General features: G+C 70.2%; 52 protein-coding genes, 3 tRNA genes and 1 pseudogene (1 of these 56 only partly in view). 31 read left to right on the forward strand and 25 right to left on the reverse strand.

Annotation, left to right across the window (positions count from 1 at the left end):
- Window positions 1-310 (reverse strand): hypothetical protein (locus tag AB0O15_RS39195; RefSeq protein WP_364330152.1); only part of this gene is annotated, 310 nt, incomplete at its 3' end.
- A 211-nt stretch (window positions 311-521) separates the two neighbouring features.
- Between AB0O15_RS39195 and AB0O15_RS39200 the strand changes: the two genes are divergently transcribed.
- Entirely contained in the window at window positions 522-1,142 is a 621-nt protein-coding gene (locus AB0O15_RS39200) for a hypothetical protein (RefSeq protein WP_364330155.1), read from the forward strand.
- A gap of 155 nt (window positions 1,143-1,297) precedes the next feature.
- Here the strand turns inward: AB0O15_RS39200 and AB0O15_RS39205 are convergent, their stop codons facing one another.
- Window positions 1,298-1,669, reverse strand: a complete 372-nt coding sequence (locus AB0O15_RS39205) for a hypothetical protein (RefSeq protein WP_364330158.1) — start codon at window positions 1,667-1,669, stop codon at window positions 1,298-1,300.
- Window positions 1,670-2,150: 481 nt separating this feature from the next.
- Here AB0O15_RS39205 and AB0O15_RS39210 point away from each other — a divergent pair, with 481 nt between their 5' ends.
- Window positions 2,151-3,350, forward strand: a complete 1,200-nt coding sequence (locus tag AB0O15_RS39210; RefSeq protein WP_364330161.1) for a hypothetical protein — start codon at window positions 2,151-2,153, stop codon at window positions 3,348-3,350.
- Window positions 3,351-3,556: 206 nt separating this feature from the next.
- Entirely contained in the window at window positions 3,557-4,165 is a 609-nt protein-coding gene (locus tag AB0O15_RS39215) for a hypothetical protein (RefSeq protein ID WP_364330164.1), read from the forward strand.
- A 254-nt stretch (window positions 4,166-4,419) separates the two neighbouring features.
- Here AB0O15_RS39215 and AB0O15_RS39220 read toward each other — a convergent pair.
- Window positions 4,420-4,492, reverse strand: a tRNA-Lys gene (locus tag AB0O15_RS39220).
- A gap of 164 nt (window positions 4,493-4,656) precedes the next feature.
- Between AB0O15_RS39220 and AB0O15_RS39225 the strand changes: the two genes are divergently transcribed.
- From AB0O15_RS39225 to AB0O15_RS39235, 3 genes are all read left to right on the forward strand, one after another.
- Complete coding sequence (locus AB0O15_RS39225; protein ID WP_364330167.1) at window positions 4,657-5,892, forward strand: Ig-like domain-containing protein; 1,236 nt, start codon at window positions 4,657-4,659, stop codon at window positions 5,890-5,892.
- 111 nt (window positions 5,893-6,003) lie between these two features.
- A complete protein-coding gene (locus AB0O15_RS39230) occupies window positions 6,004-7,239 on the forward strand; it encodes an Ig-like domain-containing protein (RefSeq protein ID WP_364330170.1) in 1,236 nt (411 codons plus the stop codon).
- Window positions 7,240-7,290: 51 nt separating this feature from the next.
- A complete protein-coding gene (locus AB0O15_RS39235) occupies window positions 7,291-7,767 on the forward strand; it encodes a hypothetical protein (RefSeq protein ID WP_364330173.1) in 477 nt (158 codons plus the stop codon).
- 56 nt (window positions 7,768-7,823) lie between these two features.
- On the opposite strand, the gene AB0O15_RS39240 is transcribed toward AB0O15_RS39235, so the two are convergent.
- The 3 genes from AB0O15_RS39240 to AB0O15_RS39250 are packed head-to-tail and all read right to left on the reverse strand — an operon-like array spanning window position 7,824 to window position 10,701.
- A complete protein-coding gene (locus AB0O15_RS39240; protein WP_364330176.1) occupies window positions 7,824-8,474 on the reverse strand; it encodes a response regulator transcription factor in 651 nt (216 codons plus the stop codon).
- Entirely contained in the window at window positions 8,471-9,376 is a 906-nt protein-coding gene (locus tag AB0O15_RS39245) for a histidine kinase (protein ID WP_364330179.1), read from the reverse strand. The genes AB0O15_RS39240 and AB0O15_RS39245 overlap by 4 nt, the downstream gene beginning before the upstream one ends.
- Window positions 9,373-10,701, reverse strand: coding sequence for a serine hydrolase domain-containing protein (locus tag AB0O15_RS39250; RefSeq protein WP_364330182.1), 1,329 nt, complete (start codon window positions 10,699-10,701; stop codon window positions 9,373-9,375). Before AB0O15_RS39250 ends, AB0O15_RS39245 begins: the two co-directional genes overlap by 4 nt.
- Window positions 10,702-10,801: 100 nt before the next feature.
- Between AB0O15_RS39250 and AB0O15_RS39255 the strand changes: the two genes are divergently transcribed.
- The 3 genes from AB0O15_RS39255 (at window position 10,802) to AB0O15_RS39265 (ending at window position 12,620) form a co-directional block, all read left to right on the forward strand.
- Window positions 10,802-11,503, forward strand: a complete 702-nt coding sequence (locus AB0O15_RS39255) for a GAP family protein (RefSeq protein ID WP_364330185.1) — start codon at window positions 10,802-10,804, stop codon at window positions 11,501-11,503.
- Between the two features lie 355 nt (window positions 11,504-11,858).
- Window positions 11,859-12,449 (forward strand): oligoribonuclease, encoded by a 591-nt coding sequence (orn, locus tag AB0O15_RS39260; protein WP_364330187.1) that lies wholly within the window; start codon window positions 11,859-11,861, stop codon window positions 12,447-12,449.
- 95 nt (window positions 12,450-12,544) lie between these two features.
- Window positions 12,545-12,620 (forward strand) — tRNA-His (locus tag AB0O15_RS39265).
- A gap of 616 nt (window positions 12,621-13,236) precedes the next feature.
- Here the strand turns inward: AB0O15_RS39265 and AB0O15_RS39270 are convergent.
- The 3 genes from AB0O15_RS39270 to AB0O15_RS39280 all read right to left on the reverse strand — a co-directional run bounded on the left by AB0O15_RS39270 (window position 13,237) and on the right by AB0O15_RS39280 (window position 19,916).
- Entirely contained in the window at window positions 13,237-13,755 is a 519-nt protein-coding gene (locus tag AB0O15_RS39270) for an aminoglycoside nucleotidyltransferase (protein ID WP_364330190.1), read from the reverse strand.
- Window positions 13,756-13,816: 61 nt separating this feature from the next.
- A complete protein-coding gene (locus tag AB0O15_RS39275; RefSeq protein WP_364330193.1) occupies window positions 13,817-18,151 on the reverse strand; it encodes a hypothetical protein in 4,335 nt (1,444 codons plus the stop codon).
- A 103-nt stretch (window positions 18,152-18,254) separates the two neighbouring features.
- Window positions 18,255-19,916, reverse strand: a complete 1,662-nt coding sequence (locus tag AB0O15_RS39280) for a copper resistance protein CopC (protein ID WP_364330196.1) — start codon at window positions 19,914-19,916, stop codon at window positions 18,255-18,257.
- An 81-nt stretch (window positions 19,917-19,997) separates the two neighbouring features.
- Here AB0O15_RS39280 and AB0O15_RS39285 point away from each other — a divergent pair, with 81 nt between their 5' ends.
- From AB0O15_RS39285 to fxsT, 8 genes are all read left to right on the forward strand, one after another.
- The gene (locus tag AB0O15_RS39285; protein ID WP_364330199.1) at window positions 19,998-20,546 is read left to right on the forward strand and encodes a sigma-70 family RNA polymerase sigma factor; all 549 of its coding nucleotides are present in this window, start codon (window positions 19,998-20,000) and stop codon (window positions 20,544-20,546) included.
- A 77-nt stretch (window positions 20,547-20,623) separates the two neighbouring features.
- Window positions 20,624-21,115 carry a MauE/DoxX family redox-associated membrane protein gene (locus AB0O15_RS39290; RefSeq protein WP_364330201.1) on the forward strand — a complete coding sequence of 164 codons (492 nt, stop codon included), beginning with the start codon at window positions 20,624-20,626 and terminating at the stop codon, window positions 21,113-21,115.
- On the forward strand, window positions 21,112-21,825 hold the full coding sequence (locus AB0O15_RS39295; protein WP_364330204.1) for a thioredoxin domain-containing protein: 714 nt from the start codon (window positions 21,112-21,114) through the stop codon (window positions 21,823-21,825). The genes AB0O15_RS39290 and AB0O15_RS39295 overlap by 4 nt, the downstream gene beginning before the upstream one ends.
- Window positions 21,822-22,787, forward strand: a complete 966-nt coding sequence (locus AB0O15_RS39300; protein WP_364330207.1) for a hypothetical protein — start codon at window positions 21,822-21,824, stop codon at window positions 22,785-22,787. Before AB0O15_RS39295 ends, AB0O15_RS39300 begins: the two co-directional genes overlap by 4 nt.
- Complete coding sequence (gene bcp / locus AB0O15_RS39305; protein WP_364330209.1) at window positions 22,784-23,248, forward strand: thioredoxin-dependent thiol peroxidase; 465 nt, start codon at window positions 22,784-22,786, stop codon at window positions 23,246-23,248. The genes AB0O15_RS39300 and bcp overlap by 4 nt, the downstream gene beginning before the upstream one ends.
- 77 nt (window positions 23,249-23,325) lie before the next feature.
- Entirely contained in the window at window positions 23,326-24,915 is a 1,590-nt protein-coding gene (locus AB0O15_RS39310) for a methyl-accepting chemotaxis protein (protein WP_364330212.1), read from the forward strand.
- Window positions 24,916-25,017: 102 nt separating this feature from the next.
- Window positions 25,018-25,100, forward strand: a tRNA-Leu gene (locus tag AB0O15_RS39315).
- Between the two features lie 296 nt (window positions 25,101-25,396).
- On the forward strand, window positions 25,397-29,707 hold the full coding sequence (gene fxsT, locus AB0O15_RS39320) for an FxSxx-COOH system tetratricopeptide repeat protein (RefSeq protein ID WP_364330215.1): 4,311 nt from the start codon (window positions 25,397-25,399) through the stop codon (window positions 29,705-29,707).
- Between the two features lie 20 nt (window positions 29,708-29,727).
- On the opposite strand, the gene AB0O15_RS39325 is transcribed toward fxsT, so the two are convergent.
- The 5 genes from AB0O15_RS39325 to AB0O15_RS39345 all read right to left on the reverse strand — a co-directional run bounded on the left by AB0O15_RS39325 (window position 29,728) and on the right by AB0O15_RS39345 (window position 34,044).
- Entirely contained in the window at window positions 29,728-30,924 is a 1,197-nt protein-coding gene (locus tag AB0O15_RS39325; protein WP_364330218.1) for an HEXXH motif-containing putative peptide modification protein, read from the reverse strand.
- A gap of 107 nt (window positions 30,925-31,031) precedes the next feature.
- On the reverse strand, window positions 31,032-31,271 hold the full coding sequence (locus AB0O15_RS39330; protein ID WP_364330220.1) for a hypothetical protein: 240 nt from the start codon (window positions 31,269-31,271) through the stop codon (window positions 31,032-31,034).
- 145 nt (window positions 31,272-31,416) lie between these two features.
- The gene (locus tag AB0O15_RS39335; RefSeq protein WP_364330223.1) at window positions 31,417-32,367 is read right to left on the reverse strand and encodes an S-4TM family putative pore-forming effector; all 951 of its coding nucleotides are present in this window, start codon (window positions 32,365-32,367) and stop codon (window positions 31,417-31,419) included.
- Window positions 32,368-32,556: 189 nt separating this feature from the next.
- Entirely contained in the window at window positions 32,557-33,297 is a 741-nt protein-coding gene (locus AB0O15_RS39340) for a class I SAM-dependent methyltransferase (RefSeq protein WP_364330226.1), read from the reverse strand.
- Between the two features lie 9 nt (window positions 33,298-33,306).
- Window positions 33,307-34,044, reverse strand: coding sequence for a nucleotidyltransferase domain-containing protein (locus tag AB0O15_RS39345; RefSeq protein ID WP_364330229.1), 738 nt, complete (start codon window positions 34,042-34,044; stop codon window positions 33,307-33,309).
- Between the two features lie 29 nt (window positions 34,045-34,073).
- On the opposite strand from AB0O15_RS39345, the gene AB0O15_RS39350 reads away from it, so the two are divergent.
- The 7 genes from AB0O15_RS39350 (at window position 34,074) to AB0O15_RS39380 (ending at window position 38,596) form a co-directional block, all read left to right on the forward strand.
- Window positions 34,074-34,439: a MerR family transcriptional regulator gene (locus tag AB0O15_RS39350; protein ID WP_364330232.1), complete on the forward strand. Its 366-nt coding sequence runs from the start codon at window positions 34,074-34,076 to the stop codon at window positions 34,437-34,439.
- On the forward strand, window positions 34,436-35,176 hold the full coding sequence (locus AB0O15_RS39355) for a DinB family protein (protein WP_364330234.1): 741 nt from the start codon (window positions 34,436-34,438) through the stop codon (window positions 35,174-35,176). Before AB0O15_RS39350 ends, AB0O15_RS39355 begins: the two co-directional genes overlap by 4 nt.
- A gap of 46 nt (window positions 35,177-35,222) precedes the next feature.
- A complete protein-coding gene (locus AB0O15_RS39360) occupies window positions 35,223-35,786 on the forward strand; it encodes a dihydrofolate reductase family protein (RefSeq protein ID WP_364330237.1) in 564 nt (187 codons plus the stop codon).
- An 82-nt stretch (window positions 35,787-35,868) separates the two neighbouring features.
- Entirely contained in the window at window positions 35,869-36,030 is a 162-nt protein-coding gene (locus AB0O15_RS39365) for a hypothetical protein (RefSeq protein WP_364330240.1), read from the forward strand.
- Window positions 36,031-36,095: 65 nt separating this feature from the next.
- Complete coding sequence (locus AB0O15_RS39370; protein ID WP_364330243.1) at window positions 36,096-37,136, forward strand: hypothetical protein; 1,041 nt, start codon at window positions 36,096-36,098, stop codon at window positions 37,134-37,136.
- A gap of 84 nt (window positions 37,137-37,220) precedes the next feature.
- Window positions 37,221-37,748: a GNAT family N-acetyltransferase gene (locus AB0O15_RS39375; protein WP_364330246.1), complete on the forward strand. Its 528-nt coding sequence runs from the start codon at window positions 37,221-37,223 to the stop codon at window positions 37,746-37,748.
- Between the two features lie 50 nt (window positions 37,749-37,798).
- Complete coding sequence (locus AB0O15_RS39380; RefSeq protein ID WP_364330249.1) at window positions 37,799-38,596, forward strand: DUF4253 domain-containing protein; 798 nt, start codon at window positions 37,799-37,801, stop codon at window positions 38,594-38,596.
- A 20-nt stretch (window positions 38,597-38,616) separates the two neighbouring features.
- Here the strand turns inward: AB0O15_RS39380 and AB0O15_RS39385 are convergent, their stop codons facing one another.
- From AB0O15_RS39385 to AB0O15_RS39400, 4 genes are all read right to left on the reverse strand, one after another.
- Window positions 38,617-39,471 carry an expansin EXLX1 family cellulose-binding protein gene (locus tag AB0O15_RS39385; RefSeq protein ID WP_364330252.1) on the reverse strand — a complete coding sequence of 285 codons (855 nt, stop codon included), beginning with the start codon at window positions 39,469-39,471 and terminating at the stop codon, window positions 38,617-38,619.
- A 53-nt stretch (window positions 39,472-39,524) separates the two neighbouring features.
- Entirely contained in the window at window positions 39,525-40,328 is an 804-nt protein-coding gene (locus AB0O15_RS39390) for an MOSC N-terminal beta barrel domain-containing protein (protein ID WP_364330255.1), read from the reverse strand.
- Between the two features lie 127 nt (window positions 40,329-40,455).
- On the reverse strand, window positions 40,456-40,611 hold the full coding sequence (locus AB0O15_RS39395) for a hypothetical protein (RefSeq protein WP_364330258.1): 156 nt from the start codon (window positions 40,609-40,611) through the stop codon (window positions 40,456-40,458).
- 19 nt (window positions 40,612-40,630) lie between these two features.
- On the reverse strand, window positions 40,631-42,043 hold the full coding sequence (locus tag AB0O15_RS39400) for an FAD-dependent monooxygenase (protein WP_364330261.1): 1,413 nt from the start codon (window positions 42,041-42,043) through the stop codon (window positions 40,631-40,633).
- Window positions 42,044-42,233: 190 nt separating this feature from the next.
- Here AB0O15_RS39400 and AB0O15_RS39405 point away from each other — a divergent pair, with 190 nt between their 5' ends.
- The 6 genes from AB0O15_RS39405 to hutH are packed head-to-tail and all read left to right on the forward strand — an operon-like array spanning window position 42,234 to window position 49,762.
- Entirely contained in the window at window positions 42,234-43,058 is an 825-nt protein-coding gene (locus AB0O15_RS39405) for a MurR/RpiR family transcriptional regulator (protein WP_364330264.1), read from the forward strand.
- Between the two features lie 6 nt (window positions 43,059-43,064).
- The gene (hutU, locus tag AB0O15_RS39410) at window positions 43,065-44,675 is read left to right on the forward strand and encodes a urocanate hydratase (protein ID WP_364330267.1); all 1,611 of its coding nucleotides are present in this window, start codon (window positions 43,065-43,067) and stop codon (window positions 44,673-44,675) included.
- On the forward strand, window positions 44,672-45,820 hold the full coding sequence (locus AB0O15_RS39415) for an allantoate amidohydrolase (protein WP_364330270.1): 1,149 nt from the start codon (window positions 44,672-44,674) through the stop codon (window positions 45,818-45,820). Before hutU ends, AB0O15_RS39415 begins: the two co-directional genes overlap by 4 nt.
- Entirely contained in the window at window positions 45,817-47,097 is a 1,281-nt protein-coding gene (locus tag AB0O15_RS39420; protein WP_364330273.1) for a formimidoylglutamate deiminase, read from the forward strand. Before AB0O15_RS39415 ends, AB0O15_RS39420 begins: the two co-directional genes overlap by 4 nt.
- On the forward strand, window positions 47,094-48,230 hold the full coding sequence (gene hutI / locus AB0O15_RS39425) for an imidazolonepropionase (protein WP_364330276.1): 1,137 nt from the start codon (window positions 47,094-47,096) through the stop codon (window positions 48,228-48,230). Before AB0O15_RS39420 ends, hutI begins: the two co-directional genes overlap by 4 nt.
- Window positions 48,227-49,762, forward strand: a complete 1,536-nt coding sequence (hutH, locus tag AB0O15_RS39430; RefSeq protein WP_364330279.1) for a histidine ammonia-lyase — start codon at window positions 48,227-48,229, stop codon at window positions 49,760-49,762. The genes hutI and hutH overlap by 4 nt, the downstream gene beginning before the upstream one ends.
- 981 nt (window positions 49,763-50,743) lie before the next feature.
- On the opposite strand, the gene rdgB is transcribed toward hutH, so the two are convergent.
- Genes rdgB through AB0O15_RS39450 form a run of 4 tightly spaced genes read right to left on the reverse strand, consistent with a single transcriptional unit; the run spans window position 50,744 to window position 54,089 of the window.
- Window positions 50,744-51,352 carry an RdgB/HAM1 family non-canonical purine NTP pyrophosphatase gene (gene rdgB / locus AB0O15_RS39435; RefSeq protein ID WP_364330281.1) on the reverse strand — a complete coding sequence of 203 codons (609 nt, stop codon included), beginning with the start codon at window positions 51,350-51,352 and terminating at the stop codon, window positions 50,744-50,746.
- Complete coding sequence (gene rph / locus AB0O15_RS39440) at window positions 51,349-52,077, reverse strand: ribonuclease PH (RefSeq protein WP_364330284.1); 729 nt, start codon at window positions 52,075-52,077, stop codon at window positions 51,349-51,351. The genes rdgB and rph overlap by 4 nt, the downstream gene beginning before the upstream one ends.
- A gap of 32 nt (window positions 52,078-52,109) precedes the next feature.
- On the reverse strand, window positions 52,110-53,306 hold the full coding sequence (locus tag AB0O15_RS39445) for a glycosyltransferase (protein ID WP_364330287.1): 1,197 nt from the start codon (window positions 53,304-53,306) through the stop codon (window positions 52,110-52,112).
- A gap of 36 nt (window positions 53,307-53,342) precedes the next feature.
- Window positions 53,343-54,089, reverse strand: a complete 747-nt coding sequence (locus AB0O15_RS39450) for an MBL fold metallo-hydrolase (protein ID WP_364330290.1) — start codon at window positions 54,087-54,089, stop codon at window positions 53,343-53,345.
- Window positions 54,090-54,353: 264 nt separating this feature from the next.
- Here AB0O15_RS39450 and AB0O15_RS39455 point away from each other — a divergent pair, with 264 nt between their 5' ends.
- Window positions 54,354-54,743 carry a hypothetical protein gene (locus AB0O15_RS39455; protein WP_364330293.1) on the forward strand — a complete coding sequence of 130 codons (390 nt, stop codon included), beginning with the start codon at window positions 54,354-54,356 and terminating at the stop codon, window positions 54,741-54,743.
- Here the strand turns inward: AB0O15_RS39455 and AB0O15_RS39460 are convergent.
- The 3 genes and pseudogenes from AB0O15_RS39460 to AB0O15_RS39470 form a co-directional block, all read right to left on the reverse strand.
- A complete protein-coding gene (locus AB0O15_RS39460; RefSeq protein WP_364330296.1) occupies window positions 54,740-55,705 on the reverse strand; it encodes a cysteine synthase in 966 nt (321 codons plus the stop codon). The two genes, AB0O15_RS39455 and AB0O15_RS39460, sit on opposite strands and share 4 nt — an antisense overlap.
- 5 nt (window positions 55,706-55,710) lie before the next feature.
- Window positions 55,711-56,025 (reverse strand): MoaD/ThiS family protein, encoded by a 315-nt coding sequence (locus AB0O15_RS39465; RefSeq protein WP_364330299.1) that lies wholly within the window; start codon window positions 56,023-56,025, stop codon window positions 55,711-55,713.
- Window positions 56,026-56,080: 55 nt separating this feature from the next.
- Window positions 56,081-56,205 (reverse strand): annotated as a pseudogene (locus AB0O15_RS39470) (M67 family metallopeptidase) (it continues 363 nt past the right edge of the window).

Genomic DNA, 56,205 nt, shown 5'->3' on the forward strand with positions numbered 1-56,205 from the left:
CTCCCGCCAACCGCATGCTGACGGTGGTCAGGCACGCACCCAGGTCGTCCGGTACCGAGCCGAAATCGGCCTGATCGCGCACACGACGGCGACGGCCCAGGCTGCTGCCGCCCTCATGCTTGCGGTGGGACAGCTTTCCGAGGCGAGGGCCGGTCATGAGGCCGGCCAGGTTCCCGAACCCTTCGTCCAGGCATGCCGAGACGCAGAGCGCGAATTCAATCGGGTCGCACGTGCAGAACTGCGTAGCCCTGAGATCAATCTGGAGACTCCCACCGCTCTGCCGGCGGCCGCCGCGCCTGGTGAAGCGCAAGAGACGAGGTGATCGCGGCGCAGCCTGTCGCCGCAGATCATGCAGGACGACGACAGCGATCTAGACCAGGACGCGTCCCTCTCAGCGGCAGATGAGGATACTTGATCTTGGCTTTTCGTTGGCAGCCGAACAATGATCGGGTGCTGAGACCGACTGCTCAACCTGGTTGCTTTCACGTCCTACCGTGCAGTGGAGCCGGACCCTGAGCAAAGTGGTGGCCGTCATGAGTTCAGAACAACTCCGCAAGGCCATCGTGCAGGCGACGGTCCCCCTGCTCGGCGAGTACGAGACCTTGACCACGGCACGGATAGCCGCAGCCGCGGGAATCAGCGAAGCCGAGCTCCTGACGGTCTTCCCCGACAAGGACGCAGTCATCCAGGCTTGGACGTCCATGGTGATGGCGCGTCTGAGCGCGGCGAGCGACCCCGCTGAGGAAATACGCAAGCTGGATGCGATCCGTATGGATCAGCCGGTCGGGCCGCGCCTTCTCGAGGTAGTGCGCATCCTCGGCGCCTACTACGATCGCATCCGCGCTGACCTCGAAGCCTTCGATCAAGCCGGCTTCGCGTACGACGGTACGGCTACTGAGGCGGGCACCCCACCACTGAGCCGAAACGACTTTCGGGCCCTCGGCAGCCTGCCGGAGATTCAGCAGGCCGTCGCGAAACTGCTGAAGCCGGACGAGCAACGTCTACGCCTGTCCGCCGAAGCCCTCGCCGAAATCTTCCTCAGCATGTCGCGATTCTGCACCCGAGCCCCGAACGAAGTTCAGCCACTGCCAGTCGAACAGGTCGTCAACCTTTTCCTGCACGGCGCCCTGATCACCGACTAACGGCAACAGCGGCGAAACCCGCGCCGTTACCGCGACCACAGTCCGGACGCCATGGATTGACGGACACAGACGGTCATGAGAGTCCGACGGCCTGCGCGCATGCTCAGCGGCAGATGAGAACGGCAGCGACTTCGCCAGTCCGATCCAAAAGACTGTCAGATAATGCCGTTGATCGCTTCGCTGAGGGCCGCCACCGCCGCTGCTGTACTACCGACCGACTGCACCCCGGCCGCAATCCGGCCGAGGATGGCGTTCACCGTCAGGGCGTTGGGGTCGCGCTTTGTCATCTCTCGCACCACGGTGTCGGTGGCGTCAAGCAGCTCGACGCTGTTCGGCAGTTCGGTGGCATGTTGGCGTAGCTCTTCCACTACTTCGGCGAGAAGCCGGGCAACGTCGTCGCCGTTGTTTTCGCCAAGCTCTCGGTACGTCGTCTTCTTGACAGCACGGGCCCGATTTCCGATGGCGACAGCCTCGGCGGTGAAGGATCCCCCACTCATGATCAAGCCGTTGTTCTCCACTGGATGCATGGACCCTCCGTTGATTCGGTCTTGAGTGAGGCGGTGCGTGGAGCGTTATCACAGAAGATGCAGCGACCAAAACTCGGCTCCGGGCATCACAACGCCTCCTGCGATTCAGAGATCTTTGCCCTTGAAGCGGCTCGCATTTTCCCAAGATTGCCACGTCGTTGTCCATCCTGGTCATCATTCAAGGTGGACTTGGCCCATCGAATGGATGACACCCGTAGCACCGCACGGTTGATAAGTTGACCTGGGTGCGGTCGCTGACATAATTGCCACGGTGAACGACGCTACTAGATACTTATGTGCAGCCATGCATCAAAGCGAGTTCCTTTGCCGACGAGCAATTCGCCACATGCTCTTTGAGAGGGTTCGCGCGTTGAGTTCCTCGCCTGGGATTGACACCCTGATGGTCCTCCGGCATGCCGTGGCGGCACATCACCGCAGGAGGATCCGAAATGCCATATTCGTAGCTTTCATTTTTGCGTTCGTGGCCGCTATTGCGAAAGTCGAGGAGGATCATCGCTACCGGGTATTGCTAGCCGCCCTAGGATTTTTGGTTTTTGCTGCCTGGTACGAGATATCGGTAGTTTTTTCCTCGCTTCGCTCGCTCACCGAGTCGGGTAGGGCGAAGGCGCCACAGGGTCCCAGGCTGGCCGGGGCAGCGAGTAGACGCCTAGAGGAAGCGGTCTCTCGCCTCGCCAGGAACGTGATCGTCTATCCGGCCAGTGCACCATTTTTCGGTTACGGAATATCGGTTCGCAACTGGAATTTTGTGATCGACGCCGCAACTCCGGTCAGTGGATGTGAGGCCATCCCGTTCGCGGTGAGTGATCTTCTGGCAAAAATGCGGGAGAGGTTGACGGAACTTGACGGCCTATGTCCACTCGGTGTCATATTGGAGGACCGGGTGATGGTCAGTGGAACCGATGTCAATCGCGTGCCGAAATACGTTAGAGATCGGGTCATCGACAGCAGAACGGGAGCGGTGGCTCCAGCAATCGATTCGGAGTTCGTGGACCGACTGTGGGCGGATCCGGACGAATACGTCCGCCCCTATATGACCTGCAGCGTCGTCGGCTGGGGCGGGAATCTCGTCCTGACCGCATTCATTAGAGTGCGCTATTGCAACGGCCAATTGTCCATCGAGGTTAACTATTCAGTTCTAACTCCCATCGACGAGCGCTATCGTAGCGTCGATGCGTTCGACGCGCCAAGGAATATCAGGCACCGTGTACTCGTAGCACTGACCTCCGCCACGCTCCTCCCCGGGCAGATTCTCATGAGCCCGATCTGGACCTGTGTCGATTTCATCCGCGCGAGCAGGTTCGCCGGCCACTCGCGATTGGGTTCGCAAGATGGCAAGGATTTTTGGTTCAACTACGGCTCGGGGTTCAGTCTGCGTGAGCAAGCCATCAACTTCGACTATCAAAAATTCTTTCAACGGCTTGACAGTGACTTATACGCAAAAGCTGTCGAACAGAAGCTGCTGGAAGCTATCAAGACCTTCCTCGCTGACCACAACGTGGATGCATCGGCATTTGAGTCGCAAAGTGCAACTGTGATCAATCACGGGGTCTTCGTGACCGGCGACGCCACGCTGAGTGCCCAATCCATCGCGGCCGGCGCCAATGCCAGGTCCACCATGCTCTCTACGAAGGCCAAGCCGGACCGCCGCAACCCGGCATGATCCGTTCCACTGTCATCGGCAGATCCGGACATCGGTGGAGCCGCACGTTGTGACGGAGGGTAGTCGGAAGCCGCAGGAGTGACTTCCCGGTTCGCTAGGTCAGCGATCGGTGCCGACCACCGCCGAAAAGTGCCAACTAGGACCGAAAGTCACACACTCTCTGGCCGAGTTCTCCCACGGCGACTCCGCTCCCCACCGTCGTACACATGTTCCATCCGCAGTCTGTGAGCAAGCGGCGAGCCGCGTCGGACGTCCGACGCGGCAGTTCTAGGAAGGTGGAAGACGAGTCCGAGCTGGCAGGCCTGAACGGCGGCGGCTCCTTCTGGTCCCTCAGCAACCGGCTGCTTACCGCCGACGCGGGTCCGTGGCGGCTATTCATCGCATCCGATGCTCGCAGGTTGAAGGGACGCACCGACAGGGCCGCCGCGAACTGGGACGACATCTCGCCACTGATCAGCGAATTCGCGCTCGACTCAGTCAACCTTCGCGGCTTGTCGCGGCGGATCTACGTCGGTGCCGAAGGGAGCGGTGACGTCAGGTCAGACGTTGCGCGGATCCGGTCATCGATCGATGACCGTTACCAAGTCAGCAAGGTTCACGTCCGCCGGCCCGACGACGACGAGAAGCTCGGAAACTTGAACGTTGACTTTACGGAAATGACCGTAACCGCCGGGCGCGGAGATGCATCGATCGCATCGCTGGCCCGAGCCGCAGAGCTGCTCGCCCACAGCCAACCGTCCGACTTTTCCGCGCTCACGGCCACCCAAGCCCAGCCTCTCACTGGCGCAACCGACCCAGAATCCGAGAGCACCTAGGCTCCGCGATCGGACGATCCTGAGCGACGGGAACGAAGCGGCACGCGGGCCCCGCGAACCACGGATCCGGGCGGCGACGGCCACCATTTCCCCGGGTGGCCTGGATCACCTGGGGCCGCCGTGGCGGCGAATGCCGCCCGCTGCCGCCAGGTGTCAGCGCCTCCAGATCACGCACGGATCACGCATTCGTCCACAAGGGACGAGGAAATGGCCCTGACCAAGCAAAAACGCCTGATCAGGGCCATGATCACCCGTACGCCGCGTAGGACTTGAACCTACAACCCGCGGATTAAGAGTCCGCTGCTCTGCCAGTTGAGCTAGCGGCGCTTGCTCGTGACAACGAGGAAAACTCTAGCACGGCCCCAGATCGTGACTCCAACCGGGCAACGCCAGGGCAGTCCTGACGCGTCATAAGGGCCAAGAGGTTGACAGCGAAAGTTGCTTGAGTAAGGCAAGATGTGCGCGCGACAACACGAGAACGGGGATCACGGATGGTCAGCAGGCGCCTGATAGCGGTCATGGCGGTGACGGTTCTCGCCCCGCTGGGTCTCGCCGCGTGCGGTGACGACAAGCAGCCGGTCACCTCGAACGGCGATGCGCCGCCGGCCTCGTCCACCCCTTCCGAGGTCGCTCAACAGGAACAAGCGCCCGCGGGTGACGTCCAGATCAGCGTGACGCCCGCCACGGGCAAGACGGACGTGCCGATCAGCGCCGAGATCGGGGTCAAGGTCGACGGCGGCACGGTGAAGACCGTCACGTTGAAGGACGCCAAGGGCGGGGCCGTCGCCGGCGAGATGCGCGAGGACGGCTCCAGCTTCGTGCCGGCCAAGCCCCTCAAGAACAAGGTGGGGTACGAGGCCACGGTCGTCGCCGCGGATGCGGCGGGCGCCGAGAAGACCGCCACCACGAAGTTCACCACCATGGCCAAGCCGGGCAAGAAGACCGGCTCCGGGCTCTACCTGTTCGACGACCACACCTACGGCGTGGCGATGCCGGTGGTGGCCGAGTTCACACCCGGGATCAAGAAGGCCGATCGCGCCGCCGTACAGAAGCGCTTGTTCGTGAAGACCGACCCGCCGCAGCCCGGCACCTGGTCGTGGACCTCGAGCGGCACCCAGGCCTACTACCGCGCGCCGGAACACTGGAAGCCGGGCACCAAGCTGACCGTGCGGCTCGGGCTGGCCGGCCTGCCGATGGGCGGCGGACGGTACGGCGGTCAGGACCGCAGCGCGACCGCCAAGATCGGGCGCGACTTCCAGATGAAGGTCGACGACAAGACCAAGAAGATGACGGTCATCCAGGACGGCAAGACGATCAAGACGATGCTGGTCAGCCTGGGCAAGAAGTCGACACCGTCGTCCAGCGGCAACTTGGTGGTGATGGAGAAGAAGGCGTCGACCGTCTTCGACACCACCGACACCGACGGCGCGGCCGGCTACCGCGCCAACATCGAGTACGCCCAGCGCCTGACCTGGTCGGGGCAGTACATCCACTCGGCGCCGTGGTCGGCGGGCGCGCAGGGCCGCAGGAACGTGTCACACGGCTGCGTGAACATGTCGCCGGCGAACGCGCGGTGGCTGTTCGACAAGACCCTGATCGGTGACCCGGTCACCGTCCAGAACACCGGCGACAAGCTGGATTACGGCAACGGCTGGACGCCGTGGGACGTCAGCTGGAAAGAGTTCGCCAAGGGCAGCGCGCTGCCCGTACCCGCGGACCTGGGTTGAGATTTGCGTGATCATCCGGTGACGTGACGTGGTGGCACACGCGGGACTGGGCGGCCGGGCATTCATGACGGAGGATGGTCGCCGGGATCACGTCCTGATGAGGAGACCAAGGTGACGAGTGTGGTTCGGCTCAACCGCCGCCGCGGGCTGCGGTACGCGATGGCCGTGGTGGCCGCGGGCGCCGTCCTGCTCGGGGCCGGCTGCAGCGGCGACAAGTCACCCTCCTGGGAGGGCGACGGCGCCAAGCCGGGCGCCGAGGGGCCGAGCGGCGGCAATGAATCGCCCGCTCCCCCGCCCAGCATCGTCTCGGTCAGCTCGCCGGCCGCCGGCGCGAGCGGCGTCAAGGCCCTCGAGCCGGTGAAGTTCGCCAGCGAGGACATGGCCAACACCAAGGTCACGGTGAAGAACGCCGACGGCAAGGAGATCGACGGCAAGCTCGACACCGACAAGGGCACCTGGACGCCGGCCAAGGGCCTGGCCTGGGGCGGCAAGTACACGGTGACGGTCAGCGCCCCCGAGCAGGCGGGCAAGACGACCACCACCGAGAGCAGCTTCACGGTGATGAAGAAGCCGGCCAACCTGGTGCGCGTCACCAGCTTCCTGGGCGGCAAGAACACCGTGGGCGTCGGGATGCCGCTGATCATGCGGTTCGGCCGGTCGGTGCCCGAGAAGTACCGCGCCGAGGTCGAGCGCCGCATGCCGGTGACCACGACCCCGAAGCAGGAAGGCACCTGGCACTGGTACAGCGGGACCGAGGTGCACTACCGGCCCAAGGTGTTCTGGAAGGCCGGCACCAAGATCTCGTACAACGCCGACCTGCAGGGCGTGCCGATGGGCAAGGGCTGGTACGGCCGCTCCAACATCGACGTGAGCCTCGAGGTCGGCCGCTCGTTCGTCATGACGGTCGACAACCAGAACAAGAAGATGCAGGTACGCCAGAACGGCAAGCTGGTGCAGACCATCCCGGTCAGCCTGGGCAAGAAGTCCACGCCGTCGTCCAGCGGAACCATGATCGTGATGGAGAAGAAGCGGCACACCGTCTTCGACACGACGGACACGCTTGGCCCGGAAGAGGGCTACCGCACCAAGATCGAATACGCGCAGCGGCTGACCTGGGGCGGGGAATTCATCCACGCCGCTCCGTGGTCCGACGGCGTGCAGGGCCGCGTGAACGTCTCGCACGGTTGTGTCAACGTGTCGATGAAGATGGGCGCCTGGCTGTTCTCCCGCACGCTGATGGGCGACCCGATCACGGTCACGGGCACCGGGCGCAAGCTCCAGCAGGGCAACGGCTGGACCGACTGGAGCCTCAGCTGGGACGAGTACAAGAAGGGCAGCGCCCTCTGACACTCCGCCCGGTGTCGGACTAATCGGGCATAACGCTCGTAGTCTGAGGGTGTGCTGCGACGTCCGGCCTTCGTGCCTCTGGTTTTCGCTCTGATGCTGCTCGCCGCCTGTTCTTCGGGTGGCGAGCAGTCTTCGTCCGGCGCCCGGTCCGCCCCGCCCGCGGCGGCGTCACCGGCGATGTCGCCCAGCACCGACCCCTCGGCCACCGGTCCCTCGACCACCGGTCCCTCGACCACCGACCCCTCGGCCACCGACGACGAGCCGGGCACGGTGGTCTGCGGGGCCCTGGCCTCGGCGATCAACGACGGCACCCTGATGAATCCCGGCATCGTCGACGCGATCGTCGCCGCCTCCGGGACGGCCGACGCGCCCATCGCCGATGCGGCCAGGCGGCTGGCCGCCTCGTACGCCACGGCCACGGCCGCGGTGGGTACCGAGGACGAGCCGGACGCGGTGGCCGAGGTCAGCGCCACTGCCGCCGACATGTCCGACATCTGCGGCGAGAGTGGCCTCGACACGGTGGGCTGAGCCACGCCCAGGCGTCTCGCCGAGCCGGTTGCTCCCGGCCGCGGTCGGGGCGGCGGTCAGCCGGTGACCAGGCCGGCCTCGTAGGCCAGGATCGCGGCCTGCACCCGGTTGTTCAGGTCGAGCCGCAGCAGGATGGCGCTGACATGCGCTTTCACGGTTCCCTCGGCCAGCTTGAGGGTCCTGGCTATCTCCTGGTTGGACAGACCGCGGCCGACCAGCACGAGGACGTCACGTTCCCGGGCGGTCAGCCGGGCGATCCGGGCCCGGGCGGTGTCGCCGCGGGCCAGGCCGTCGCCGAGGCGGGTGATGACCTTCTGGGCGATGCGCGGCGAGAGGAACGCGGCGCCGTCGGCCACCGAGCGCACCCCGAGGATCAGTTCCTTCGGGTCGGCCGCCTTGAGCAGGAAACCGCTCGCCCCCACGGCCAGGGCGCGCGCGACGTACTCGTCCTCGTCGAACGTCGTCAGCATCACCACCTTGACCTCCGGCGCGATGACGGCCAGCTCCTGGGCGGCGGCCAGGCCGTCGAAGCGGGGCATCCGGATGTCCAGCAGCACGATGGCGGGACGGTGCCGGCGCACCGCCTCGACCGCCTCCCGGCCGTCGGCCGCCTCGGCGACCACCTCGATGCCGGGATCGCTGGTCAGGATGGTCCGCACACCGACCCGGATCATCGGCTCGTCGTCGGCCAGGACCAGGCGGATCATCCGGCCCCACCGGCCGGGATGGTCGCGGTCACGGTGAACGTGCCGTCGGTGTGGACGGCCTCGAAGGTGCCGCCCAGGAGGGTCACCCGTTCCTGGAGGCCGGCCAAGCCGGTGCCACGGGACGCCGCTGTCGGCGTACCCCTCGCGGGGTTGTGAATTGTCACCGTCGTGTGGGTCGGCTGCTGGGTCACGGCCAGGTGGACGGGGGCGCCCGGGGCGTGCCGCGACGCGTTGGTCAGCGACTCCTGCACCACCCGGTGCACGGTCGGATCGGCCGAATCCGGGCCGGTGACGTGCACCGTCATGCCCGCCGCGCAGGCCCCGTCGACCAGCTCGGACAGCGACGACGGCAGCGGTGGGACACCGGCCTCCCGCAGCAGATGAACGGTGTGGCGAAGCCGGTCGGTGGCGGACACCGCCGACTCACGCAGCTGCGTGGCCGCCGCCCGGTTGGCGTCGGTCATCCCGGCCGCCAGCTCGAGCGCGCCGGCCCGCAACGCGATCAGCGCCAGGTCGTGGCCGAGCGAATCATGCATGTCGGCGGCGATCCGGGCCCGCTCACGCAGGCGTACGAACTCCTGCTCGCGCTCCAGCTGGGCCACCCGTCCGGCCTGGCCCAGCTGGAAGTGCCCGAGCAGCCACGGCAGGGCGAGGAAGACCACGAGCGCCAACACCGCGCCGACCGCGGTCGAGACCGACCACACCGCCACCGCCGCCGCGGGCACCGCGCAGAGCCCGATCAGGGCCGGGCCGCGGCGGGCCGGCAGGTAGCGCCCGTGCAGGTAGGCCAGGATGCCCAGGGCCAGGAACAGCGCCTGCCGCGACGGCGGGATGGCGTCCAGGAACAGGCCGTTGGCCACGACCGCGCCACACAGGGCGACCAGCAGAAGTCCGTTCCTCACCGGGCCGACCCTACCGATCGCCGGACCAGCACCCGGGCCGCCGCGGTGGCCAGGCCGGCCAGCGCGGCCACGGCCAGGGTGATGGTCAGCGGCACCGGGAAGTAGGTCATCTGGGCCCAGGTGACCGTGCGGCCGATCAGGACCGACATCCACAGCGGGCAGGTCGCCAGGACCACCGTCGGAACCAGCAGCGGCAGCAGGCGCCAGGTCCGGCCCTGCCAGCGACGGGCCCGCAGCACGCCCAGCACGCCGAGACCCAGGGCCAGCAGCGCGATCACGCCCAGCGCGGTCTCGAGGGTCCCGGGGCGCCAGTTCAGCTCGGGCTCCCGGCCGCCGGCCAGGGCGAGCAGCTGGTCGTACGTACGGTCGACGGGCGAAGCGCTGTTGGTCATGACCGCCCAGCCCTCGCCGGTGGCCGGGTCGATCGCCTCGACGGCCGTGTAGGTGAACAGGTTCCCGGAGTGCACCAGCAGCGTACGGCCGTCGGCGTGCTCCACGCCCCAGCCCATGGCGTAGGTGCCGGCCGCCGGTCCCGGCGTGTGCATCTCGCGCAGGCCGGCCGCCGACACGATCCGGGGGCCGTGCCCGGTCTGGCTGATCAGCCACCGGCCCATGTCCGCGGCCGTGGTGACGACCCCGCCGGCGCCGCCGCGGAAGGCGGGCAGCTCGCGCCGTTCGACCCACACCCCGAAGACCGAGTTGTAGCCGTTCGCCGGGGTGTCGCCGACCGTGCTGTGGGTCATGCCCAACGGCCCGAAGATCCGCCCGCGCATCGCCTCGGCGAAGGGCCGCCCGTCCACCACCTCGACCAGCCGCGCCGCGACGTCGTAGTTGACGTTGCAGTACTCCCCGTCCGTGCCCGGCGTCCGGGCCAGGCGGCCGGTCCGCAGCGCGGCGACATAGCCGGCCAGGTCGGGCGCCTCCTGGGTGGCGTCGATGTCGACCGTCCGGTCGGACAGGCCCGAAGTCTGGTTGAGCAGCTGACGCACGGTGATCGCGGCCGCACGAGGGTCGGCCATCCGGAACTCCGGCAGATAGCTCACCACCGGCCGGTCCAGCGCCACCCGGCCCTCGTCGACCAGCGTCAGCACGGCCGCGGCGGTGAACGACTTGCTCACCGAGGCCACCCGCATCGGGGTGTCGGGACCGACCGGGTCGCCGTTCGAGTCACGACCCTCGCCGACGACCCGCACCACCCCGTCGCCCTTGGTCACCACATAGGCCAGGCCGGGCTCGTTGTTCGCCGGCGCGCTGTTCGCCGGCGCGTTGTTCGCCGGCACGGGAAGGAGGGCCAGGACGCCGACCAGGCTGAGCAGAATTCGCATGTCACCGACGCTAGGGATGGCGAACGTCGCACGAATCTGACGATCGTCGCCGCCATTCCTAGACGAAAGTAGTAGGCGGTTCTTGCCAAGATGTCTGGTCATGAGCGCTGTTCTGATCCTGTCGCTGGCCGTCCTCGCGATCATCGACAGCACCAGCATCGGCACGCTGTTCATCCCGATCTGGCTGCTGCTGGCCCCCACACGCATCCCGGCGGCGAAGTTCCTCGGCTACCTCGCGACGATCGCCGGGTTCTACTTCGTCGTCGGCGCCGGGCTGGCCCTGGGCGGCAGCCGCCTGGCCGGCGCCTTCGAGGGCGTCACGGTCAGCCGCCCGTTCCTGATCGTGCAGCTGGCGATCGGTGTCGTCCTCTTCGCCCTGAGCTTCTGGGTCGACCGCCGCAAGACCCAGACCGCCGCCGCGATCGCCCGCTGGCGTGAGCGGGCCACTCTGGGCGCCGCCGGCCGCCTCACCGGGCTGGCCCTGCTGGCCGCGCTGGCCGAGGTGGCCACGATGCTCCCCTACCTGGGCGCGATCGGGCTGCTGGCCACGGCCGGTCTGGCCTGGTACACCGTGGTCCCGCTGCTGGGGGCGTACTGCCTGATCATGGTCCTGCCGGCGTTGGGGCTCTATGCCCTCCGCGCGTTCGGGCCGGCCTGGATCGACCGGCTGCTGGCGCGGCTCAACGCCTGGGCCCTCCGCAGCGGCGGGGCCATGCTGTCGTGGGCGCTCGGCATCGCCGGGTTCCTGGTCGCCCGGGACGCCGCGGCCCGGCTCTGGTTCCCGCAGCTCCTGGGATCCTGACCCGCCACGAGCAGCGCGGCTCGGGTGACCACTCACGCGAGAGTCGCGTTCACGGCCTTGCGCTGTCGCCTGGGTCGCGGAGTGCCACGTCGCTCCGGTGTTGCGGTTGGGGAGGGCGTCGGGCGTACCCAAGGCAGTGGAATTTGATCTTGGGATCTTCGCGGAAACAACGAAAGAACCCTCCGCGCTGCCGACGCGGAGGGCCCTTTACCGGGGAAACGGAGTAACCGAAGGGGGGCTTCGTCCGTTAAGCACCACTTTATCCGGCGAACGCGCATCTAGGAAGTCCCTGCCCGAAACGGACAAAAGAAGTAGGCGCCGCACGCCGGGACCGGCGAGTACTAGGCTGAACGGCGTGGCGGATCTTCTGGTGTGGATCGACTGTGAGATGACCGGCCTCGACCTCGGCAAAGACAAGTTGATCGAGGTTGCGGCGCTGGTCACCGATCCTGAGCTGAACGTGCTCGGCGAGGGCGTCGACCTGGTCATCCATGCCGACGAGGCCGCGCTCGAATCGATGCCCGAAGTGGTGCGCAACATGCACGCCAAGTCCGGGCTGACCGAAGAGGTGCGCAGCTCGGTCGTCACGATGGCCGAGGCCGAAGAAGCGGTTCTCGCGTACGTCAAGCAGTACGTGCCCAACCCGCGGACCGCCCCGCTGTGCGGCAACTCGATCGCGACCGACCGCGGCTTCCTCGCCCGGGACATGCCGACGCTCGACAACTACCTGCACTACCGCATGATCGACGTCTCGTCGATCAAGGAGCTGGCCCGGCGCTGGTACCCGCGCGTGTACTTCGGTCAGCCGGCCAAGGGGCTCGCCCACCGGGCGCTCGCCGACATCCGCGAGAGCATCCGTGAGCTGGAATATTACCGTCGCACGATCTTTGTGCCGCCGCCCGGACCCGACGTCGAGCAAGCGAAGGCGATCGCTGCCGAGTTGTAGGTCACGTCGCCACTCCCAAACCCGGTCGACGGCGGCCGGTGGCGTGTGGCTATGATGGTCCGGCGCCGTGGGATTCGGTTCCGCGTGCCGCGATGGTGGTCGTAGCTCAGCTGGTAGAGCACCGGGTTGTGGTCCCGGGGGTCGCGGGTTCAAGTCCCGTCGGTCACCCCATCTTCGAGAGGGCCCCTTTTGCACGGGGGCCCTCTCGGCGTCTCTGGGGGCGGTCCGGTGGATGCGATCGTGCAGCGGGTGCGTACGTCATGGTCCAAGCGGTCGCGCGGCGGGCCGGCGGCGGCGTTGCGCAACGCCTGCCCCGTCGGGTTCACGGTGGTGGGAGGTCTATCCTCCTCGTCGTCACGGGACGTGGTGCCGCCGATGCGACGGTCCGAGCATGAGACCGGGCTTCTGCTTACTGAGGGTGATGGCCGACTGCGGATCAAGGCGGCGACTTCTTCATGCTCCGGCGGCGGCAGCATCCTCCGGCCGCGCGGCTCGGGCCCGGCCAGTGGGCACGGTGGATGATCAACTATCGCTATCTCCAGAGGACGAGCGGTGGGCAGTGGCTGTACCGGTTGGAGACGTTCAACGTCGCGTATGGGGCGTGCTCTGCGGACATGTTCATTGGCGAGCCTGACGTGTTCGTCGATCAGCGGCGGATCCTCACATAGGTGCTTGAGTACGGGCGGCGGGTTTCCAAGCGCAGCGGCGGGGCGACGTGACACTCCGCGATCTTGGCGGGACTACAGGCCGTGAACGCGGGTCTCGCGTGAGTGCGACCAACCGCGTTTCAGTCGCTGAAATCTTCTGGCAGCGGCAAGTTGAAGCGTCGGCGCAGCCTTGACATGTCGTGATGGTCGGTGGGGCGTGGCGGGTAGCCGGTGTGCCACCGGAGCGACCATTCGGGGGCTTCGCAGCGGACTTCCGTGCCGGCGATGCGGCCACGGCCGGCCAGGGCCGCCGCAGGGAAGCCGACCCCGTCGAGCGCCGAGCCGTAGTGCAGGTCGCCGTCCGGGCGAGGCTCGTACAGGTGCAGGTCGACCCGCCGGCGAGCGCCGTCGTGCAGGACGAAGTTCCAGGGCCGGTCGCCCGGCCACGGGTAGACCCGGTCGACGCCGGCCTCGGCCAGGCCCGCGAACAGCCCTTCCAGCCGGGCGGCGGGCGCCCAGAGGTCAAGGTCGGAGTGCTCGCGGGTCTGCTCACCCAGCAGCGCGTCAACGGCCCAGCCGCCACCCAGGCAGACCGGCACATCATGAGCTTCGAGGCAACGCAGCAGATCCACCGCGTCGGCCGCGGACATCGTGTGCATGCCGCCCAGCATGCGACGAGGGCCGCCCCCGTGGTGGGACGGCCCTCGTCGATCTTGGATGTCAGTCGGTCTTGGGCTTCTTCCGGCCGAGCCGAGACCCGGCGAGAAGCTTGGCCGCCTCAGCTTGATACCCCGAGAGCCGAGCCGCGGCGCTCTGCTTGTCGTCCGGCCCGCCCTCGCTGCTCCTGCCGGCGCCCGCGCCCTCGCTCTTGCCGGGGCCGCTGCTCTTGGCGGTGTCGTTGCCCTTGCCGGCGGACTTTCCCGTGGCCGGGTAGTCCCGCCGCAGCGACGAGCCCGGCCGGCCGAGCGCGTTGAGCTCATCCCGGGTGGGAGCGCCCGCCTCGACGTCATTTCCCGTGGCAGCGGCTCGCGCCGGCGCTCCCGCGGCCAGCTTTGCCTTGGCGTCCGACGCCTCGCCTTCCTCAGCCGTCCCGGGCCCGCTCGGGGCTGCCGAGTTCCGGGCTGGAGTTTCCGCGGCGGCCGAAGCCCCGCCTACCTCAGCCGCCCCAGAGCCGCTCGGAGCTGCCAAGTTCCGGGACGGAGTCTTCGTGGCGGCCGGGCGGCTCGGGGCCGGCTCAGGAGCCACCGGGCGATTGGGCGAGGTAGGCCTGGACGGCGCCGGCACAGTGGGCCGCGTCGGTGTGGGCCTCGGCGGTGCGGGCGCCGGAGCGGTCGCGGTCCCCGCCTCGGCGATCGCAGGCTTGGCGGCCACCGTGGTCAGATCCCGATAGTGCGTCGAACCGATACTCGCGCCGACCACACCGGCCGCCGAGGCAGCGCTACCAGCAGATCCGGTCGGAGGGGTAACGGGCCGGCTCGACCGGGCCGCCCCACCCCCGGCCGAGTCATCGCCCGCCTCCGAGCCGACAGCCTGTGACGGCACCGACTGGGCGCTCGCGGCAGCCGGTCCGGCCTTGGCGGCACCCTGCTCCCCCGGCTTCGTGGCCGACCCGCCGGGCGCGTCGTTCGTGCCCGCCGGTTCCGATGTGCTGCCAAGGGTCGGGGTTCCGGCCGCGTCCTTCGCAGCGGGTTGCCGGGCCGACGTTCCGGCCGCGCTGCTCGCGGCAGGTTGCTGGGCCGACGTTCCGGCCGCGCTGCTCGCGGCAGGTTGCTGAGCCGACCGCTCCAGTGCGGTCTTGCCTGCGGTTGGCTGTCCGGTGCGGGCCATCGCCGCGCTCAGCAGCGAACGACCAGCACCGCCGAGCGCGGAACGCGGTGACGCCGACCCACCCGAGGACGCCGGGGCTGACGGCCTCGTCGCCGTCGGGGCGTTCGCCGTGGGCGCGGAAGTCGTTCCAGGCCGGGCCGCGCCGGGCTGCGATGCCGACGCCCAGGCGGATGCCGACGCCCGCGACGCCTCTGACGCCGATCCTGGTGTGGCCAGTCCGGTTCCCGCGGCGGGTGAGTTGGTGGGTTTCTTCGGGAGTCCGATCGCCGCGCGGAGGGCGGCTGCGTCCGCCGCGCCCTGGCGTAGGGCGGCGATCTCGCCGTCCGACTTCGACGGTGAGAGCTTGGTCGTGCGCTCGGACGGCGAGAGCTTGGTCGTGGACTCGGACGGCGAGAGCTTGGCCATGGACGGTGCAGCAGGCTGTGTCATGGGCTGGTGCTTGTCGCCCGTCGTGTCGTCCGTGCGGGCGGGTGTCGTCGCGGATGGCTGCCCGCTACGGTCCGAGCCTGCGGCAGGCTTCGGAGCGGCCGAGGTCTGCCCAGGCAGCGTCGGCGGCGCCGACAACGACGCGAGCAATCGAGCGAAACCCGACGACTGCTTCGCGCCGCCTTCCGCGGGGTCACCCTTGGAGGGCACATCCGCCGACTGCTCAGAGCCAGCGCCAACCGTCGGCTCGCTCTCCTTGGTCGCCGTTCCGGATGCCGCCCCGCCGTTGCTATCAGCGCGATCAGCGACCTTCGCCAGAGACGGCGTCGGCGTCCGCGTGACGCTCGTGGACGCTGGCGTCGGCGTGGCCTTCGCGGACTGCGAGCCCGGCGGCGAAGCGGCTGCGGACTGCGGAACCGTCGACGTCGTGGCTGTGGATGCCGCCGGCGCGGTGGTCGTGGACGGCGCAGCCGTTGACGCCTTGGACTGCGAAGGCTTTGTGGCCTCACGGCGCGGTGACGGTGTTTCAGTCACTGAAGGCTTGGTGTCGGAGCCCGTTGGCTTGGCAGACGCCGTGGCGGGCTGCGGTGTTGCGGTGGGCGCGGCGGGATTGGTGGGCGTGACCGGCTTCGGGCCGTTCGTGGACGTCCCGGCTGAGGCGGCGAAGGTTGAGCCGCTTGTTGCGGCTGCCCAGGCGTCGACCGGCTCCGCGTCGGGCGTTGCGGAGGCCTTGGCCAGCTCCACGCCGGGCGTTGCGGAGGCCTTCGCCGGCTCTGCGTTGGGCGTGGGCGTTGCGGAGGAGGTGGACGGCTTCGCGTTGGCGGCGGGCGCCGTGGATGTGGCTGTGGTCGGCGTTGACTCGCGGCGCGGGGCCGGCGGTTCAGTCGCTGAAGGTTTGGTGGAGGCCGGAGTATTGGCCGGTTTGGCGGGCGGGGCGACCGGCTTGGGCTCAGCCGGGTTTGCCGAGGACTGCGGCTTGGTCGAGGCCGTTGAGGGCTTCAGCTTGTCGGCGGAGGCGGTGGAAAGCTCAGCGGGGTTGAGGCCGGTGAGAGCGGCCGCGGGCTTCGAGTCGGTGGCCGCGGGCTTCGGGTCAGTGGCCGCGGGCTTCGGGTTGGTGGCGGCTGCGGCGGGCGTGGGCTCGGCCGGTGACGGGGACGCGGAGGCGGGAGTGGGAGTCGCGGTGGGCGGGAGGGTCAGGCCTACCTTGCGGGTTTCGGCTCGGCGTAGGCCGGTTGCCTCCCAGGCGCCTGCGGCGGCGGCTGCTGCGTCCTCGGTTGCGGCGTTGCGGCGTTCGCGGGCCAGGGCGGCCGCGGCTCGGGCCTCGGTTTCGCGGGCTCGGGCGGCTGCTGTTTCGGCTACCCAGGCGCCTACGGCGGAGGCCTCGAAGGGGGCGGTGTTGTCGGGCTGGGTGGGCTTGCGGCGGGACGGGCGGGTGAACAGCGGGTCACGGGTGGTGGTTGCGGCTGGGCCGGGGGCGCCTACCAGGCCGGCCATGGGTGGGAGGCCGGATGCTGAGGTGCTTCCGCTGCCGAAGAACTCCAAGGGCTCGCCGGGGGCCGGGGTTTTGGCGCCGGGGGCGGGAGCTCGGTGGGAACCGGGGCGGGGCGGGAGTGCGGTTGCTGCCGCGTAGGCCGCGGCGGATGGGGGGACGGCGGGCGGCCAGGTCGGGCCGGGCCTGTCCATCGAGGATCCCATCGGCACGGTGGCCGGGGCGGGCGAGGCCGCAGAAGCAGAAGAGGCCGCGGTGGAAGAGGCCGCGGTGGAAGAAGAGACGGATGACGACGGCTGGGATGCGGGTGGCTCGGCCAGGGCGGTGGCTGAGCGGGACGCGGAGGCGGCAACGGACGCCAGGCCGGCGGTGGTGGCTACGGCCGCGGAGGAGGCGGCCATGGAGGCCGCGGTCGCAAGGGAAGCAGGGGAAGCAGGGGAAGCAGAGGAAGCAGGAGAAGCGGGAGAAGCGGCGGGGGCCAAGGAAGGAGCAGCCGCGGGTGATGGGGTGTCGGCGAGGGTTCGGGGGCGGCCGGTGGCGGCGTGGCGGCCGCCCTGGCGGGTCAGGGACAGGGGGGCGCCGATGGCCTTCATCAGGTCGGGGACCTGGCTGGGCTCGACCACGTAGACGATCTCGCGGCGGCGGCCGGGCCAAGCCATGATGATCAGGCCGGACATCAGGGTGAGGCTGCCCAGCATGAGGAGGGCCCAGGTGCTCGAGTTGAGCCAGCGAGGGCTCAGCGACACCGCGCTGGTCAGCTGGAGGCCGGGCTCGGCGGCCCGGTTCATGATGACCAGGCTGTACGGGCGGCCTTCGAGCTCGGCGGGGTTCCAGTCGAGGGTGCCCAGGCCGGCCCGCAGCCAGAAGGTCTCGGCGGCGGGGACCTTCGCGGGGGCCTTCGTCCCGGCGACGCGAGCGGTCTTGACCGGCAGGGCGCCGGTGCCGATGTCTACTGTGCCGACGACGGAGCGCGGCACGCCCTGGAGGTAGCGCGCGGCGTCGGCTCGGGGGGCCAGGCCGATGAAGGTGGGGGCACCGGAGGAACTGGCGGCCAGGCGGAGGCTGCCGTTGCCCAGGCGGGCGAACGGCGCGTCCGTGCGGAGCAGGGCGTCCACGTCGTCGACGACGATGGCGTGGCCGCTGGTGGTGATGGTCTGGAGTGGCCCGCTGAACGCGCCACCCGCGTCGCGGTGCTGCATGGCGGACCACAAGCCTGCCCCGATGAGCAGTGCCGGAAGTCCGATGAGCAGCAACAGCATGCCGAGGATCGTGCGCAGCGCCCGCATGAGCTTCTCCCCCTTCTCGGGTGTCACTGCGAGGACCATACATACCGAAATGCCACCAAAGTGGTCAAACGGACGGCAACAAGCCAGAAAGGCCGGTCCAGGCGTACGAGAAGGAGAGAAGTGGGGAGATTCAGTTGACCTTGACGGTGGTGGTCAGCGTCGAGCGGTCGACGTCGGTGGTGCGCACCGTGAACGTCAGCTTCCAGTCGCCGGCCTGCGGCAGCGCGATGTCGCCGATGGCGTGGAAGTCGGTGATGCGCAGCAACGGGATCTCGATCGGCTCGATGTTGGCCGAGGCGAGCGCCGCCGTGGCCGTCCATTCCACGACCGGCAGCGGCTTGTTGTCCGGCGTGTACGCGTACAGATGGATGCTGTTGTTGCCGATCTTGGCCGGAAAGACGTCGACCTGGAGCGAGACGGAGCTGTCCCGCAGCGTCTGGGTGACCGTTGTGCTGGTGGTGCCGGTCGACGCCGCCGTGGCCGTACGCGGAGGCGGGATCTGGACCAGCGCCGACGTGACACCGAGGACGATCGCGAGGACGGCCAGTTCGACCAGCACCGCCCGCCGCAGCCGGGACGGTCCCGCCGCCGCCGACCGGTTGAGCACCATCTTGCGGGACAGCGCCGCCACCCCGATCGCCACCGCGGCCAGGCCGGACTTGACCAGGATGAGCTGCCCGTACGTGGACTTGAACAGGCCGGAGATCGAGCTGACCTCGATCAGCGCCTGCACCACGCCGGCCAGGACCAGCGCGCCGACCGCGGTGAACGCCCAGCGGGACCAGATCGGCAGGATCGCCCCGAGTTCGCGCTCGTCGGCCTTGGGCAGCAGGAAGGCGACCAGCATGATCAGGCCGCCGAGCCACACCGACATCGCCGAGAGGTGCACCGCGTCGACCACCACGGACACCCCGGCCACCGGTGACGCGGTCGGGTGCCCGGTGAGCGGCCAGGTGGCGAGCGCGGCCACGCCGAGGACGCCGAGCAGCGCCAGGTCGGCCTTGGACTCGCCGCCGTCGCCGCGGAGCAGCGGGCGGAGCAGGAACGCGGCCGCGCAGATCACGCCGAGGCGGACCAGCATGACCGCGCCGAATGTGCTGCCCAGCACGTCTTGGAAGTCGGCCGGCGAAGCACCGAACGGGCCGGCGCCGATCGCGTACGGCGCCTGGAGCCACAGGCCCATCAGCGTGCTGAACCCGATCAGCCCGAGGCCGGACCAGACCAGACGGGCCGGTCCGACCCGGGACAGCCGGTGTGGCCAGAGCAGGGCCAGGACCAGCACCGGGCCGACGAGCAGCACGAGTCCGGCGTACCCGAGGTATTTGCCGATCGGGATCAGCGCGCGCACCACCGGGTCGACGCTCTCGCTGACGGCGTCCTCGGTGGGCGCCGCCGACGGCGCGCCGACGGAGTAGGTGAGGCTGCCGGCCACCGGGTGGCTGTCCGCCGAGATCACGCGGTAGCTGACCAGGTAGGTGCCCCGAGCACCGCCGGAGCGCAGCGGGATGGTGACCGACGTGCCGGACGCCTCCGGCTCGCCCTGGTCGGCGCGGCTGCCGTCGGGGGCGAGCACCTGGATCTTGCCGGCCAGCAGCTGGATCGACTCGCTGAAGGAGAGCGTGATCCGGTTGGGCGCGTCCGGGACCACCGTGCCGTTGCTCGGGTCGCTGCCCACCAGCGCGGCGTGGGCGCTGGCCGGCGCGGCCGGGCCGAGCAACGTCAGGAGCAGGCCGAACAGCAGACCGGCACCGGTCGCGAGGACGCGGCGCAACGATCGTCGATCACCAGGCATGCGAGCCATGTTCCCCGATTGCTCCCGGGTCGCCCAACGTGGGTACGCCTGCCAGTTTCGCCCCGCGTACGATCTCGGGTCGTGACCCCGGCTGAAAACGGTCTGGACGAGACCACTGTCCTCGCGCTCCGGGCGCGTGCCGGCGACGCCGGGTCACAGGCCGCGTTCGTCCGCGCGACCCAGGCCGACGTCTGGCGCTTCACCGCCGCGCTGGTCGATCCCGGCGTCGCCGACGACCTCACGCAGGAGACGTTTCTGCGCGCGTTCCAGGCGCTGCCGCGCTTCGAGGGGCGTTCTTCGGTACGCACGTGGCTGCTCGGCATCGCCCGCCGGACCTGCGCCGATCACCTGCGCACGGTGGTGCGCGGCCGGCGGTTGCGGGCCCGCCTGACCGCCCAGGCCCACACCGACATGCCCGCGCCGGACTCCTCGGGCCGGCTGAGCGCCGCCGATCTGCTGGGCCGGCTGGGCCCCGAGCGCCGCACCGCGTTCGTGCTCACCCAGGTGATGGGCATGTCGTACGCGGAGGCGGCCCAGATCGAAGAGGTACCGGTCGGCACGATCCGCTCGCGGGTGGCCCGCGCGCGTGACGACCTGGCCGCGGCCGTGGCCGACGCCCAGGCCAGCTGACTCACAAGAAGACCCCAGGAAACCCCCAGCCGAAATCACGGAACCGCGGCGGCGCCCCCGCCGACTAATGGAACGTGATGACGGTGACTGCTGTGCGCCGGACCGCGGTGTGGCCGTGGGTCTCGACGGTGGCTCGGCTCGGCCTGGCCGCGGTCTTCCTGATCGCCGGCGGGCTCAAGGTGTCCGACCTGGCGGCGTCCGGTCGCGCGGTGAACGCGTACCGGCTGATGCCGTTCGAGGCCGCCCAGGTGGTCGGCGCCGTCCAGCCGTTCCTCGAGATCGCGCTCGGCCTGTTGCTGCTGATCGGCCTGGCCACGCGGCTGACCGCGGTGATCGGCGGGCTGCTGATGGTGATCTTCATCGCCGGGATCGTCTCGGCCTGGGCCCGCGGCCTGCAGATCGACTGCGGCTGCTTCAGCCAGGGCGGTGACCTGGGCGCGGGCGAGAGCCCGGCGTACGGCTGGGAGATCGCGCGAGACGTGGGCTTCCTGGCGCTGGCGGGTTTGTTGGTGTGGCGTCCGCGGACACGGTTCTCGCTGGACGGTTTGTTGATGAGGGGTACGCGATGAGCAAGGGCACGAAGCAGCGGACGGCCGCCAAGCGGATCGTCGAGCAGCAGAAGGCGGCCGACAAACGCCGCACCGTCACGCTGTGGACCACGGTGGCGGTGGTCGGGGTGCTGCTCATCGCCGGCCTGATCGGCTGGGGCGTGCTGGCCGGCCAGCGCTCCGACACGAGCAACGCCGCCGTCCCGCCGGGCACGGTCGACAACGGCACGGCGTTCGCGGTGGGCGACGGCCCGGTCACGATCGATGTGTACGAAGACTTCATGTGCCCGATCTGCCACGAGTTCGAGAACCAGTCCGGGGCCACGCTGACGCAGCTGGTCAACGCGAAGAAGGTGACCGTGCGCTACCACCCGATCGCGATCCTCGACGACAAGTCGAACGGCACGAAGTACTCGACGCGGGCCGCGGGCGCCGTGGCCGCCGCCGCCGAGGAAGGCAAGTTCCGGCAATATCATCAGGTGCTCTTCGACAACCAGCCCACCGAGGGCAGCAACGGCCTCGACAACGCCAAGCTGATCGAGCTGGGCAAGTCGGCCGGGCTGGGCGACAAATTCGCGGCCGCGGTCACCGACGGGAAGTACAGCGGGTGGGCCACCAACGTCACCGCCGAGTCGTCCAAGCGCGGCGTCACCGGCACACCGACCGTTCTGGTCAACGGCAAGCGGCTGTCCAACCCGACCCCCCAGGCCATCACGAGCGCGGTCGGGTGAGACGAGCTCTCCTCACGGTCGCGGTCGTCGCCGGGGTGGTGCTGCTGCCCGCCCCGGCGTTCGCGCACGGCGGCGACACCCCCGACGCGACCTCCTTCCGTACGGAGGTGACGGGTCTCGCCCCGGCCGTGCCGGGCCTGGTGGTGACCGCGATCGAGGCGGGCGCACGGCTCGAGCTGACCAACGACACCGGGCGCACGGTCGAGGTGCTCGGCTACTCCGGCGAGCCCTATCTCGAGGTGCGACCGGACGGCACGTACGAGAACGTGCACTCGCCGGCGACGTACCTCAACCAGACCTTGGCCGGGGAGACCCCGCTGCCGGCGGCCGCCGACCCGGCCGCACCCCCGCAATGGCGACGCGTCTCGGGCGACCTCACCGTGCGCTGGCACGACCAGCGCACGCACTGGACCGGTGACGGCCTGCCGCCGGCCGCGACGGCCGAGCCCTACCGCGGACATCACCTGCGCGACTGGGTCGTCCCGCTCCGCCAGGAGACCACTGAGCTGCGGATCCAGGGGACCCTCGACTACCTGCCGCCGCCTCCGGAATGGCTGTGGTGGGCCGGCGCGGTGGCGATCATGCTGGCGGTGGCCGCGGCCGGGCGGTGGTCGGTCGCGGCCGGGCCGGTGGCGGGGGCGGCGCTCCTGGCGTACGCGATCCTCCGCACCCTGGACGCGCCCGCGCCGACGGTGACCTACGCGGCCGGGCTGATCGGCCTGGCCTCGGCCTTCCTCACCCGGTCGGCGTTCCTGACCACGCTGGCCGGCGCGGTGGTGGCGGTCTTCGGCGGCCTCATCGACCTCGGCGTCCTCCAGCAGGCCGTGGTCCCGGTGGCCGGGCCGGCCTGGATCGCCCGGACGGCCGTGACGCTGGCCATCGGCGGGGGCCTGGGCCTGGTCGTCCAGGGCATGATGCGGCTGCGTCACCAGCCCGGCGCCACGGCTAAGGTCGCAGGATGAGCCTCAGCCACGGCGACACCGCCCCCGATTTCACCCTGCCCACCGACTCCGGCGACCGCCTGGCGCTGAAGGATCTGCGGGGGCGCAAGGTCGTTCTGTACGCGTACCCGGCCGCGATGACCCCCGGGTGCACCAAGCAGGCCTGTGACTTCCGCGATTCGCTGGCCTCGCTGCAGGCGGCCGGCTACGAGGTGATCGGCATCTCCCCCGACTCCCCGGCCAAGCTGGCCAAGTTCCGCGAACGCGACGCGATCACGTTCCCGCTGGTCAGTGACGAGGACAAGAGCGTGCTGACGGCGTACGGGGCGTACGGCGAGAAGAAGCTGTACGGCAAGACGGTGACCGGGGTGATCCGCTCGACCTTCGTGATCGACGAGGACGGTGCCGTCGACCGGGCCATGTACAACGTGAAGGCCACCGGGCACGTCGCCAAGCTGCGGCGTGATCTGGGCATCGACTGACCTGTCTTCCCTCACGTCCCGGCGGCAACTGCCGATAGGTGCGGTGCACCCGCCCCGCCACCTTCCGGAGAAACGTGATGTCAGCCCTGCTTCGCAATCTGCCGGTAGCGCAGAAACTGCTCGTCAGTTTCGGTGTGCTGTGCCTCCTGATGATCGGCGTCGGCGCGACCGGCCTGATCCAGGTCGACGCGGCCAACGACCGCCTGTCCGAGGTGGGCCGCGACAACCTGCGGGCCGCCGACCTGCTCGGCGAGGTGCGCTCCGACGTCCAGGAGCTGCGGGTGCTGAGCGGGTCGCTGATCCTGCACTCGCCGGCCGCCGACGCCAACAACATCGAGCAGGCGATCAAGCGCAAGGACGCCGAGATCGACGGCACCTGGGCCCAGTACCGGACCAGCGGGGTCGAGGGGCAGGCAGCGCAGCGGGGCACGTTCGAGACCGCGCTGGCCGACTACCGCAAGGTGCGCAACGACAAGCTGTTCACGGCCGGTCGCGCCGCGAACATGGACGCCTACCTGGCCGCGCAGGGCAGCCTGGCCGAGCCGCTCGCCGAGGCCATGACCACCGCGCTGAACTCCCTGGCCATGGCCGAGGACGCCGACACCGCCCACCACATGACGCTGGCCCAGCGGGCCGCCGACCGGGCCAAGCTGCTGGTCGGCGGTCTGATCGGCGGCGCGCTGCTGATCGCCCTGCTGCTCGGCCTGCTGGTCAGCCGGGCCATGTCCCGGCCGCTGCGCCGCACCGTCGAGGTCCTCGAGGGCCTGGCCGAGGGCCGGCTCGACCAGCGGCTCGACGTCGAGGGCAAGGACGAGGTCGGCCGGATGGCGAACGCCCTCAACACCGCCCTCGACCGGCTCACCGGCACCCTGCGTGACGTGAGCGACAACGTGACCACGCTGGCCTCGTCGGCCACGCAGCTCACCTCGGTCGCCGGGCAGATGAACGCCTCGGCCGGCCGGTCCGCGTCCGGCGCCGGCACGGTGTCGGCCGCGTCCAGCCAGATCGGCCAGAACATCACCACGGTGTCGGCCGGCGCCGAGGAGATGAGCAGTTCCATCGGCGAGATCGCGCGCAGTGCCAACAGCGCGGCCGAGGTGGCGGGCAAGGCCGTCCGCATCTCCAGCGAGGCGGGCGACATCCTGCAGAAGCTGGGTACGTCCTCGGCCGAGATCGTCTCGGTCGTCAAGATCATCACGTCGATCGCTGGCCAGACCAACCTGCTCGCCCTCAACGCCACCATCGAGGCCGCCCGGGCCGGTGAGGCCGGCAAGGGCTTCGCGGTCGTCGCCGGCGAGGTGAAGGAACTGGCCGGCGAGACGGCCCGGGCCACCGAGGACATCCGGACCCGGGTCGGCGCGATCCAGACCGACTCGGCCGCCGCGGTCGCCGCGATCGCGGAGATCGGCGCCGTGATCGACCAGATCAACCAGACCCAGACGGCGATCGCGGCCGCGGTCGAGGAGCAGACCGCGACCACCGACGAGATGAGCCGCAACGTGTCCCAGGTCGCGGCCGGCACCGCCGACATCTCCACCAACATGGCCGCGGTCGCCGAGGCGGCCGCCGAGACCACCGGCGCGGCGGCCCACACCGAGGCGGCGGCCGACGAACTCTCCCGCGTGGCGAGCGACATCAGCCGGAGCCTGGCGATGTTCCGCTTCTAGAAACACCACAGACCCACGGCGGTCGTCACGCGGCCCGATCCGCGAGGCGACCGCCGTGGCCTGTACATACGTCCGCCGAGGAGTGTTTACACTCACCGGAACGCGGGAGTGGCGGAATGGCAGACGCGAAGGTCTTAGGAGCCTTTGTCCTAACGGGCGTGGGGGTTCGAGTCCCCCCTTCCGCACGTGGGTGGAGCCCGCGGGTCGCGGGTGACGCGGTCCGCGGCCCGACGAGATCGATGTCCCTCATCCGGGGTCGGTCGTGCGGACCGATCCCGTCGCCGACCCGGCCGGCGCGCAGAGGTCGAGATCTTGTTGACCGGACGAGCATTTGCCGCGTCTTATTCGATCAACCAAAATAGGGCTACGGACAATTTGTCGCGGCTGGACCCACACCTCCTGGCGTCGATACGGTGGACGGACGGCATGAAGTCCTTTCTCCACCCCGTCCATGACCAACGGATCATCAATCCGAACTTCGGTGAGGTCGATATTGTCCGGCACAGCGCACCCGGAGCAGGAGGAGTTGGCCCGCGTGCTCGGCGGGCCGGCGGCATCCGCCCTGTCGCGCTGGGCCGAGGCCAACGGCCGTGCCGTCCGGCTGACGCGACCGGTCTGGCGGGCCGGCGGCTACACCGGCGCCAAGCTGGCCGCCATCAATGTTCGGCAGCCCGGCGGAGCCGACGTCAAACTGGTGCTGAAGGTCTGCCCGGCCGGGGTCTACGCCCGTGAGCCGGCGGCCCATCGACGAGCGCAGGCCGCCTCGGCCGCGGCCTTCATCACGGACCACCTCGTCGACCAACCGTTCGACCCCTACCCCGTCGGGGATGGCGGCCACCTGATGTTCCAGGACGTCGCCGGAGCGACGTTCGGGCTGACCCCGTTGACCCAGGTGCCCGACGTGCACTTCGACAAGACGTGCGGAATCGTCGTCCAATCTGTCCTCCGGGACTGGGCCCCCCACGTGGTGCGGTCCGTCGAGATGACGACGGCCGGCTTCCTGGATCGGGAACTGCACGGGGCGTTGGAGGGGGGCGGCTCGATTCATGACTGGGCCACCGCTCTGGGACTGTTCGAACAGGACACGTCCTGGTTCCTCGAGGGCAGCGACCGCACCAATCCGTTGCCCAATCCGGTGTTGATGGCCGCGGGCCGGATCGGCGGCGCCATCACCTTCGACGTGTCGACCGGCGCGTCACACGGCGATCTCCATCTGGAGAACGTCCTGGTCCCGGTCGAGCGGGACCAGCCACAGGCGGAGAACTTCCGGCTGGTCGATCTGTCGACCTTCGAGGCCGACGCGCCCCTCAGCCGCGACCCGGTGACGCTCATGCTGTCGGTCATCGCCCAGACGGTGGACGAACTCCGGATGGAGGAGCAGGACGCGTTGCTCGATTTCGTCCTGCACCCCTGGACGGCGGGATCACCTCGTCTCACCGGTTACCTCAGGACGACCCTGAACACCATTCACGAAGCCGGCTACGAATCGCTGAAAATCATGCGTCAGGGCGATTGGCGATCACAATTCCTGCTCTCCGTCCTCGCCGGCGCCATGCTGTTCGCCTGCTATGAGAACCTGACTCCACGCGGACGATGGTGGTATTTCCGCCTGGCGGCGCATGCCGGACGCAGATTCCTTCAATTTCACAACCACTATCTGCCCGCATCGACCCGCCCCTTGCATCGTCCGACCTCGTGGCCCACGGTGACGGCGCCGGAAATCCTCGCCGGAACCCCGCACGACGGTGACCGCCTGAGCCGGTCCGACCACGAAGCGGCGCTGAGCCTGCTGTCCGACGTCGATGTCGCCGTTCTGGCCATGGCCTACGACGACGTGACCGGAGCCGCCCCCGGCCCGGGCCGGCCGGACCATGCCACCGTCATGGCGAAGGTGGGCGAACTGATCGGCGACGGCACCTCGCACGACCAGATGCCCCGGTCCATGGTGCTGGTCGACCGCTGCGCCCATCTGGTCGGCGGCGTCGCCTCGCACCGTATGCACGAGTGGCTGGACCAGTGTGCGGAACGTCGTCTGCAGGTGAGTCAGTCTGTCCTGCGAGCACGTCTGTGCCAGATCTCCGAGCGGTTCGCCGCCGGATCAATGAGCGAACTTACGGGATCTTCATCTCAGGAGATGAGACCATCACCCCCGGGTGATACGTCCCGATTAGTCCTACCACGTAGCCTGCCCCGTGATAATCCAGAGCCGGGAGACACCGTGAACGCGCGAACCACAGCCGGCCCGCTGCAAGATGCGCCCAACGATTCCCGAGCGAATCAACGCCGGCTCATCCTTGGGCCCGCCCTGCCGTCGAAGAACCCCAACTTCACCGGTCGCGAGACTCTCCTGCAGCGGCTCACCGCGACTCTGCTGGCCCGGCAGCACGCAGCGGTCGTGCCCCAGACGCTGCACGGCCTGGGCGGCGTGGGAAAGACCCAGCTGGCCGTGGAGTACGTCTATCGACACGCCGGCGAGTACGACCTGATCTGGTGGATCCCCGCCGAGGATCCGGCCCAGGTTCGCCAGACGCTGGCCGAACTCGCGACCCGCCTCGACCTGCCGGCCGGGGACGAGGTCAAGCAGACCATCAGCCTGCTCTTCGAAGCCCTGGCCGCGCCGGAGAGCGATCGGCGCTGGCTCCTGGTCTACGACAACGTCACCGACCGGGCGAATCTGGCGGGCATCGTGCCGCCGGCCGGCAGCGGCCATGTGATCATCACTTCGCGCAATACCGCCGAGTTCGCGACGGACAGCGGTTCCATCGAGGTCGACATCTTCGAACGCCAGGAAAGCATCGAACTGTTGCAACGACACGGGCAGAACATCAGCCCCGAGGATGCCGACCGGCTGGCGGAGAAGCTGGGCGACCTTCCGTTGGCGCTGGAGCAGGCGGCGATCTGGAACGCCCAGACCAAGATGCCGGTGCCGGAGTACCTGGAACTGTTCGACCGCAACATCGAGCAGCTCCTCTCCGAGGGCCGGCCGGTCGCGTACCCGGAAACCGTCTTCGCCATCGTGAAGCTCGCCGTCCAGCAGCTGCGCCGGGAGGCCCCCGGAGCCGCCGAGCTGCTCGAGGCGTTCGCGTTCTTCGGCGCCGAACCGGTCGCCGTCTCCGTCCTGCGCAGTGGCCGGCTCGCCGATCTGTCGGACGACCTCTCCGCGGCGCTGCGCAACCAGATCGACCTCAACCGCGCCATCCGCCGGGTGAACGCCTACGGCCTTGTCAAGATCACCGACTCCGAAGGGCAGCGGCTCCAGGTCCACCGCCTGGTTCAGCGAGTGCTACGCGAAGAACTGGTCGAGGACCGGCTACGGCAGGCCCGCCGGAACGTACAGAACATCCTGTCGTCGGCCAACCCGGGTGAGCCGGATGACATCCAGACCCGCCGGGCCCATAAGGAGATCGGCCCGCACATCCTGGCCGCCGAACTGATCAGCGCGGTGTCGCCGGACGCACGCACGGTCGTTCTGGACCAGATCCGGTACCTCTTCACGATCGGCGACTACGAGGCCAGCCGCCGGCTCGGCATGCTCGCCTACGAGGCGTGGACCGATCCGCAGGACCCACTCGGCTCCGACCACGAGATCACGTTGATCGCCGGTCGTCACCTGGCCAACGCCTTCCGGCTGCTGGGCGAATCCCAGGCGGCCCGGGACCTCGACGAACACGTCTTCCGGATCCTCACCGAGGACACCGAGCGCTTCGGCGAGCACCACGAACACACCCTGTACACGGCCAACAACGTCAGTAACGACCTTCGCATTCTGGGCGACTACGCCGCCGCCAGAAAGCACGACGAACGCAACGTCGAGCTGCACACCATCACCTTCGGGCCGGATGACGACAGCACCCTCCGGGCGCGGAGCAACCTCGCGGTCAACCTGCGGTTCCTCGGCCTCTTCGCCCAGGCCGAGCAGATCGACCGCGACCTTTTCGACAAGAGACGGGATCGGTTCGGCGAGAACCACGTTTCCACTCAGGAGTCGCTGACCAACCTGACGCGGGACCTGATCGGACTCGGGAAATACTCGGCCGCGCTCGAACTCCAGCGCCGGGGTCTGCCGATCTACCGAGACCTGCTGTCGGCCCGGCACGCGGCCGTGCTGATGGCCGCCCGAGCCATCACGATCGCCCTGCGGCGCACGGGTTCCTACGCGGATGCCCGGGACAGCGCCCGGGAGAACTACCACGATCACCGCGCGCGTTTCGGCGAGGACCACGAACACAGCCTGTCCGCGGCACTCACGTTCGCCAACGCCCTGCGGGTCTGCAACGAGTTGCAGACGGCGCGGAGCATGGCTCGCGACACCGTTGAGCGCTATCGACGGCTGTTCGGCTCGAGCCATGCCCTCACCCTCGCCGCCAGCATCAACCTCGCCATCATTCTGCGGAGGTTGCGGGACGACAACGCCGAGGCACGCCGGCTCGCCGAAAGCAACCTCGCGCTCGCCCGCCAGGTGTTCGGGGACGACCACCCGTACTCCTTCGCCGCGGCGACCGGGCTGGCCAACTCCTTCGCCGAGGCGGGCGAATCCGCGGCAGCCCGTGATCTGGCCGTCGCCACGTACGAACGGGCGGAGCGATTCTTCGGTCCGGGCCATCCGGAGACGCTGCTGACCGCGGTCAACGCCGCGATCGATCTCCAGGCGACCGGCGACTCGACCGGCAGCGACCTGCTGCTCAAGGCCCGTGTGCAGCTCCGCGAGGTCCTGCATCCGGAGCATCCGATCGTGACCGAGATCGGCGGCGGGGAACGCGCCGAGCTCGATATCGAGCCGCCGCCCAGCTAGGTCGCGTCGCGTGACCCGGCCTATCCCCTCGGCGCCGAGTTGCGCAGCATCCACGCGTCGTAGGCCTGCACAAGCTCATCCTCGGCACGGCGACCCAGCTCGTGGGGCAGCTCGACGGCCTCCAGCCGCTCGACCCGCCGGCGGGAGTGGGCGACCAGGGCCTCCCCGGCCCGCGTCAGTTCGGGCGAGCGGGTCACGGCCTCGATCGCGGCGCGAAGTTGGACGCGCCGGCGGGCGAGCTGGCCGGCCGCCTCGCCTCGGAGTTCGGGCACGGCCAGCAGCTGCTGCCACAGCTCGCCCACCGCGGTGAACGCGTAGATGCCGTGCAACGCGCCGAGAATGGGTCGCGGATCTCTTCGCCATGGCGCGAAGTAGGTCGCCGTCGCGGCCGGATCCGCGAGCCGCCAGAAGAGCAGGATGCCGTTCAACATGGAGTGAGCTCGTTCGTGTACCAGGCAGGCCCCGAACTCCACCGGGCCCGCGGGCAGGCTCAACGCGATACTTCCGAGGGCGGCACGCGAGCTGATGCTCAGATTGGCATCGTCGGCGGCGGGTTCCAACGGAACCAAGGTGTCCGTCCAGCGCGCGGTCAGCTCGCTCGATTCCGGCGCGTGATTCCGCAGAAGCGACCAGGCAAGCTCACCACGCGACCACCACAACCGGACGGCCTCGGGCGTCAACCGGTCGGCCGGTCGGCTCACGAAACAGTCACGGGTCGGGTCGAGATCGTCGATGGTCAGCGTCAGGGATCGCCGGCCCGAACCGAGACGGATCTCGCGCAAGCTCATCCAGCGGGGATCATCGCCCATCGGAAGGTCTTCCTCATGACCGCCGTCGTTGATCAGCCTCGGGCGTCCCGGCCGGACGATCAACGTCGCCGTCCCGTCGGTCCCGGCGGACTGGTCGACCGTCGCCGAACCCATGGTCGGCAGGTGGATCCGGCCGGCGCGAATGGCGACATCGACGGAAGCGTCGACGCCCGTTCGCAGGGCCGCAGCCGCGGCCAGGTTCCCCAGGGCGCTGACGTCGTCGGCAGTAGCCGTCCGTTCCGGCCCCGAGTGCAGGCATCGGCTGGCCCAGCTTCCGAGCCATCCTCGGCGGAACGTCTCGGCCGCCCGGACCGGCGACCTCGACTGCGCCCGCGAGAGAACCTCGGCCACGCCGAGAACTCGTGGGTCGTCGCCGAGCAGATCTCGCAGCACATGACTGGCCAGCAAGAGGTCTTTGCTGTGTTGGGCCGCGCGAATGCGTTCGACGGCGCCGGCGTCGCACCGTCCGCTCGCCAGCTGATCAAAGGACCCGACCGGCAATGCGTGGGGCTGGATCAAGAGTCCTCACGGCTCTCGACGGGCCGCGCGCCTGGATCGAGGAAGCTGCTCCAACTGGAGGTGACGGGCAGAACGAGATAGTCGGCCACCAGCCGCCGAGCGCCCTCGACGACCTTCGCGTCCTCGCACTGCAGCAGCTCGAGCATCGTCATGCCGGAGACGTCGGCGATCACCACCGGTTGATCCGTCTCCTCGTCGGAGGCCGCGCTGGTTGACGGTTCCTCGCGGTGGGGCATGGGTGGGCCTCCCTGGGAAAATGAGCGGACGTCGATCTGAGATCGTCAGACCAGGTCCGGTGAACCATCGCGGTGAGCAGCCGCTCCAGCGAGGCGACTCGGTACGGCACCCTCCGGCGACGACACGTTGACGACCGTCATTATTTCATAACTGGAAGCGATCACGATGTGACTGTGAGTCCAATCTGGAGTCAAGATCAGCCGCGGTGATCCTCTTCTCCAGGGCACGCATCTTGTAGCGGAAGTCGCTCAGATCGTCGTCATGGAACAGCCGGAAGAACCATTGCGGCGTACGCGGCTGCTGCCGGCGCGCCAGCAACAGCGAGTCCTGAACCTGACGGGCGAACCGGGTGAACTCGGCCTCGTCGGCGAGATGCGATGACGTCGGGTCGTCGATCACCGCCCGGACGAGGCCGAGGACGCGGGAGCGCTCCTGGGTGACCGCGTTCTGGGCGCGAGCCTGGTCCGAACAGAACAGCAGCAGACCGAGCGACGGAATGAGCCACGAGCTGACCAGCGCCGTCACGGTCGCCTCGGTCGCGAACGCGACAGCCACGCCGCCCACGCACCACGCGATGGCGAGACCGATCAGCCCGTCGGCGAGGCGACGCCGGACCCTCGACCCCCAGGCCAGGTTCTGTTCGAAACAGAAGAGCACGTCGTACGGCCACCCCGCCGTCGAGACCAGGTAGTAGTCCAGCAGCGGCTTCTGGTCGCCTCGGTACCGCCGGCTGAGCCGGCTGACCTCCTCCTCGGACAGCGGATCACCGGCGAGCACGCTGTTCCACGGAAGGTTGAACAGGGTCGTGTCCAACAACTCCTGCAGGGTCGCGCTGGTTCGGAGATAACGCCGGGCGGACGGGGCGAGGACCAGCGCATACAGCGCGGCCCAGAGCGTTCCGGCGACGGCGACCGCGGAAAGGCCGGCATCGGTGATCCGGGCGACGATGCCGGACCCGGCGATCACCAAGGACATCGCGAGGCTCATCGCCTGGACCCGCTGCACGTTGCGATGCGTCACGGCGATCGCGCGCAGCAGCACGACGGACCGAGCGTCGTTCTGCAATAGATCGATTCGCCGCTCGGCCCGCATCATCAACCCCGCACCGCTCGAACATCCCAGCCGCCTTGCGTCATGGTTGCACGAGGAGTGATGGCTTAGGTACTGGCCGTTCACGCCAACCGGTGATGTCGGCCGGATCGGCCAGCGCCTCAGTCGATCATCGCGACCATGGCGATCGAGACCAGCAGGCCCGGGCGGTCGACGTCGGTATCCCGGCGGACATCAGACTTTCTCGACGCGGCGCAGCACCATCGTCGCGAAGCCGGCGATGCCGCGGTAGCCGCGAAGCCACTGCTCGCGGTGGCTGCGGGCCTCGTCCAGGGCGTCCGCGGCGTCGGGGTGACCGGGGTTGTCCAATGCCCATTCGGTGAGCGAGCCGACCCACGACCACTCGTACGTGTCCCACTCGGCCTGGTCGCTCACGTGCACGTAGATCGGGGTCCAGCCGCTCCCCTCGGCCGCGTCGGCCAGGCCGGCCAGGTCGGTCAGCTCGCCGAAGAACGTCGTCAGATCGGGGGTCGGTGAGGACGCCCAGAACAGCTCCCCGACGAGCAGGACGCCGTCCGGGCGCACGTGCCGGCCGGCCGACGCGATCGTCTCGCCGAGGCCTCCGAAGACATGTGTCATGCCGACGCACATGACCAGGTCGTAGTCGCCGTCCGGCACGTAGCCGCTCGCATCCCGTTCGTGCAGGGTCAGGCGCTCGGTCAGGCCGCGGACGGCGGCGGCCTCGGCGGCCCGCTCCAGCGCGTACGGGCTGAGGTCGATACCGTCGGCCACCCCGTCGGGGTAGTGGGCCAGCGCCTGCATCGCCCAGGCCGCCTCGCCGCAGCCCAGGTCGAGGATGCGCGCGGCCGGACCGCGGCCGGCGCGGCGCAGGAGGCGGTTGACGTTCACCCCGGAGATGGGCGCGGCGATCGGGTGGTGCGAGTGCGCGATGCTGCTGAGCCGTTGTCGATCCACGGCGAGAATCTACGTCAGATGTACGGTGCGGCGGGCGTCCCGCCAGGCGATCCACGCGGTGCGCAGCCGTGGGGACGTGACCTGCTCGCCGCGGCGGCGGGCGGCGAGCTGGTCGATCAGCCACGGCGGGGCGGCGGCCTGCCCGACGGCACGCGACTTGGTGAGCAGGGCGCCGTGGGCCAGGGTGTGCCGGCCGCGGGCCATCGAGGTGAGGCTGAGGTCGGCCATCACCGGGTCGAGGAACAGCCAGGGCCGGCGCGCGGCCCACGACCAGTAGCCGGTGAGCTCGGCGCGGCCGGCCTCGCGTACGTCATCGTCGGTCATGGCCGGGAAGATCTCACCCGGCGCCCGGCCGAGGACGGCGTAGCCGTGCCGGACCAGCTCGGCGCGCGTGACCCCGGAGAGGATGCGCTGCACCAGCACCCCGTGTGTCCACGTGGGATGGCGGCGGGCGACGTCGGCGACCGACGCCTGGTCGACGTAGACGCAGCCGAGCGCGAGCGCCGGGTCGATGCCGTCGTGCAGCGCGCGGACCTCGGGCTCGGTCAGCGGCGCGGAACAGATGGCGACCAGGTCGAGGTCGCTGACCCCGGGGAGATGGTCGCCGGTGGCCAGCGAGCCGGCGACCAGCAGATCGGTGACCCGGGGATGAGCCGCGAGCCGCGAGGCGAAGTCGTCGAGCACCACCCGAGCATGGCACGCGGTCATGAAGGTCACGCGGTCCAGAAGGTAGAATCTGACGTTCATGTGAGGTTCGAGTCCGTATGGAGAACGTCATGCGCATCGGTGAGCTGGCCGAGCAGACCGGGGTGAGCGTCCGCTCGCTGCGTTACTACGAGGAGCAAGACCTCATTCTTCCCACGCGTACGCAGGGCGGCCAGCGCACGTTCCCGGCGGATGCCGTGGAGCGCGTACACCTCATCCAGATCCTGCTCGCCGCCGGCATCCCCAGCCGGCGCATCGCCGAGATCATGCCCTGCATGCACACCGGGCAGATCACGCCGGCCATGTTCGATCACCTGACCGCCGAGCGGGACCGGATCGACGAGCAGATGAGTACGCTCGCCGCGACCCGGGACCGCCTCGACGGCGTGATCGAGGCCGCGCGCGAGCGCCTGACCGCCGAGAGCGTCCCGGCATGACCGAGTTCAGCCGGCAGGATCTGAGCGGCTCGACCTTCCGCGACGTCAACCTGGCCGGCGCCGACTTCCGGGCGGTGAGCTTCTTCCAGGTCCGCATGCGCGGCGTCGAGCTGTGCGACGTCGAGATCAGCGGCGAGCTGAAGAACGTGGTGATCAACGGGGTCGACGTGGCGCCGCTGATCGCGGCCGAGCTGGAACGCCGCGACCCGCTGCTGGCCAAGATGCGCCCGGCCGACGCGGACGGTTTCCGCGAGGCGTGGGCGATCCTCGAGGAGCTTTGGGCCGGAACCATCGAGCGGGCCCGCACGCTGACGCCCGACCAGCTCAACGCCTCGGTCGACGACGAGTGGTCGTTCCTGCAGACACTGCGGCACCTCTGCTACGCGACCGACGCCTGGGTGCGGCGGGCCTACCTCGGCGATCCCGCGCCGTGGCACCCGCTCGACCTGCCGTGGGACGAGGCGGGCGACGACGTCGGCTTCACCGTCGACCGCACGTCGCGCCCGTCCTTCGAGGAGGTGCTCGCGGTTCGCGAGGATCGGGTCGCCGGCGTACGCGAGGTGCTGGCGGGCCTGACCGACGAGCGGCTGAACGGGCAGACGCAGCCGGTCCACGGCCCCGGCTCCTGGCCTCCGGCCCAGGCGATGGATGTACGCGAGGTGTTCGTCACCGTGCTGAGCGAGGAGTACTCGCACCGGCAGTACGCCGAACGCGACCTCGACAAACTGCTGTCTTAGCGCAACCGGTTGCGCTTTGCCTACGGTTAACCGTAGGCTCGTCGGCATGGGCAGACTGATCAGCACCTCCATCACGTCCCTGGACGGCTACATCAACGACGAGCAGGGCAAGTTCGACTGGGGCGTGCCCGACCCCGAGGTGCACGCGTTCGTCAACGACCTCGAACGCCCGATCGGCACCTACCTGTACGGGCGGCGGCTCTACGACGTGATGACGTTCTGGGAGACCGCGCACGAGCAGCCCGGCCTGCCCGCCGTCGAGCTCGACTACGCGCGCCTGTGGCAGGCGGCGGACAAGATCGTGTATTCCACGACCCTGGCCGAGCCGTCGAGCGCGCGTACCCGCGTCGAACGGTCCTTCGACGCCGAGGCCGTGCGGGCCCTGAAGGAGTCGAGCGACCGCGACCTCACCATCGGCGGCCCCGGCCTGGCCGCGCATGCTCTGCGCGCCGGCCTGATCGACGAGATCCGCGTCTTCCTCTCCCCCGTGATCGTCGGCGGCGGCACCCACTTCCTGGCCGACCGCGTCCGCCTCGACCTCGACCTCACCGACGAGCGCCGCTTCGCCAACGGCGTCGTCTACCTCGCCTACCGCGTGACGTCCCGCTGACGGCCGCTCAGGCGGCCCAGGAACCGGCGCCTGGAGCGACGCTGACACCATCGGCGCGGGTGAGATCGACGTTGCCGTCGGCGTGGACGGGCTCCGCCGTACCCAGGCCTTTCTCGACCGGCACCTGAACCGCCGGCACGACACCCGGCGGGACACCTGGCCGGACTTCCCGCCCCGCGCCATCGCCGCCCTGGCCGAGCTGCCCTTCCGCCCGCGGTGGCAGGCGCTCGGCCCGATCGGATGAGGTGCCCCCACCGGTTCACCCACGATCCGTATGCTTCCCCTCGCTGATCAGGGAGGGCCAGTCTGATGTACGGACAACCGCAGCCGCCGTGGGGCGGTGGGACGTCGGCCATTGCCGTCACCGCCAAGTACTGGTGGGTGTCGTTCCTCCTCGGCCTGTTCAAGCCGATCCTGTCGGTCGACGGGCACCCGGTGCAGGCGAGCTGGGGACGCACGGTGGTGCCGGTACAGCCGGGAACGCACCACGTGCACATGCACATCCCCTACCTGTTGCCGTCGCGCATCGGGAACGCCGAGACCATGGTTCCGGTGTACGAGGGGCAGACGGCCGAGGTCGAGTACCGGGCGCCCGCCATCGCGTGGCTGGACGGCGCGATCGGGCCGCCGCCGCAGAAGCACCGCGGCATGCCCGCCGCCATCGTGCTGGTGCTGCTGCCGCTGCTCCTGCTGCTCTGCGTCTGTGGCGGTCTCGGCATCGCCGCCCTCACCGACGACAGCGCCGACGACCGGACGGCCCAGCCGTTCCGCCCGGCCGAGCCGACACCCTTCGAGCGGCCGACCTCCGATCCGCTCAGTGAGCCGTCCGCGACGGAACCGGCCCCCGCGAACAAACCGACGTTGCGGGCGGTTCCCGCCCGTACCCTGGTCGGCCCGGTCTTCTCGGCCTCGGACAAGACCTACACGATGGACTTCCCGGAGTGGCCGTTCGCCTTCCGGACGCCGGGCTCGTGGGGATGCCTCCGCGGCGACGTCGACCTGCCCGAGGCCAAGGCGTACGTCTGCATCGACGAGGGCAACCCCCGCAGCGGCCAGCGCTTCCAGATCATGCTGCGGCCCTGCCCGGCGCCGTGCGGCTCGGCCGAGCAGAAGAAGCTGAGCACCGAGTGGTTCGACAAGGGCGCCAAGGCCAAGACCTTCGACCGGCGTACGTCGTACGTCGAGACGCCCAAGGACGCCAAGGGCCGCTACCTGCTGGACATGAGCCACTTCTTCGCCCCGACCGGCGGCGTCCCGACGTGGCAGGTCGGCATCGGCGCCTTCACCCCGCCCGGCACCAAGGGCGACATCCAGAAGATCTTCAACGACGTCCTGACCCAGACCTGGTGACCGACGGCCTGACGGCCACCCTGTCCCGCGGCGGCGTGATCCGCGTCGCTGAACATCGGCGGCCACAGCGGCGAAAATGGGCGGATGGGCCTGTCGCTGGAAGTTGATCCGCCGCTGACCGACGCGTTGCGCGACGAAATGGTCGCGCTCTGGACCACGGTCGTCAACGACGGCGGGGCGGTGGGGTTCGTGCCTCCGGTGGTCGCCGACGACGTGCGGCCCACCGCCGAGGCGGCCCTCGCCGCCGTGGCCGACGGCACCGATCGGCTGGTCGCCGGCTTCGAGGCCGGCCGGCTGGTGGCGCTGCTGTTCGTGGCCGACAACGGACACCGGCTCAAGAACCACTGGCGGACGCTCAAACGGGTGATGGTCGCGCCCGGGCAGCAGGGCAAGGGGTACGGCGGGGCGCTGATGCGCGAGGCCACGGTGGTCGGGCGCAAGATGGGGCTCGACGCCCTGCAGGTCACCGTACGCGGCGGGACGGGCACCGAGAACTTCTACGCGCGCCTCGGCTACCGCGAGGTGGGGCGGGTGCCCGACGCGATCCGGGTGGCGCCCGGCGACGACCGCGAAGAGATCATCATGTGGCTCGATCTGCGCCGGGACCGATAATTCCGGCGGTGGTGGCCGGGCGTTCGCCCGACGGGGCTAAGGTGCCGCGCATGGCTGCCGAGGAACCGACGCGTTCGCTGCTGTTCGCCCTGGACGACGACCCGCACGGGCTCGGGCTGGGGCTGGACCTGCCGGACGGCCACCTCATCGACGACCCCAAGGGCACGGCCGACGACCCGCCGCTGTACTGGGTCAGCGAGGACGAGACCGACGCCGAGGAATGGGCCGAGGTCAACGCGCACGCCGCACGGACCGGGCTCCGGCCGATCCTGCTGGACGACCTGGTCGACGAGGACCTGTCGCCGAGCACCACGCAGTCGGCGCCGGGCGACCACGACGCCGAGGACGTGCTCGCCCTGTGGTGGGAGGAATGGCACGCCGACAGCGACGACGATCCGGACGACCAGCCGGAGTGGCCCGGCCTGGCCGACGCGCTGCCGGTGGAGGCCGACCCGGAGGCGTGCGCGCGGGAGGCGCTGGAAGACCTGGAGGGCAGCGACCTCTTCGAGGAGCCGCTGCTGGCGCTGGTGCCGGCGGCCCGGAGCGCGGACATCCCGGCGCTGCTCGGCTGGGACGGCGCGATCAACCTGGAGGACGACCCGGGCCGGCTGTCCGCGGTGCTGCGCAGCTGGGAGGACCGGTTCGGGGCGAGGCTGGTCGCGCTCGGCCCGGACACCTTGGTGGTGAGCGTAGCCGCGCCGCCGCGGACTGTCGACCAGGCGCTGGCGATCGCGGCCGAGCACTACGCGTTCTGCCCCGACAACGTCGACCAGGGCGAGCACGGCAATCTCGAGGAGTATGCCGACTGGCTGGTGGGGCGCGGGTACTGGACCTTCTGGTGGGATTAGGCGGTGGTTGGAAACACGTCCTAGCAGGCGGCGGGCCGGGCGACCAGGGCGACCGGCGGTTCCTGCGCGGGCGGCGGTGTCGTCGTCTCCACCACGGCCGGGGCTGACTCCACCACCGGCGCGGGCGCCTTGGTCGACGGCTTCGGCGCCGGCTTCTTCTTCGCCGGCACGGGCGGTTTCGGCGGCGGCGCCGCGATCTTGGCCAGGACCTTCTGGATCACGCCGGGCTTCAGCTTGATGCCGGGCACGGTGGTGGTCTTCCCGTACGCGTCGGTGAAGGTGATCGTGAACGGCCCGCCGCCCGCGCCACCGTCGATGATCCAGTAGTTGAAGTCCGTACGCGTAGCCGCCTTGCCGTTGACCTTGAGCGACCGCAACGGGCTGCCGTGGTTGTCGACGAGCGCCGCGAACCAGTAGCGCGACGAGCCCTCCTTGAGCCGCACGCTGACCGCCCCCGGCACCTTGGGCGAGCGCACCTTGGTGAACGTGACCGGCACGATCCCGTCGACCTCGTTCGCGATCTTCTTGAACGCCGTACGGCTGAGATCGATGTGCCCCGGCTCGCACGGCGGACACGAGTCGATCACCTTGACCCGCACCTTGCCCTTGGGCCCCTTGACGTCCAGGTAGCCGCCGCAGGCCGCGCCGTCGTCGTAGTCCGCCTCGCCCAGGGCCACGAACAGGTCGTCGGCCGGCGCCGACGGGAACGAGCAGTTGCCGGTGCCGCCGCCGAGGTCGTAGAACGTCGCCTTCCCGCCGGCGCGGGCCGCGGCGCAGGCGGCTCCCCCGTCCCGCAGCAGCAGGGCGAGGCCGAGGACGCCGGCCAGGACAACGGCGCCGCCGGTGGCGAGCCAGCGTTTCGAAAGTGCGATCACGCCGATGAATGCTTCGGTCCGGCGTACCGATGGGCAACTGTCCTAAGCCAAAACTAAGACGCGAGAGTGACGGGGTCACCCACCCGGAGGCTTCCCACCGCGTCCGGGATGAGGTTCAGGCCGAACATCAGCCCGCCGTCGATGTTGCGATGACGGCCGAGGATCTTCAGCGGTTGCGAGCCCTTGACGCCGGTCTCCTGGTCGATCGTGGTGACCAGGCAGCGCGCACACGGCCGGGCGGCCCGGAACGGCACCTCGCCGATCATCAGCCGTCGCCCCAGCCAGCCGTCCTCGGCCCACGGCGCCGCCCCCGCCACCACGATGTTCGGCCGGAACCGGGTCATCGGCACCGGCTCCTCACCGGCCTCGACCAGCCAGTCGTTCAGCGCCGCCAGGGATGCCTCGGTGGTGATCAGCATCGGGTAGCCGTCGGCCATGCTGACCCGGTCGTCATCGCGCCCGGCGTCCAGGATCGGCCGTCCGCCCGGATCCTCCTGCCACGCGATCCGCGCCGGCCGCCCCAGGAACGTCGCGAACCACCCGCCGTCGTCCGCGAGCCGCGTCGGCGCCTGCGGCTTCGACTTGAAGACCCGCACGAACTCCTTGGGCCCGTCGACCGGTTCGGCGAGGCGCAGATCCGGCATCCCCGCGGCCCGGACCACCAGCCCGCCGCCGACCGGGGTGACGTGCAGCTGGCTGAGCAGCGCGGTGTCCCGCTGAGTCACTCCCACGCCGTCCTGGTCGACAACGATCCAGCGCCGATCCCCGGCCAGCCCGTGCCGCTCCACCAGCGCGACGTCATGGTCATTCCGGTGCGACCCCTTGATGGGGTACGAGTGCAGCGAGGCGATCCGCATGCCCTCAGCCTGCCACGCACCGCCCCCGCCCGGCCGCCGGGTCAGCGTCGACCTGCCGATCCAGCCCGTCGACCCCCGGAGCTCAACATCCGCCCAGACCGATCCGGTCGGCAGCGCGGAGTGCCGGTCAGGTGTTGTTTCTCAGGATGGCCCAGTCGATGGAGAAGTAGCCGAAGACCAGCTCGTTGTCGGGGTCGTAGAGAATGCCGCGGGGCGCGGCGACGATCAGGATCCGGGCGGAGAAGATCTCGTCACGGGCCGAGGGTGACGAGAATCGTCCCATCGGCCCGTGACGCAAAAGATCAGCCGAACCAGCGGGCCAGATGATCGTCCAGATCCCGCTGGTCGTCGCCGATCCAGGCGACGTGGCCGTCGGGGCGCAGCAGGACGCCTGGGACATCCACGTCGGCCGCCGGATCGGCGAGCTGGTCGACCCGGTCCGACCAGGCCCGAGCGGTCAGCCGGCCGGTGCGGTCCAGCAGCAGGCCGCGCCCGCGGTGCAGCCGGGCGTAGAGGTTGCTCTGGCTGAGGGCGATGTCGGGCAGGCGGCGGCCGAGCAGGGCGTGGCCCTCGCCGACGTCGTAGCGGACGCCGATCGCGGTGATCTTCTCCATCAGGTGGCGGTTCACCTCGTCGAAGTCCATCAGCTCGGTGAGCAGCCGGAGCACGGCCTTCGGGCCCGGTCCGGGGGACTGGAGTTCCATCTGGGCGCGGGTGTTGTCCAGCACGTCCGCGGCGACCGGGTGACGTTCGGCCTGGTAGGTGTCCAGCAGGGTCGGCGGCGCCCAGCCGCGGATCTGGGCGGCCAGTTTCCAGCCGAGGTTGAAGGCGTCCTGGACGCCCAGGTTCAGGCCCTGCCCGCCGATGGGCGGGTGGATGTGGGCCGCGTCGCCGGCCAGCAGCACCCGCCCGACCCGGTAGCGGTCGGCCAGCCGGGTGGCGTCGCCGAAGCGGGACAGCCAGCGCGGCGAGTGCACGCCGAAGTCGGTTCCGGCGATGGCGTGCAGCTGGCGCCGGAAGTCGTCGAGGGTGGGCGGTTCGGCCCGGTCACCGACCGGCGCGCCGGGGATGATCATGCGGTAGGCGCCGCCGCCCGAGGGCATCAGGAGGAATCGCTTGTCGTTCTCACGGATCTCGGCCGCCCGGGCCGCGATCTCCTCCGGCGGCACGCCCACGTCGAGCTCGCCCATCAGCGTCGCGGTCCGCGCGGGCTCGCCGGGGAAGCCGACGCCGAGCAGTTTGCGCACCGTGCTGCGCCCGCCGTCACAGCCGACGAGATAGCGCGTACGCAGCCGCTCCCCGCCGGCCAGCTCGACGGTCACGCCGTCGTCGTCCTGGTCGAGGGCGGCCACCGCGCAACCGCGCCGGACCTCCGCGCCCTGCGCGACCGCGTGGTCTTCAAGCAGCTGGACGATGACCGGCTGCGGGATGCCCAGCAGGTAGGCGTACGCGGAGTCGAGGTTCTTGGGCGCGGGTTTGTCGATGGCCGCGAAGTAGGCGCCGGCCGGACGTTGCCGCCCGCGTTCGCGAACGCGCTCCAGCAGACCGCGCATGGCCATCAGTTCGAGGCTGCGAACATGCAGGCCGACGATGCGGACGGCCGACACGGGCTCGGTCTCCTTCTCGAGGACGAGAACCCGCACATCGTGGAGCCGCAGTTCGGCGGCCAGCATGGCGCCGGTCGGACCGCAACCGGCAATGATCACGTCGTACATCAGGAATTGCCTTTCGGGAGTGCCTCTGGCGCTCCCGGCGACGCCTACGTCAGTCGCCAACCGTGACGGCCGGGGGGAGCACCCACATCGGTACAGCGGTCATGGGTCTCACCTCCTCGGGCGGCGTCACGTTCCGGAGGAAGCTACCACGGGGCTGTTTTCTGAAAGTTCTTATGCATACTCTGGGCAGGTGAATGAAGGGGCCGTCAGGGTGGTGGATCTGTTCCAGGGGGCGCGCCTCACGCCGACCCAGCGGCGAATCGCGCACAGCCTGGTGCAACACGCCGGCACGGCCGCCTACCTGTCGGCGGCCGAGGTGGCCGACCTGGCCGGCGTCAGCCAGCCGTCGGTGACCCGGTTCGCCATGGCGCTGGGCTACCCGGGCTATCCGGCGCTGCGCCGCGAGCTGCGCGGACTGGTCGATTCCGCGCCGGCGCCGGCCACCGCGGCCAACGAGTCGCAGCGCGCGGTCGCCGCCGAGGCGGGGCGGCTGGGGCGGTTGCGCGACCAGCTCGAAGATCTCACGGCGGTGCGTACCGCCGCCGGACTGCTCGTGCGCAGCCGGCCGCTGCCGGTGCTGGGGCTGCGGGCGGCGGCGCCCCTGGCGACGTATTTCGGGTACTTCGCGGCCAAGGTGCACCCGGACGTGCGGGTGCTCGACGCCGGCGGCACCGAGCTGCTGGACCGGCTCGATCAGGCCCGCGCCGCCGGTGCGACGGCCATGCTGGCCATGGTGCTGCCCCGCTATCCGCGGGAGAGCCTGGCGGCGATCAAGGAGGCGGGGCTGGCCGTGGTGGCGATCACCGACTCCGAGGTGTCACCGGCGGCCGAGGTCGCCGACGTGGTGCTGCCCGCGGCGGTCGGTTCGGATCTGGTGTTCGACCTGCACACCGGGCCGATGACGATGGCCATGGTGCTGCTGCAGGCGATGTGCGACGCGGCGCCCGAGGTGGCGCAGCGCCGGTTGGAGGAGTTCGAGGCGACGGCCGCGCGGCGGCACATCTTCGAGGGGTAAGAGGCGATGGAGATCAGAGCGACGAGAGGTACGACGCGTACGGCGCTGGGCTGGCCCCAGGAGGCGGCCAAGCGGATGCTGATGAACAACCTCGACCCCGATGTGGCGGAGCGCCCGGAAGATCTGGTGGTGTACGGCGGCACCGGCCGCGCCGCGCGCGACTGGCCCAGCTTCCACGCGATCGTGCGGGAACTGGACGTGCTGCGCGACGACGAGACCCTGCTCGTGCAGTCGGGGCGGCCGGTGGGCGTCCTGCGTACCCATGAATGGGCTCCTCGGGTCTTGATCGCCAACTCGAACCTGGTCGGCGACTGGGCCACCTGGCCCGAGTTCCGCCGCCTGGAGCAGCTGGGCCTGACCATGTACGGCCAGATGACGGCCGGTTCGTGGATCTACATCGGCACGCAGGGGATCCTCCAGGGCACCTACGAGACGTTCGCGGCGGTGGCGGCCAAGCGGTTCGGCGGCGACCTGGCCGGCACGCTGACGCTCACCGCGGGGTGCGGCGGCATGGGCGGCGCGCAGCCCCTCGCGGTGACGATGAACGGCGGCGTCTGCCTGATCGCGGACGTGGACCGGACCCGGTTGCAGCGGCGGGTGGACACCCGCTACCTGGACGTCATCGCCTCCTCGCTGGACGACGCGGTGGCCCAGGCCGACGCGGCCAGACGCGAGCGCCGCGCGATCTCCATCGGCGTGGTCGGCAACGCCGCCGAGGTCTTCCCCGAGCTGCTGCGCCGCGGCACCGAGATCGACATCGTGACCGACCAGACCAGCGCCCACGACCCGCTGAGTTACGTGCCGCTCGGGGACGTCACCGATCTGAAGGCCGACGAGCACACCGACCGGGCCCGCGCCAGCATGGCGATCCACGTCGAGGCGATGGTCGGGTTCATGGACCGCGGCGCCGAGGTGTTCGACTACGGCAACTCGATCCGCGGCGAGGCGAGGCTCGGCGGGTACGGGCGGGCCTTCGACTTCCCCGGCTTCGTCCCGGCGTACATCAGGCCGCTCTTCGCCGAAGGCAAGGGTCCGTTCCGCTGGGCGGCGCTGTCCGGCGACCCGGCCGACATCGCGCGCACCGACCGCGCGGTGCTCGACCTGTTCCCGGACAACGAGCCGCTCGCCCGCTGGATCAAGCTGGCCGGCGAACGCGTGGCCTTCCAGGGGCTGCCGGCCCGGATCTGCTGGCTCGGGTACGGCGAACGCGACCAGGCCGGCGTGAAGTTCAACGAGCTCGTGGCCGGCGGCGAGGTGTCGGCGCCCCTGGTCATCGGCCGTGATCACCTCGACTCCGGCTCGGTCGCCTCGCCCTACCGCGAGACCGAGGCGATGGCCGACGGCTCCGACGCGATCGCCGACTGGCCGCTGCTGAACGCCCTGGTCAACACGGCCAGCGGCGCGTCCTGGGTGTCCATCCACCAGGGCGGCGGCGTCGGCATGGGCCGCTCGATCCACGCCGGTCAGGTGTGCGTGGCGGACGGCAGCGCGCTGGCCGGCGAGAAGATCGAGCGGGTGCTGACCAACGACCCGGCCACCGGTGTGCTGCGGCACGTGGACGCCGGCTACGAGTCGGCGGCCGCCGCGCACGTCACGGTCCCGATGAGGCAGTCGTGAGCTCGGCTTTCGCCAGCCTCTGGGCCGAGATCGCGCCGATCGGCCTCACCGACAACGGTTACCTTCGTTTCGCGCTGACCGAGCCGGAACGTGTTCTGCGTGACTGGTTCCGCAACCAGGCCGACCGCCGCGACATGACGGTCACCGAGGACGGCAACGGGAACCTGTTCGCGTGGCGCGGCGAGCCGTGGGCCGACGGCGTGGTGCTGACCGGTTCCCACTTCGACTCGGTGCCGCACGGCGGCGGGTACGACGGGCCGCTCGGCATCGTGTCCGCGTTCCTGGCCGTGGACCGGCTCCCGGCCGGCCGCAACGTGGCCGTGGCGGCGTTCTGCGAGGAGGAGGGCGGCCGGTTCGGCGTGCCGTGCCTGGGGTCGCGGCTGCTGACCGGCGCCATCGACCCGTCTCACGCGGCCAGGCTGTGTGACCGGGACGGGGTGTCCTTCGAGGAAGCACTGGGATATCGACCCGCCGGACCGCGACGGTTGCGCTTCAAGGCGGCGGTCGAACTGCACATCGAGCAGGGCCGCGCGCTCGACGTGCCGGTGGGTGTGGCCAGCGCGATCTGGCCGCACGGCCGGTGGCGGTTCGACTTCCGGGGCGACGCCGACCACGCCGGCACCACGCGGATGGCCGACCGGCGCGACCCGATGCTGACGTACGCGTACACGGTGCTGGCCGCCAACAAGGAGGCGCGCCTGGCCGGCGCCCACGCCACGATCGGCCGGGTGGCGGTGGAACCCAACGCCACCAACGCGATCCCGTCGCTGGTGCGCGGCTGGCTCGACGCGCGCGCCGCCGACGAGTCCACGTTGGAGACCCTGGTCGAGGCGATCGTCAAACGGGCCACCGACCGGGCCGGGCGGGACGGCATCGCGGTGTCGGTGGAACCCGAGTCGGTCACCGCCGAGGTCGCCTTCGACACCGCGCTCGCTTCCCGGGTGAGCGAACTGCTGGAGGACGCGCCGATCCTGCCGACCGGCGCCGGCCACGACGCCGGGGTGCTGTCCGCCCATGTTCCGACGGCGATGCTCTTCGTGCGTAACCCGACCGGCGTGTCGCACTCCCCCGCCGAGCACGCCACCGACGACGACTGCGAGGCCGGCGTCGAGGCGCTCGCCACCGTGCTGCTGGAGCTGACGTGAACTTCCACGCTTCGCACGCGCTGATCGGCGGGAACATTCAGCGCAACGTGCTGATCGAGATCGAGGACGGCCGGATCACCGCGGTCGTCCCGAGCACACCGGCCGGCGCGGCCATGCGGCTCCGCGGCCTGGTGCTGCCCGGCCTGGCCAACGTCCACTCGCACGCCTTCCATCGCGTCCTGCGCGGCCACACCCACGCCGGGCGAGGCAGCTTCTGGACCTGGCGGACGCGGATGTACGAGGTCGCCGCGGCCCTTGATCCAGACTCGTACTACCTGCTGGCCCGGGCGGTCTACGGCGAGATGGCGATGGCCGGGATCACCGCGGTCGGCGAGTTCCACTACCTGCACCACGCCCCGGACGGCGCCCGCTACAACGACCCGAACGCGATGGGCGAGGCGCTGATGGCCGCGGCCGCCGAGGCCGGGATCCGGATCACGTTGCTGGACACCCTCTATCTCACGTCGAGCGCGGACGGGCGGCCGCCGGAGGGCGTGCAGGTCCGGTTCAGCGACGGCAGCTTCGACGCCTGGGCGGAACGGGTGGAGGCGCTGAAACCGCTGCCCCGCGCGCTGATCGGCGCCGCCGCGCATTCGGTGCGCGCCGTGCCACCCGCCGATCTGGCCGCGCTGGCCGGCCGCAGCCCGCTGCACATCCACCTCTCCGAACAGCGGGCCGAGAACGAGCAGTGCCAGGCCGTCCACGGTTGCACGCCGACCGAACTGGTGCGCCGCCACGGAATCCTCGGTCCCGCCACCACGGTCGTGCACGCCACCCATCTCACCGAGGCCGACATCGCGGCCCTGGACGGGACCGGCGTGTGCGTCTGCCCGACCACCGAACGGGATCTCGCCGACGGGATCGGGCCGGCCCGCGCCCTGACCGGGCTGTCCCTGGGCAGTGACAGCCACGCGGTCATCGACCTGTTCGAGGAGGCGCGCGCCCTGGAGATGGACCAGCGGCTCGCCACCGAGGAACGCGGCCACTTCACCGTGGCCGAGCTGGTCGCGGCGGCCACCAACCACGCGGCGATCGGCTGGCCCGACGCGGGCGCGATCGAGCCGGGCCGGCGGGCCGACCTGGTCGCGGTGTCCCTCGACTCGGTCCGCACGGCCGGCGCCGACCCGGCCCAGGCCATGCTCGCCGCCACCGCCGCCGACATCACCCACGTGGTCGCCGACGGCCGGCTGATCGTCGACGACAGCGGGCACACCGGCTTCGACGTGGCGCGGGCGCTGCGCGAGGCCGCCACGGCGTGGAAGCGCAGCGCGGCATGAGCAGCATCGTGATCGACAACATCGGCGAGCTGACCGTCGACGACGGGCCCGGTCTGACCGATGCCGCGCTGGTCGCCGAGGACGGCCTCGTCACGTGGATCGGCGCCACCACCCGAGCGCCCGCCGCCGACGCACGGATCGACGCGGCCGGCGCGGCGGTGATTCCCGGCTTCGTGGACAGCCACGCGCACCTGGTGTTCGCCGGGGACCGGGCGGCCGAGTTCGCGGCGCGGATGGGCGGGCGCCCGTACACCGGGGGCGGCATCATGACCACCGTGGCCGCGACCCGCGCCGCGACCGACGATGATCTCCGCGCGAACGCCCGCCGCCTGGTCACCGAGGCGCGGCGGCAGGGCACGACCACGATCGAGATCAAGAGCGGGTACGGCCTGACCACCGCCCACGAGGTCCGCAGCCTGCGCATCGCCGGCGAGCTGACCGAGGAGACCACGTTCCTGGGCGCGCACGTGGTGCCGGGCGGCGACCCGGACGAGTACGTGGCGCTGGTCAGCGGCGAGATGCTGACCGCGGTCGCGCCGCACGCGAAGTGGGTGGACGTGTTCTGCGACCGCGGCGCGTTCACCGGCGAGCAGGCGCGGACGATTCTCACCGCGGGCCTCGCCGCCGGGCTGCGGCCCCGCATCCACGCCAACCAGCTTCAGCACGGTCCCGGCGTCCGGCTCGCCGTCGAACTCGGCGCCGCCAGCGCCGACCACTGCACCCACCTGGACGACGCCGACGTCGACGCGCTGGCCGGTGGCGACACCGTCGCCACGCTGCTGCCCGGGGCCGAGTTCTCCACGCGGTCGCCCTATCCGGACGCGCGGCGGCTGCTCGACGCCGGTGTCACGGTGGCCCTGGCCACCGACTGCAACCCCGGTTCGTCGTACACGTCGTCGATGGCGTTCTGCATCGCGCTGGCCGTACGCGAGATGAACCTGACCCCCGCCGAAGCCCTGCGCGCGGCAACTCTCGGCGGCGCCCGGGCCCTGCGCCGCGACGACGTCGGGCACCTGCGGGTCGGCGCGCGGGCCGACCTGGCCGTCCTCGACGCGCCGTCCTCTCTGCACCTGGCCTACCGGCCGGGTGTTCCGCTGATCCGCACCGTTCTGCACCACGGAGTTCCGCTATGACCGTCGTCGTCACACCCACCGGAGTCACCGCCGCCGACGTCCTCGCCGTCGCCCGGGGCCACGCCACCATCGAGATCGCCGAGGAGACCGTGGCCGCGATGGCCACCAGCCGCGCCATCGTCGACGGCATCGAAGCCTCCGGCCGCCCGGTCTACGGGGTGTCCACCGGGTTCGGCGCGCTGGCCAACACGTCCATCGCGCCGGCGCGCCGGGCCGAGTTGCAGCACGCGCTGATCCGCTCGCACGCCGCCGGGGTGGGCGCGCCGATGCCCCGCGAGGTGGTGCGGGCGATGATGCTGCTGCGGGTGCGGTCGCTGGCCCTCGGGCTGTCCGGCGTGCGTCCGGAGCTGGCGCGCGGCCTGGTCGACCTGCTCAACGCCGACATCACGCCGTGGGTGCCGGAACACGGCTCGCTGGGCGCGTCCGGTGACCTGGCGCCGCTGGCGCACTGCGCGCTGGTGCTGCTCGGCGAGGGCTGGGTGCTCGGCAAGGACGGCGCCCGGGTCGGCGCCGCCGATGCCCTGCAGGCGGCCGGCATCCAGCCGCTGACCCTGGCCGCCAAGGAGGGCCTGGCGCTGATCAACGGCACCGACGGGATGCTCGGCATGCTGCTGCTCGCGATCGACGACGCGGCGCACCTGTTCACCATGGCCGATGTGACCGCCGCCCTGTCGATCGAGGCGATGCTCGGCTCGGAGCGCCCGTTCCTGCCCGAGTTGCACGCCATCCGCCCGCATCCGGGCCAGTCGGCATCCGCCGCGAACATCCACCGCCTGCTCCAGAACTCGTCCATCATGGACTCGCACCGCGACGACCTGGCCCACGCCGTGCAGGACGCCTACTCGATGCGCTGCGCTCCCCAGGTGGCCGGCGCCGCCCGCGACACCCTGGGCTTCGCGGCTTCGGTTTGTGGACGTGAGCTCGCGTCGGTGGTCGACAATCCCGTCGTCCTGCGCGACGGCCGCGTGGAGTCCACCGGCAACTTCCACGGCGCCCCCCTGGGTTTCGCCGCCGACTTCCTGGCCATCGCCGCCGCCGAGGTGGGCGCGATCGCCGAGCGCCGCGTCGACCGCCTCCTCGACATCACCCGCAACCGCGACCTGCCCCCGTTCCTGGCTCCCGACGCCGGCGTCAACTCGGGCCTGATGATCGCCCAGTACACCGCGGCCGGCATCGTCGCCGACAACCGCCGCCTGGCCGCACCCGCCTCGGTCGACTCCCTCCCGACCAGCGGCATGCAGGAGGATCACGTCTCGATGGGCTGGTCCGCCACCAAGAAACTCCGCACCGTCCTCGACAACCTGACCAGCCTGCTCGCCGTCGAGCTCCTGTCCGCCGTCCGCGGCCTCCAGCTACGCGCCCCGCTCACCCCGTCCCCCGCCGGCCGAGCCGCCGTCGCCGCGGTCGCACCGTTCGCCGGCGCCCCCGGCCCCGACGTCTTCCTGGCGCCGGTCCTGGAGCAGGCACGCGAGGTGGTCGCCGGCCGTTCCCTCCGAGCCGCCGTCGAACAGTCGATCGGCCCCCTGTCCTGACACGACAATCGGCGGCGACGGATCATCCTGCGCCCCCACGCATTCCGATCCCGCCGCCGCCGCGGGCGCCCCGAACATCGTCCCCACCTGACCCGCCGACCGCTGTCCCCCTCGGCCATCTCGGCGGCTCAGACGCTGCTCCGCACCCGAATCCCCGTTCCCCCGTGCACCGCCAATCCTGCCGACCCACCACCCACCGCAAGCACCGCCGCCCGCAGCACGGCACGAATCCGGGAGACACCCCATTTCAAGATCAAGAGCAGAATGTCGTAGCTCGGTGGGTGGCCCCGACCGTCGCTCCCGCCGAGGCCGGCCCCACGGCTCCTGGCCGCTGGCGCGTCCAAACCAGAGCCGCGCGGCCTTCATTCTGCGTAATCGATCACCCTCCAGGCGCTCCGCGCCAACCCCACCCGGGTCGGACCGCGCTTCGCGCAGTCCGGGTCGACGCCTACGCCGCGAGCGCCCTTGCCGGAGCCGAGCCGGCCACCGCGGCTTCCACCCGCCACCCCAAGCCCCACCCCTCCCACCGCGGCCCTTTTGCTCTGAGCGCGTACAGGCAACACCCCAGCCCGACCGAACACCGAGGTCACACCGGCCCTGCCCGCGACACGCCGAAGCGACACGCCTGCTCTGAGCGCGTATAGGCAACACCGGCGTTCGCGCTCCGAGCACCCGCATGCATCGCCGCGAAGCCGCCGATGCCCAGGTGGCGCCCGGAAAGAAGGAGTGCCGCAGGGGTGTTGCCTATACGCGCTCAGAGCAAAAGGGCCGCGGAGGAGTAGGGGTCAGGTCTGCCGGGCGCGGGAAGGGCCAGGGCGCGGGAAGGGCCAGGGCGCGGGAAGGGCCAGGGCGCGAAGAGAGCTCGCCCACCCCAAGAGGACGCAAACGAGGCGATCGCGCGCCCAGCGCACCACCCCCGCCCACCCCGCGCACAAAACGCGAAGAGCCCCACGCACAAATAGGCCGGAGTGGCGGGGCAGCCTAGCGGAGTTCGCGGGCGACGACCTTGGCCAGCTCGCGGAAGGCCTTGCCCCGGTGGCTGATCGCGTCCTTCTCGGCGGCGCTCAGTTCGGCGTTGGTGCGGGACTGGCCGTCGCCCAGGAAGATCGGGTCGTAGCCGAAGCCGCCGGCGCCGCGGCGGGCGCGGAGGATGCGGCCGGGCTGGCGGCCCTCGACCAGGTGTTCGCGGCCGTTCGGCAGGACCAGGGCGGCCGCGCAGACGAAGGCGCCGCCTCGGTGTTCGTCGGGGACGTCGCTGATCTGGGCCAGCAGCAGGTCGAGGTTGGCGTCGTCGTCGCCGTGGCCGCCGGACCAGCGGGCGCTGAAGACGCCGGGCATGCCGTTGAGCGCGTCGACCGCGATGCCGGAGTCGTCGGCGACCGTGGGCAGACCGGTCCGGTTGGCGCCCTCACGGGCCTTGATCAGCGCGTTCTCACCGAAGGTCAAACCCGTTTCGGGTACGTCGGGATAGCCCTCGAACTCGCCGAGCCCGACCAGCGTGACCCGGGACGTGCCGAGCGCCGCGTCGAGGATGCGCTGCAGTTCGAGCAGCTTCTTCCGGTTCGCCGTGGCGAGCAGCAGCTTGCTCACGACGCCAGCGCCTTCTGCTGGGCCAGGGCGAGTTCGGCGCAGCCGGCCACCCCGAGGTCGAGCAGCAGGTCGAGCTGGGCGCGGTCGAACACGTTGGCCTCGCCGGTGCCCTGGACCTCGACGAAGTCGCCGTCACCGGTGCAGACGATGTTCATGTCCACCTCGGCCGCGACGTCCTCGAGGTACATCAGGTCGGTGCGCGGCTCGCCGTCGATGATGCCGACGCTGACCGCCTGGACCGACCGGTGCATCACGCCCTCGACCTTGCCGGCCAGCGACTTGCGCCCGGACAGCCAGGTCACCGCGTCGTGCAGCGCGACGTAGGCGCCGGTGATCGCCGCGGTGCGGGTGCCGCCGTCGGCCTGGAGCACGTCGCAGTCGAGCACGATCGAGTTCTCGCCCAGCGCCTTGAGGTCGATGCACGCCCGCAGGCTCCGGCCGATGAGGCGGGAGATCTCCTGCGTACGCCCGCCGACCTTGCCCTTGACACTTTCCCGGTCGCCGCGCGTGTTGGTGGCGCGCGGGAGCATCGCGTACTCAGCCGTCACCCAGCCCAGCCCGGAGCCCTTGCGCCAGCGCGGAACCCCCTCGGTGACCGACGCGGTGCACAGCACCCGGGTGTTGCCGAACTCCACGAGCACCGAGCCCTCGGGGTGGATGCTCCACCGGCGGGTCAGGGTGACGGGACGCAGTTGGCCGGGCTCGCGGCCGTCGGGACGTGCCATGAACGTCACCCTATGCGTATCGGGGAGCCGCGCTAGCCGCGGGATGCCCAGGCGCTGGACATCGTGCCGACCGGGGCGGCCGGGCGCAGGGCGGCCGCGGTGGCGCGGGTCTGACGGCTGATCGCCGGCGCCTCGACACCGTGCGCGCGGAGGAAGCCCTCGACGGCCTGCGGCCAGCCGAACAGTTCGGCGCGGGCCCGTGCGGCGGCGCGGCGTTCCTGCTCGGGGCGGGCCATCAGGCGGCGTACGCCCTCGGCGAACCCTTCCGGCGTACCCGGAACCGCGACGCCCGCCTCGCCCACCACCTCGGGCAACGCGCTCGCCTGATTGACCACCACCGGGGTGCCGCAGGCCAGCGCCTCGAGCGCGGCCAGCCCGAATGTCTCGACCGGACCGGGCGCGACCAGCACGTCGGCGCTGGCCAGGAGCGCGGCGACGGCGGCCCGGTCGCTGACGTGACCGGCGAAGCGCACCGGGAGCCGGGCTGCGCGGTAGGCCAGCGCCGCCCGCCGGGAGCCGTCACCGGCCACGGCCAGGACGGCGGGCTCCTTCATGGCGCGCATCGCGGCGATCGTGTCGACGGCCAGTTCGGGGCGCTTGTCGGCGGAGAGCCGGCTGCAGTAGACGACCAGGATCTCGTCGGGGCGGGCATACCGGGCGCGGACCATCGGGTCGGCGGCGCCGGGCCGGTACATGCTGAGGTCGACGCCGAGCGGGACCTCGACCAGGTTGGGTACGCCGAGCCGGCGGAACTCGGTGGCGGCGAAGGCCGTGGTGCAGACGATCTGGTCGTACATCTCGGCGGTGGCGCGGTTGAGCCGGTCGGCGAGCACCTCGCGGGCGGGCATGCCCCAGACGCCGAGCAGCCCGGCCAGGCTCTCGTGGGAGACCATCATCGAGCCGACGCCCCGCTCGCGCGCCCACTTGCCGGTCCAGCGCAGGGTGGAGCGGTCGGACACCTCGATGCGGTCGGGTTCGAGCTGCTCGAGCAGCCGGCTGATCTCGCGACGACCGGCGAGCACGCGGTTGCCGCCGGTGCGTGGCAGCACCGTGCCGGGCAGGGTGATCACCCGGCCCTGCTCGGTCATCTCGTCGGAGGCGCGACGACCGGGAACGATCAGGATCGCCTCGTGACCGGCCCGCTGGTAGCCCTCACCCAGGTAGCGCAGTGCCGTACGGAGACCACTGGACCGAGCCGAGACGAAGTTGGCCAGCCGGACAATGCGCATGCCAGTGCACTCCAAGGGGGGTCAAACTCGGGGGGCTCAGAGATCGTAGCGGCTGCCGGGCCGCACGACCTCAACGGGACCGGCGTATGCGGCCGATGCCGCATCCACAGTAGATGCCTCACTCCCCCATGCGGATACCAAATGGGTCAAGAGAAGGCGACCGACATCCGCCTTGGTCGCCGCCTCACCCGCCTCACCCCCGGTCAGGTGTATGTCAGGTGGATTGTCCACACCGTCCAGGTAGCTCGCCTCGCAGAGGAACAGGTCGGCGCCCTGGGCGAGTCGCAGCAGAGCATCGCAGGGCGCGGTGTCGGCCGAGTATGCCAGGACGTGTCCGCCCTGCTCAACGCGTACTCCGTAGGTCTCTATCGGGTGATTGACCCGGTCGACGGTGACGGTGAACGGACCGATCGGGAAGGTGCCCGGCTCGAGCCGGAAGAAGTTGTAGACGTCGTCGACCGGCTCGGCGTCGGGGCTGTAGGCGGCGGCGATGCGCTCGGCCGCGCCCAGCGGCGCGTAGACCGGCAGTTTGGGCAGCGGGCCCTGCGGGTCGTAGCGGCGGACCACCACGTAATCGCACGCGTCGGACATGTGATCACAATGCAGATGAGTGAGGAGAATCGCATCTACCGCATTGAGCCCGGCGTAGCGCTGCAAAGCGGACAGTGATCCCGAGCCGAAATCAAGGAGCAGCCGGAAGCCCTGAGCCTCCAGAAGGTACGCGGAACAGGCCGACTCGGGGCCGGGAAAACTGCCGGCGCAGCCGAGAACGGTCAGTCGCATACGGATACCCCTGAATCACGCCCCGTCGACCCACGCCCGGTCAACCAAGCCCCGCGCGACCGGCCCGTGGTGATAGTCAGAGACCAGTCAATCACGCTGCGAAGCGTACGCCCGGACCAGCGCGCCGGGTTAAGGTCTGATCGATTTGTCGCTAAATCGACAACGTACATCACATCCCTCGTGACCTCGGTCTCCGTAAGATGCGTGACTCTTCGTAAGGCTTCCGCGTTGCACACCGTGAGGCGACTACCCTTACGGAGACGAATGACGACCGACCTGGACTCACCCAGCGCAGTGGTGCCCTTCGGCTGGGAGGGTGATGTCCCGACCACCGATCCGGATGACCGCGACCTGCTCTTCCGCTTCCCCGCGGCGGACGATCCGGCGCCGGGCACACGGCGGTTGCTCGCCATGTCGCTCTACGCGTCGGCGCTCGGACTCATCGGGGTCGGCGTCGGCCTGCGTGCCTTCGTCTCGGTGCTCGGCGGCGTCCCCGGCTGGTACGTGCCGGTGCTCGCCCTGCTCGGCCTGACCAGCGTGGCCCTGGTGGTCGGGGCGTTCCTGTCGATCCACCGCCGAGTGCTGCCGTACCTCTTCCTGGCCGGCGCCGCCCTACCGTTGAGCGGCGCCGTCCTCATCGCGGTGGCGCACTAGGCCCAGAGCTGCCCTTCGAGGGCGTCCTCCGCATCGGACAGGGTGCCGCCGTACGCGCCGGTGGACAGGTATTTCCAGCCACCGTCGGCGATCACGAACGCGACGTCGGCGCGCCGGCCCGCCTTGACCGCCTCGTGCGCGACGGCCAGCGCGGCATGCAGGATCGCGCCGCTGGAGAAGCCCGCGAAGATCCCTTCGACCTCGACGAGCTGACGGGTACGCAGGACGGCGTCGCGCGTGCCGACCGAGAAGCGCCGGTTCAGCACCGTGGCGTCGTACAGCTCGGGAACGTACCCCTCGTCGATGTTCCGGAGCCCGTAGACCACCTCGCCGTAGCGTGGCTCGGCGGCGATGATCTCGACGCCGTCCACCTTCTCGCGCAGGTAGCGGCCGGTGCCCATGAGCGTGCCGGTGGTGCCCAGCCCGGCCACGAAATGGGTGATCGTCGGCAGGTCGCGCAGCAGCTCGGGGCCGGTGGTCTCGTAGTGGGCGCGGGCGTTGGCCGGGTTGCCGTACTGGAAGAGCATCACCCAGTCGGGGTGCTCGGCCGAGATCTGCTTGGCGGTGGCGACGGCCTGGTTGGACCCGCCGGCCGCCGGCGAGAAGATGATCTCGGCGCCGTACATCCGGAGGATCTGGACGCGCTCGGCCGAGACGTTCTCGGGCATCACGCAGACCAGCCGGTAACCGCGGAGCTTGGCCACCATGGCCAGCGAGATGCCGGTGTTGCCGCTGGTCGGTTCCAGGATCGTGTCACCGGGGCGGAGCCGGCCGGCCTCCTCGGCCTCGCGCACCATGAACAGCGCCGCGCGGTCCTTGATGCTGCCGGTCGGGTTGCGGTCCTCCAGTTTGGCCCACAGCCGCACCGGCGGCGCCCCGTCGGGCACCGTCGGCGACAGGCGGGGCAGGCCGACCAGCGGCGTGCCCCCGGCTGCGTCCAGGAGGCTCTCGTAGCGAGCCATGGCGACTAGCCCCCGTAGAGAGCCGCGACGGCCGCGAAGCCGAGCGCGCCACCGGCGACCGCCGGCAGGATGGTGACCGAGTCACCGTCGGAGACCTTGGCGTCGAGCGCGCCGAGGAAGCGCACGTCTTCGTCGTTGACGTAGATGTTGACGAAGCGGTGCAGCCCGCCCTCGGGCGTGATCAGCCGGCCCTTGAGGCCGCTGTGCTTGGCGTCGAGATCATCGATCAGCCCGGACAGGGTGACGCCGGCGCCCTCGACGACCTTCTGGCCGCCGGTGTAGCTGCGCAGGATGGTGGGAACGCGAACTTCGATAGCCATGACTTTTTTCAATGCTCCTTGGGAAGTGTTCGAGGCAGGGTCGGGTGGAGGTCGCTCAGCGACACTCGTAGAACACCGACGCCGGGCTCTGCCCGAACATGTACGTCTGTACCGTTCCCATCACACGTCTACCGTCGCATCCACGATGTTGACCTCTTCTTCGGTCACCACACTGTCCAC

This window comes from Actinoplanes sp. NPDC089786 (assembly GCF_040684855.1).
Taxonomy (GTDB): domain Bacteria; phylum Actinomycetota; class Actinomycetes; order Mycobacteriales; family Micromonosporaceae; genus Actinoplanes.

What these genes read in the sequence shown, in the direction of transcription:
- AB0O15_RS39205 (WP_364330158.1), bottom strand. Translation starts at nt 1,669, where the DNA reads ATGCATCCAGTGGAGAACAACGGCTTGATCATGAGTGGGGGATCCTTC.
- AB0O15_RS39215 (WP_364330164.1), top strand. Translation starts at nt 3,557, where the DNA reads ATGTTCCATCCGCAGTCTGTGAGCAAGCGGCGAGCCGCGTCGGACGTC.
- AB0O15_RS39225 (WP_364330167.1), top strand. Translation starts at nt 4,657, where the DNA reads ATGGTCAGCAGGCGCCTGATAGCGGTCATGGCGGTGACGGTTCTCGCC.
- AB0O15_RS39240 (WP_364330176.1), bottom strand. Translation starts at nt 8,474, where the DNA reads ATGATCCGCCTGGTCCTGGCCGACGACGAGCCGATGATCCGGGTCGGT.
- AB0O15_RS39250 (WP_364330182.1), bottom strand. Translation starts at nt 10,701, where the DNA reads ATGCGAATTCTGCTCAGCCTGGTCGGCGTCCTGGCCCTCCTTCCCGTG.
- AB0O15_RS39255 (WP_364330185.1), top strand. Translation starts at nt 10,802, where the DNA reads ATGAGCGCTGTTCTGATCCTGTCGCTGGCCGTCCTCGCGATCATCGAC.
- AB0O15_RS39270 (WP_364330190.1), bottom strand. Translation starts at nt 13,755, where the DNA reads ATGCACACGATGTCCGCGGCCGACGCGGTGGATCTGCTGCGTTGCCTC.
- AB0O15_RS39280 (WP_364330196.1), bottom strand. Translation starts at nt 19,916, where the DNA reads ATGCCTGGTGATCGACGATCGTTGCGCCGCGTCCTCGCGACCGGTGCC.
- AB0O15_RS39290 (WP_364330201.1), top strand. Translation starts at nt 20,624, where the DNA reads ATGACGGTGACTGCTGTGCGCCGGACCGCGGTGTGGCCGTGGGTCTCG.
- AB0O15_RS39295 (WP_364330204.1), top strand. Translation starts at nt 21,112, where the DNA reads ATGAGCAAGGGCACGAAGCAGCGGACGGCCGCCAAGCGGATCGTCGAG.
- bcp (WP_364330209.1), top strand. Translation starts at nt 22,784, where the DNA reads ATGAGCCTCAGCCACGGCGACACCGCCCCCGATTTCACCCTGCCCACC.
- AB0O15_RS39310 (WP_364330212.1), top strand. Translation starts at nt 23,326, where the DNA reads ATGTCAGCCCTGCTTCGCAATCTGCCGGTAGCGCAGAAACTGCTCGTC.
- AB0O15_RS39330 (WP_364330220.1), bottom strand. Translation starts at nt 31,271, where the DNA reads ATGCCCCACCGCGAGGAACCGTCAACCAGCGCGGCCTCCGACGAGGAG.
- AB0O15_RS39335 (WP_364330223.1), bottom strand. Translation starts at nt 32,367, where the DNA reads ATGATGCGGGCCGAGCGGCGAATCGATCTATTGCAGAACGACGCTCGG.
- AB0O15_RS39345 (WP_364330229.1), bottom strand. Translation starts at nt 34,044, where the DNA reads ATGAACGTCAGATTCTACCTTCTGGACCGCGTGACCTTCATGACCGCG.
- AB0O15_RS39350 (WP_364330232.1), top strand. Translation starts at nt 34,074, where the DNA reads ATGCGCATCGGTGAGCTGGCCGAGCAGACCGGGGTGAGCGTCCGCTCG.
- AB0O15_RS39355 (WP_364330234.1), top strand. Translation starts at nt 34,436, where the DNA reads ATGACCGAGTTCAGCCGGCAGGATCTGAGCGGCTCGACCTTCCGCGAC.
- AB0O15_RS39360 (WP_364330237.1), top strand. Translation starts at nt 35,223, where the DNA reads ATGGGCAGACTGATCAGCACCTCCATCACGTCCCTGGACGGCTACATC.
- AB0O15_RS39370 (WP_364330243.1), top strand. Translation starts at nt 36,096, where the DNA reads ATGTACGGACAACCGCAGCCGCCGTGGGGCGGTGGGACGTCGGCCATT.
- AB0O15_RS39375 (WP_364330246.1), top strand. Translation starts at nt 37,221, where the DNA reads ATGGGCCTGTCGCTGGAAGTTGATCCGCCGCTGACCGACGCGTTGCGC.
- AB0O15_RS39380 (WP_364330249.1), top strand. Translation starts at nt 37,799, where the DNA reads ATGGCTGCCGAGGAACCGACGCGTTCGCTGCTGTTCGCCCTGGACGAC.
- AB0O15_RS39390 (WP_364330255.1), bottom strand. Translation starts at nt 40,328, where the DNA reads ATGCGGATCGCCTCGCTGCACTCGTACCCCATCAAGGGGTCGCACCGG.
- AB0O15_RS39395 (WP_364330258.1), bottom strand. Translation starts at nt 40,611, where the DNA reads ATGGGACGATTCTCGTCACCCTCGGCCCGTGACGAGATCTTCTCCGCC.
- AB0O15_RS39400 (WP_364330261.1), bottom strand. Translation starts at nt 42,043, where the DNA reads ATGTACGACGTGATCATTGCCGGTTGCGGTCCGACCGGCGCCATGCTG.
- hutU (WP_364330267.1), top strand. Translation starts at nt 43,065, where the DNA reads ATGGAGATCAGAGCGACGAGAGGTACGACGCGTACGGCGCTGGGCTGG.
- hutI (WP_364330276.1), top strand. Translation starts at nt 47,094, where the DNA reads ATGAGCAGCATCGTGATCGACAACATCGGCGAGCTGACCGTCGACGAC.
- hutH (WP_364330279.1), top strand. Translation starts at nt 48,227, where the DNA reads ATGACCGTCGTCGTCACACCCACCGGAGTCACCGCCGCCGACGTCCTC.
- rph (WP_364330284.1), bottom strand. Translation starts at nt 52,077, where the DNA reads ATGGCACGTCCCGACGGCCGCGAGCCCGGCCAACTGCGTCCCGTCACC.
- AB0O15_RS39445 (WP_364330287.1), bottom strand. Translation starts at nt 53,306, where the DNA reads ATGCGCATTGTCCGGCTGGCCAACTTCGTCTCGGCTCGGTCCAGTGGT.
- AB0O15_RS39450 (WP_364330290.1), bottom strand. Translation starts at nt 54,089, where the DNA reads ATGCGACTGACCGTTCTCGGCTGCGCCGGCAGTTTTCCCGGCCCCGAG.
- AB0O15_RS39455 (WP_364330293.1), top strand. Translation starts at nt 54,354, where the DNA reads ATGACGACCGACCTGGACTCACCCAGCGCAGTGGTGCCCTTCGGCTGG.
- AB0O15_RS39460 (WP_364330296.1), bottom strand. Translation starts at nt 55,705, where the DNA reads ATGGCTCGCTACGAGAGCCTCCTGGACGCAGCCGGGGGCACGCCGCTG.
- AB0O15_RS39465 (WP_364330299.1), bottom strand. Translation starts at nt 56,025, where the DNA reads ATGGCTATCGAAGTTCGCGTTCCCACCATCCTGCGCAGCTACACCGGC.